Origin of the sequence: Glycomyces sp. NPDC049804, assembly GCF_040674615.1 — a bacterium.
Lineage (GTDB): Bacteria > Actinomycetota > Actinomycetes > Mycobacteriales > Micromonosporaceae > Glycomyces > Glycomyces niveus.
Genome location: NZ_JBFAMQ010000015.1, coordinates 1 through 56808, shown reverse-complemented (window position 1 = coordinate 56808; position 56808 = coordinate 1). Strand labels below are relative to the sequence as shown.

At 71.6% G+C, this 56808-nt stretch carries 48 protein-coding genes and 3 pseudogenes (1 of these 51 only partly in view); 20 read left to right on the top strand and 31 right to left on the bottom strand.

The genetic code is table 11. The annotated features are described in order from the left end of the window. Both AB0K52_RS20870 and AB0K52_RS20865 read left to right on the top strand, forming a co-directional pair. Positions 1-1902, top strand: partial view of a DUF4132 domain-containing protein gene (locus tag AB0K52_RS20870; protein WP_363534827.1) — the 3' portion only. It extends 1038 nt beyond the left edge of the window; 1902 of the gene's 2940 nt are visible here — the last part of the coding sequence; the start codon falls outside the window, past its left edge; its stop codon occupies positions 1900-1902. A 240-nt stretch (positions 1903-2142) separates the two neighbouring features. Further along, positions 2143-3288: an epoxide hydrolase family protein gene (locus AB0K52_RS20865; protein ID WP_363534824.1), complete on the top strand. Its 1146-nt coding sequence runs from the start codon at positions 2143-2145 to the stop codon at positions 3286-3288. A 133-nt stretch (positions 3289-3421) separates the two neighbouring features. Here the strand turns inward: AB0K52_RS20865 and AB0K52_RS20860 are convergent, their stop codons facing one another. Both AB0K52_RS20860 and AB0K52_RS20855 read right to left on the bottom strand, forming a co-directional pair. Next, a complete protein-coding gene (locus AB0K52_RS20860) occupies positions 3422-4087 on the bottom strand; it encodes a response regulator transcription factor (RefSeq protein ID WP_363534821.1) in 666 nt (221 codons plus the stop codon). A gap of 62 nt (positions 4088-4149) precedes the next feature. Then, complete coding sequence (locus AB0K52_RS20855; protein WP_363534818.1) at positions 4150-5010, bottom strand: type II CAAX endopeptidase family protein; 861 nt, start codon at positions 5008-5010, stop codon at positions 4150-4152. A 141-nt stretch (positions 5011-5151) separates the two neighbouring features. Here AB0K52_RS20855 and AB0K52_RS20850 point away from each other — a divergent pair, with 141 nt between their 5' ends. After that, positions 5152-6378, top strand: coding sequence for a histidine kinase (locus AB0K52_RS20850; RefSeq protein WP_363534815.1), 1227 nt, complete (start codon positions 5152-5154; stop codon positions 6376-6378). A 166-nt stretch (positions 6379-6544) separates the two neighbouring features. On the opposite strand, the gene AB0K52_RS20845 is transcribed toward AB0K52_RS20850, so the two are convergent. Further along, positions 6545-6979: a CBS domain-containing protein gene (locus AB0K52_RS20845; RefSeq protein WP_363534813.1), complete on the bottom strand. Its 435-nt coding sequence runs from the start codon at positions 6977-6979 to the stop codon at positions 6545-6547. Between the two features lie 250 nt (positions 6980-7229). On the opposite strand from AB0K52_RS20845, the gene AB0K52_RS20840 reads away from it, so the two are divergent. Continuing rightward, entirely contained in the window at positions 7230-9368 is a 2139-nt protein-coding gene (locus tag AB0K52_RS20840; RefSeq protein ID WP_363534810.1) for a carbon starvation CstA family protein, read from the top strand. Next, on the top strand, positions 9365-9553 hold the full coding sequence (locus AB0K52_RS20835; protein WP_363534807.1) for a YbdD/YjiX family protein: 189 nt from the start codon (positions 9365-9367) through the stop codon (positions 9551-9553). The genes AB0K52_RS20840 and AB0K52_RS20835 overlap by 4 nt, the downstream gene beginning before the upstream one ends. Positions 9554-9614: 61 nt before the next feature. Here the strand turns inward: AB0K52_RS20835 and AB0K52_RS20830 are convergent, their stop codons facing one another. Further along, positions 9615-10979, bottom strand: a complete 1365-nt coding sequence (locus AB0K52_RS20830) for a cation:dicarboxylase symporter family transporter (protein ID WP_363534804.1) — start codon at positions 10977-10979, stop codon at positions 9615-9617. A 109-nt stretch (positions 10980-11088) separates the two neighbouring features. Between AB0K52_RS20830 and AB0K52_RS20825 the strand changes: the two genes are divergently transcribed. Both AB0K52_RS20825 and AB0K52_RS20820 read left to right on the top strand, forming a co-directional pair. Then, complete coding sequence (locus tag AB0K52_RS20825; RefSeq protein WP_363534801.1) at positions 11089-12687, top strand: sensor histidine kinase; 1599 nt, start codon at positions 11089-11091, stop codon at positions 12685-12687. Then, the gene (locus AB0K52_RS20820) at positions 12684-13361 is read left to right on the top strand and encodes a response regulator (RefSeq protein ID WP_363534799.1); all 678 of its coding nucleotides are present in this window, start codon (positions 12684-12686) and stop codon (positions 13359-13361) included. The genes AB0K52_RS20825 and AB0K52_RS20820 overlap by 4 nt, the downstream gene beginning before the upstream one ends. Positions 13362-13641: 280 nt before the next feature. On the opposite strand, the gene AB0K52_RS20815 is transcribed toward AB0K52_RS20820, so the two are convergent. The 3 genes from AB0K52_RS20815 to AB0K52_RS20805 all read right to left on the bottom strand — a co-directional run bounded on the left by AB0K52_RS20815 (position 13642) and on the right by AB0K52_RS20805 (position 15929). Continuing rightward, on the bottom strand, positions 13642-14280 hold the full coding sequence (locus tag AB0K52_RS20815) for an NAD(P)-binding domain-containing protein (protein ID WP_363534796.1): 639 nt from the start codon (positions 14278-14280) through the stop codon (positions 13642-13644). Continuing rightward, complete coding sequence (locus tag AB0K52_RS20810; protein WP_363534794.1) at positions 14277-15329, bottom strand: LLM class flavin-dependent oxidoreductase; 1053 nt, start codon at positions 15327-15329, stop codon at positions 14277-14279. Before AB0K52_RS20810 ends, AB0K52_RS20815 begins: the two co-directional genes overlap by 4 nt. A 123-nt stretch (positions 15330-15452) precedes the next feature. Beyond that, positions 15453-15929 (bottom strand): carboxymuconolactone decarboxylase family protein, encoded by a 477-nt coding sequence (locus tag AB0K52_RS20805; protein ID WP_363534791.1) that lies wholly within the window; start codon positions 15927-15929, stop codon positions 15453-15455. A gap of 107 nt (positions 15930-16036) precedes the next feature. On the opposite strand from AB0K52_RS20805, the pseudogene AB0K52_RS20800 reads away from it, so the two are divergent. Both AB0K52_RS20800 and AB0K52_RS20795 read left to right on the top strand, forming a co-directional pair. Further along, positions 16037-16999, top strand: a pseudogene (locus AB0K52_RS20800) (pirin family protein); the annotation flags it as partial. Next, entirely contained in the window at positions 16979-17362 is a 384-nt protein-coding gene (locus tag AB0K52_RS20795) for a GNAT family N-acetyltransferase (RefSeq protein WP_363534981.1), read from the top strand. The pseudogene AB0K52_RS20800 and the gene AB0K52_RS20795, both read left to right, overlap by 21 nt. Here the strand turns inward: AB0K52_RS20795 and AB0K52_RS20790 are convergent. The 3 genes from AB0K52_RS20790 to AB0K52_RS20780 all read right to left on the bottom strand — a co-directional run bounded on the left by AB0K52_RS20790 (position 17359) and on the right by AB0K52_RS20780 (position 19319). Further along, positions 17359-17838 (bottom strand): MarR family transcriptional regulator, encoded by a 480-nt coding sequence (locus tag AB0K52_RS20790; RefSeq protein WP_363534788.1) that lies wholly within the window; start codon positions 17836-17838, stop codon positions 17359-17361. The genes AB0K52_RS20795 and AB0K52_RS20790 overlap by 4 nt on opposite strands. A 92-nt stretch (positions 17839-17930) precedes the next feature. Beyond that, the gene (locus tag AB0K52_RS20785) at positions 17931-18890 is read right to left on the bottom strand and encodes an NmrA/HSCARG family protein (RefSeq protein WP_363534785.1); all 960 of its coding nucleotides are present in this window, start codon (positions 18888-18890) and stop codon (positions 17931-17933) included. A 51-nt stretch (positions 18891-18941) separates the two neighbouring features. Beyond that, positions 18942-19319 (bottom strand): DoxX family protein, encoded by a 378-nt coding sequence (locus tag AB0K52_RS20780; protein ID WP_363534783.1) that lies wholly within the window; start codon positions 19317-19319, stop codon positions 18942-18944. A 138-nt stretch (positions 19320-19457) separates the two neighbouring features. On the opposite strand from AB0K52_RS20780, the gene AB0K52_RS20775 reads away from it, so the two are divergent. Continuing rightward, positions 19458-21368 carry a helix-turn-helix domain-containing protein gene (locus AB0K52_RS20775; protein WP_363534780.1) on the top strand — a complete coding sequence of 637 codons (1911 nt, stop codon included), beginning with the start codon at positions 19458-19460 and terminating at the stop codon, positions 21366-21368. 1 nt (position 21369) lies between these two features. Here AB0K52_RS20775 and AB0K52_RS20770 read toward each other — a convergent pair whose 3' ends face one another. Continuing rightward, entirely contained in the window at positions 21370-22536 is a 1167-nt protein-coding gene (locus AB0K52_RS20770; protein ID WP_363534777.1) for an acetyl-CoA C-acyltransferase, read from the bottom strand. A gap of 158 nt (positions 22537-22694) precedes the next feature. Here AB0K52_RS20770 and AB0K52_RS20765 point away from each other — a divergent pair, with 158 nt between their 5' ends. From AB0K52_RS20765 to fahA, 5 genes are all read left to right on the top strand, one after another. Beyond that, positions 22695-24611, top strand: a complete 1917-nt coding sequence (locus AB0K52_RS20765; protein WP_363534774.1) for an acetoacetate--CoA ligase — start codon at positions 22695-22697, stop codon at positions 24609-24611. Between the two features lie 125 nt (positions 24612-24736). After that, positions 24737-25942: a 4-hydroxyphenylpyruvate dioxygenase gene (gene hppD / locus AB0K52_RS20760; RefSeq protein WP_363534771.1), complete on the top strand. Its 1206-nt coding sequence runs from the start codon at positions 24737-24739 to the stop codon at positions 25940-25942. Positions 25943-25951: 9 nt separating this feature from the next. Then, positions 25952-27148: a cupin domain-containing protein gene (locus AB0K52_RS20755; RefSeq protein ID WP_363534768.1), complete on the top strand. Its 1197-nt coding sequence runs from the start codon at positions 25952-25954 to the stop codon at positions 27146-27148. After that, complete coding sequence (locus tag AB0K52_RS20750; RefSeq protein ID WP_363534765.1) at positions 27145-27996, top strand: hypothetical protein; 852 nt, start codon at positions 27145-27147, stop codon at positions 27994-27996. The genes AB0K52_RS20755 and AB0K52_RS20750 overlap by 4 nt, the downstream gene beginning before the upstream one ends. Next, on the top strand, positions 27993-29165 hold the full coding sequence (fahA, locus tag AB0K52_RS20745; RefSeq protein ID WP_363534762.1) for a fumarylacetoacetase: 1173 nt from the start codon (positions 27993-27995) through the stop codon (positions 29163-29165). Before AB0K52_RS20750 ends, fahA begins: the two co-directional genes overlap by 4 nt. A gap of 140 nt (positions 29166-29305) precedes the next feature. Here fahA and AB0K52_RS20740 read toward each other — a convergent pair. Next, positions 29306-29563: pseudogene (locus tag AB0K52_RS20740) on the bottom strand (IS110 family transposase); the annotation flags it as partial. 214 nt (positions 29564-29777) lie between these two features. Beyond that, the gene (locus AB0K52_RS20735) at positions 29778-30983 is read right to left on the bottom strand and encodes an MFS transporter (RefSeq protein WP_363534759.1); all 1206 of its coding nucleotides are present in this window, start codon (positions 30981-30983) and stop codon (positions 29778-29780) included. 65 nt (positions 30984-31048) lie between these two features. On the opposite strand from AB0K52_RS20735, the gene AB0K52_RS20730 reads away from it, so the two are divergent. After that, a complete protein-coding gene (locus AB0K52_RS20730; protein ID WP_363534757.1) occupies positions 31049-31420 on the top strand; it encodes a MerR family transcriptional regulator in 372 nt (123 codons plus the stop codon). Positions 31421-31469: 49 nt separating this feature from the next. Here the strand turns inward: AB0K52_RS20730 and AB0K52_RS20725 are convergent, their stop codons facing one another. After that, positions 31470-33503, bottom strand: a complete 2034-nt coding sequence (locus AB0K52_RS20725) for a beta-galactosidase (protein WP_363534754.1) — start codon at positions 33501-33503, stop codon at positions 31470-31472. Positions 33504-33588: 85 nt separating this feature from the next. On the opposite strand from AB0K52_RS20725, the gene AB0K52_RS20720 reads away from it, so the two are divergent. From AB0K52_RS20720 to AB0K52_RS20710, 3 genes are all read left to right on the top strand, one after another. Further along, positions 33589-33948, top strand: coding sequence for a metalloregulator ArsR/SmtB family transcription factor (locus AB0K52_RS20720; RefSeq protein WP_208497526.1), 360 nt, complete (start codon positions 33589-33591; stop codon positions 33946-33948). Between the two features lie 73 nt (positions 33949-34021). Further along, positions 34022-35350 (top strand): MFS transporter, encoded by a 1329-nt coding sequence (locus AB0K52_RS20715; protein ID WP_363534751.1) that lies wholly within the window; start codon positions 34022-34024, stop codon positions 35348-35350. A 196-nt stretch (positions 35351-35546) separates the two neighbouring features. After that, positions 35547-38381 (top strand): BTAD domain-containing putative transcriptional regulator, encoded by a 2835-nt coding sequence (locus AB0K52_RS20710; RefSeq protein ID WP_363534748.1) that lies wholly within the window; start codon positions 35547-35549, stop codon positions 38379-38381. 393 nt (positions 38382-38774) lie between these two features. On the opposite strand, the gene AB0K52_RS20705 is transcribed toward AB0K52_RS20710, so the two are convergent. From AB0K52_RS20705 to AB0K52_RS20635, 15 genes are all read right to left on the bottom strand, one after another. After that, positions 38775-39329 carry a phage tail protein gene (locus AB0K52_RS20705; protein WP_363534745.1) on the bottom strand — a complete coding sequence of 185 codons (555 nt, stop codon included), beginning with the start codon at positions 39327-39329 and terminating at the stop codon, positions 38775-38777. Then, positions 39319-41271: a putative baseplate assembly protein gene (locus AB0K52_RS20700; RefSeq protein ID WP_363534742.1), complete on the bottom strand. Its 1953-nt coding sequence runs from the start codon at positions 41269-41271 to the stop codon at positions 39319-39321. The genes AB0K52_RS20705 and AB0K52_RS20700 overlap by 11 nt, the downstream gene beginning before the upstream one ends. After that, a complete protein-coding gene (locus tag AB0K52_RS20695) occupies positions 41268-41708 on the bottom strand; it encodes a GPW/gp25 family protein (RefSeq protein ID WP_208497537.1) in 441 nt (146 codons plus the stop codon). The genes AB0K52_RS20700 and AB0K52_RS20695 overlap by 4 nt, the downstream gene beginning before the upstream one ends. A gap of 1 nt (position 41709) precedes the next feature. Beyond that, the gene (locus tag AB0K52_RS20690; RefSeq protein ID WP_363534739.1) at positions 41710-41991 is read right to left on the bottom strand and encodes a PAAR domain-containing protein; all 282 of its coding nucleotides are present in this window, start codon (positions 41989-41991) and stop codon (positions 41710-41712) included. A 17-nt stretch (positions 41992-42008) separates the two neighbouring features. Next, positions 42009-43784 carry a VgrG-related protein gene (locus AB0K52_RS20685; protein WP_363534736.1) on the bottom strand — a complete coding sequence of 592 codons (1776 nt, stop codon included), beginning with the start codon at positions 43782-43784 and terminating at the stop codon, positions 42009-42011. 3 nt (positions 43785-43787) lie between these two features. Then, complete coding sequence (locus tag AB0K52_RS20680) at positions 43788-44528, bottom strand: LysM peptidoglycan-binding domain-containing protein (RefSeq protein WP_208497540.1); 741 nt, start codon at positions 44526-44528, stop codon at positions 43788-43790. A 1-nt stretch (position 44529) separates the two neighbouring features. After that, entirely contained in the window at positions 44530-44967 is a 438-nt protein-coding gene (locus tag AB0K52_RS20675) for a phage tail protein (protein WP_363534733.1), read from the bottom strand. 17 nt (positions 44968-44984) lie between these two features. After that, positions 44985-47237 (bottom strand): hypothetical protein, encoded by a 2253-nt coding sequence (locus AB0K52_RS20670; RefSeq protein ID WP_363534730.1) that lies wholly within the window; start codon positions 47235-47237, stop codon positions 44985-44987. A gap of 48 nt (positions 47238-47285) precedes the next feature. Beyond that, positions 47286-47444, bottom strand: a complete 159-nt coding sequence (locus tag AB0K52_RS20665) for a DUF6760 family protein (protein WP_208497543.1) — start codon at positions 47442-47444, stop codon at positions 47286-47288. Next, positions 47441-47872, bottom strand: coding sequence for a hypothetical protein (locus AB0K52_RS20660; protein ID WP_363534727.1), 432 nt, complete (start codon positions 47870-47872; stop codon positions 47441-47443). The genes AB0K52_RS20665 and AB0K52_RS20660 overlap by 4 nt, the downstream gene beginning before the upstream one ends. A 3-nt stretch (positions 47873-47875) precedes the next feature. Next, a complete protein-coding gene (locus AB0K52_RS20655) occupies positions 47876-48319 on the bottom strand; it encodes a phage tail protein (RefSeq protein ID WP_208497544.1) in 444 nt (147 codons plus the stop codon). Positions 48320-48346: 27 nt separating this feature from the next. After that, entirely contained in the window at positions 48347-49861 is a 1515-nt protein-coding gene (locus AB0K52_RS20650; RefSeq protein ID WP_363534724.1) for a phage tail sheath family protein, read from the bottom strand. Positions 49862-49985: 124 nt separating this feature from the next. Continuing rightward, positions 49986-51977 carry an ATP-binding protein gene (locus AB0K52_RS20645; protein WP_363534721.1) on the bottom strand — a complete coding sequence of 664 codons (1992 nt, stop codon included), beginning with the start codon at positions 51975-51977 and terminating at the stop codon, positions 49986-49988. Further along, positions 51974-52618 carry a DUF4255 domain-containing protein gene (locus AB0K52_RS20640; protein WP_363534719.1) on the bottom strand — a complete coding sequence of 215 codons (645 nt, stop codon included), beginning with the start codon at positions 52616-52618 and terminating at the stop codon, positions 51974-51976. The genes AB0K52_RS20645 and AB0K52_RS20640 overlap by 4 nt, the downstream gene beginning before the upstream one ends. Then, complete coding sequence (locus AB0K52_RS20635; RefSeq protein ID WP_208497548.1) at positions 52618-53241, bottom strand: response regulator transcription factor; 624 nt, start codon at positions 53239-53241, stop codon at positions 52618-52620. Before AB0K52_RS20635 ends, AB0K52_RS20640 begins: the two co-directional genes overlap by 1 nt. A gap of 249 nt (positions 53242-53490) precedes the next feature. On the opposite strand from AB0K52_RS20635, the gene AB0K52_RS20630 reads away from it, so the two are divergent. After that, positions 53491-54246: a DUF4157 domain-containing protein gene (locus AB0K52_RS20630; RefSeq protein ID WP_363534716.1), complete on the top strand. Its 756-nt coding sequence runs from the start codon at positions 53491-53493 to the stop codon at positions 54244-54246. 1039 nt (positions 54247-55285) lie between these two features. On the opposite strand, the pseudogene AB0K52_RS20625 reads toward AB0K52_RS20630, so the two are convergent. Both AB0K52_RS20625 and AB0K52_RS20620 read right to left on the bottom strand, forming a co-directional pair. Beyond that, a pseudogene (locus AB0K52_RS20625) lies at positions 55286-56053 on the bottom strand (transposase); the annotation flags it as partial. A gap of 42 nt (positions 56054-56095) precedes the next feature. Beyond that, positions 56096-56614, bottom strand: a complete 519-nt coding sequence (locus tag AB0K52_RS20620; protein ID WP_363534713.1) for a hypothetical protein — start codon at positions 56612-56614, stop codon at positions 56096-56098. Between the last annotated feature and the right edge of the window lie 194 nt (positions 56615-56808).

Here is a 56808-nt window from a genome sequence, read left to right as displayed (position 1 = left end):
GGCCTCGCCCGCAAGGCACCCGCAGCGAGCCCGTCCCTGCGGTCGCGCTTCGCGCACCTGCTGGCGACCTCGCCGATGCTCGAAGCCGCACTCCCCGTCGCCGAACCCGAGGTCAAAGACGTGATCGACCGGTTGCGGCGACTCGACGGCGTCCCGCCCGAAGCCGAGGCGCTGCCCGACTTCCTCGCAAGCCCGCCGTGGAAGCGCAAGACCGCCAAGCGGAAACACCCGGCAGTCGAGGTCGCGCCGCTCAACGGGAGCGACGGGTTGCATTGGCGCGAAGGCGAACAGGACGCCTGGCGCGACGGCGACCCCATCCAGCGGCGGCTCGCGGACGCCGCCGAACCCGCCGACGTGCTCGCGTCCCTCGCGAAGGCGCCGAACCTGCACCGCGCCCTCCCGCCCCTCACCGGCGTCGCGGCGGCCCGCCTCGCCGCCGACTGGCTCGTGCGGCTGCGCTCCACCAGCGTCAGCGTCACCGCCTGGTTCGACCGCCACGGCGCCGACGCGGCCGCATGGCTCGTCCCCGACGCGATCGGCAAGGCCGGCAAGCAGCGCAAGGCCGCCGAAGCGGCGCTGCGCGACACCGCCCGCAGGCTCGGCGACGACACCGTCCTTGACGCCGCCGCCCCCTACGGTGAAGCGGCGGTGTCGGCCGTCGCCGCGATCCTCGCGGTCGACCCCCTCGACCTCGACGGCCGCAAAGCACCGAAGGTCCCCGCGTGGGTCGAACCGGTCCTCGGCACCCCAGTGCTCGTGCGCGGCGGCGACGCGAGGCTGCCGCGCTCCGCGGTCGAGCACATCGTCGGCGCGATGAGCCTCGACTCCCTCGCGATCCCCTACGCGGGCATCGCGATCGTCAAGGAGCACTGCGACCCCGCGAGCCTGGCCGCGTTCTCGTGGGCCGTCTTCGAGTCCTGGGAGATCAACGACGCGCCCGGGAAGGACACGTGGGCGCTGACGCAGCTCGCCCGCTTCGCCGACGCCGGCACGGTCGAACGCCTCGAAGCCCGCATCCGCGCCTGGCCCGACCAGCGCCTCTCCAAGCGGGCGCTCAACGCGCTCGAAGTGCTCGGCGCCGTCGAGACCGAGGAGGCGCTGCGCGCCGTCCACCGCCTCACCAGGTTCAGGGGCTCCAAGGCGGTCAAAGCGGCGGCCGAGAACCAGGTCGAACTCGTCGCCGCCGGCCTCGGCCTGGACGCCGAGCAGCTCGCCGATCGCCTCGTGCCCGAACAGGGTCCGGCGGCCGTCACGACCGAGCAGGTCCAGCGCCTGGAGCGGGCGATGGCCGACGGCCGCACCTGGACGGTCGCCGAATTCCGGGAGCGCATCGTCGCCCACCCGCTGCTGTGGGAGCTGGCCCGCCGCCTCGTCTGGCAGGCCGACGAACCCGCGCTCGCGTTCCGGCTCGCCGAGGACCGCACGTTCGCGGACGTCGAAGACGACACCGTCGATATGCCCGACGAAGCGCGCGTCCGGCTCGCACACCCCGTGCTTCTCGGCGACGCGCTCCCCGCGTGGCAGCGGCAGCTCGCCGACTACGAAGTGCTGCAACCCTTCGACCAGCTCGGCCGCCCCGCCCGCACCCTGACCGCCGCCGAGGCCGAGGCCGGGCGGCTCACCCGCTTCGAGGGCCGGAAGGCGCGGACCGGGCCGCTGCACGGACTCACGCGCGGCCGCTGGCACGCGGTGCGCCAGGACAACTGGACGCGGGCGATCGCGCGGCGCCTCCCCGGCGGCGGCACCGTCGAGGCCGCCCTCTCGCCCGGCTACGCCGGCGGACCCTACTTCGACGCCGACGAGCCGCAAGTCCTCGAGACGGTCAGGCTGCCAGAAGGGCCGCTCGACCCGGTCGCGATCGCGGAGGTCATCGCCGAGCTGGAGAAGGTCGCGAAGGACTAGGAACTGTCCCGTGCATCAGAGCGGTCGCTGTCCGGCCCGTTCGCCCGCTCGCCGCGTTGTCGGCCCTCCCGATACCACCCCGGGAGGGCCTTCCGCCTTGCGAGCGAACCCACGGACTCGGATACCGCCGCTCCCTGATGCACAGAACACGTGGACGGCGCGCCGCCCGCCGTTTTCTCGGCGGACAGCGCGCCGACCGCGTGGTTGTATGGGTCGAAGCGCCCGGATGAAAGGAACCGCATGGACCCGATCACCGACTTCCGCATCGACATCCCGCAGTCCGCGCTGGACGACCTGCGCGAACGGCTGGAACGCACGCGCTGGCCCTGGGACGCCCCCGAACCGGGCTGGGCCGGCGGCGTCCCGGTGCCCTACCTCCGAGGCCTCGCCGACCACTGGCTGCGCCGGTACGACTGGCGCGCGCAGGAAGCGGCCTTGAACGCTTTTCCGCAGGGGCTCACCGAGATCGACGGCCAGCGCCTCCACTTCCTGCACGTGCGCTCGCCCGAACCCGATGCGCTGCCGCTCGTCATCACCCACGGCTGGCCCGGCTCCATCGTCGAGTTCATGCGGATCATCGGCCCCCTCACCGACCCGCGCGCCCACGGCGGCGACCCCGCGGACGCCTTCCACGTCGTGGCTCCCTCACTGCCGGGCTTCGGGTTCTCGACGCCGCTTGCCGCTCCCGATTGGACGCACGACCGCATTGCCCGGGCCTGGCTCGCGCTCATGGACCGGCTCGGCTACGACCGCTTCGGCGCGCACGGCGGCGACACCGGATCCAAAGTGTCACCGGCCCTCGGCCGCCTCGCGCCCGACCGCGTCGTCGGCGTGCACATCAACGGCGGCCTGGAGCTCCCCGATCCCGGCGACCCCGCTCTGGCGGCGCTCAGTGAAGCCGAGCGCGCCCGTCTTGACGGCGTCCGCGCCCTGGTCCGCCACGGCACCGGCTACGCGGACCTCCAGTCCACGAAGCCGCAGACGATCGCATACGCGCTCAACGACTCTCCTGTAGGCCAACTCGCCTGGATCGTCGACAAGTTCAAGGACTGGACCGATCCCGCTGCGGACCTCCCCGAGCACGCGGTGGACGTCGACCAGCTGCTGACGAACGTCACCCTCTACTGGCTCACGGGCACCGGCGCGTCTTCGGCGCACCAGTACCGGGCGGTGCGGGACGAGCCGGCCCCGGCGCGGTCCGAGGTGCCGACGGGCATCGCGGTCTTCCCGTCCGACCCGGCGGTCCGGCCGCTGCTCGAACGGGCGCATCGGATCGTGCACTGGTCCGAGTTCGACCGGGGCGGCCATTTCGCCGCGATGGAGGCGCCCGACCTCCTCGTCCAGGACCTCCGCGACTGCTTCCGACCGCTCCGCGAGGTGGTTTAGCGCCTCCGCGGCGGCTCCGCCGGCGCGGGATCGGCCAACCAGGCTTCGGCCATCGGCGAGCCGCTCACCGGAGACGCCGCTGCTCTCCGTCGCGTCACTGCTCTGCCACCGGTTGCGCCGCAAGCCGATCGTGTCAGGACCGCCCGCCGCGCGGACGCACGAAGCCCGACTCGTAGGCGATGATGACCGCTTCGGTGCGGTTGGCGGCCCCGAGCTTGGTGAGCACGCTGCGGACGTGGGTCTTCACCGTCTCCAGCGACAGGAACAGCCGTGCCGCGATGGCCTGGTTCGCCAGGCCCTCCGCGATCAGGCGCAGGACCTCGGCTTCGCGCTTGGTGAGCGCCATCGGGCCGTGCGCGTTGCCCGGCGGCGCGTGCTCGGCGGCGAGCGAGCGGATCGCCTCGGGGAACAGCAGTCCGTCTCCGGCGGCGACGGTGAGGATCGCGCGGGCGATCTGCTCGATGTCGCTGCGCTTGAGGATGAACCCCGCCGCGCCGGCGCGCAGCGCCCGGTACACGTACTCGTCGTTCTCGAACGTGGTGATGACCAGGACTTGCGGCGGTTCGTCCAGGGTCTCGCGCAGCACTCGGGTCGCCTCGATGCCGTCCATGCCGGGCATGCGGACGTCCATCAAGACCACGTCCGGTCGGTGCGCGCGCACCAACGGCAGCACCTGGTCGCCGCCGGAGGCCTCGGCCACCGGCTCGATCTCGGGCCGGGCGGCGAGGAGCGCGCGCAGTCCGGTGCGCACGAGCGGGTCGTCGTCGGCGATGAGCACCGAGATCGGCGGAGTGGGCATCGCCCGATGATGCCACCCCGCCGACGGCCCTGACGCGGTGCCGGAGGCCAAGGCCTGAGCCCTCAGCCGTGCGCGGCCGCGACCGGACGGGATTCAGGCACTGCAACGGGTTCCGGCCGGTCGGCGGCCAGGCGGCCGCTGAAGACGATCCAGGCCGCGAGCGCCGCCGAGGGCGCGACCGCGACAAGCGTCTGCATGTCCGGGGTGTTGTCGGCCATCGCCTCTCCGACCAGCATGGCGAAGATCATGTTGTTGCCCGCGTGGGCGAGGCTCGCGGTCCAGACCGAACCGCTGCGCATGCGCAGCCAGGTGAGGATGACCTCCTGCAGCATGAACATGACCGTCCACACCACCAGGCCGAAGGCCACGTTCGCGAACTCGATGTAGCCGAGGAACGCGAGCGGGTAGTGCCACACCGCCCAGATGAACCCGGTCAGCAGCGTCGAGAGGAACGGGCGCTCCGGGAACAGCCGCAGCCGCAGATAGCTCGTCCAGCCGAACTCCTCGCCCCAGTAGATCGGGGCCAGGACGATCACGACGAGCTGCAGCACAGCGATCGAGACCCATACGGGCTGTCCCGGCAGGAGCGCGAAGGCCGACAGGTCGAACTCCCACTCGCCGACGGCCGCGGCCACCGCCAGTGTGGCCGCCGCGAACCCGAGCGGGCCGAGCCACGCGGCGAGGTACAGGCCGATGTTCCGGCGGATCCGCGGCCGCATGCCCGCGTCCGCGAACCCTTCGCGGGTCACCCATTTGCGGACGACGATCGCCGCGATCGCCGGAGTGAAGGCGATCCCGGCGAGCTGCACGAGCGGGTTCACCAGCGACAGGTCGAAGACCAGTCGCGCGATGAACATCCCGGCCCAGGCCAGGCCGAACGAAATGAGGATGAAGACGAGTACGCCCTTGGTACGGGTCGTCATGCGAGGCGGTCCTTTCGGAAGGCGGTTGTCACTCCACAACGGTCGCCGCGGCGCGGCCTCCCCGACTCCCTAGAAAGCGTGGTTTCCACATCCCTCGCGAGAGGGAGGCAGCCCGCCAGGTGGTCCTGGCACACTCGCCTCATGCGACAGTGCCTCCGCCTCCCGTTCACCGCCGGCCCGTACCGCGGCTGGGTGCACGCCCTCCTCGGAGTGGTCACGGTGAGCGCGGTCGCCCTGGCCGCGGCAGGCCTGCTGGTCCTCTGGCCCGCCGCCGTTCCGGCGCCCGCGTTCGCCGCGGCCGCGTGGCTCCTCACCGGCGCGATCGGACTCCTCGTACCGGTGCGGCGGGCGAGCGTGCGCCTCGCCAACGGCCTCTTGGGAACCGGACTGCCGCGTCCACTGCGCCCGCGCCGCACGGCGACGGCCGCTTGGACACTGGCGTGGACGCTCGCCGGCGGCGCGCTGGCGGGCGCCTCGAGCCTGGCGCTGTTCACCCTCGGCCTTCCCATGGTGTGGCTCAACGGCGGCGACACGATCGCCTTCGGGGCGGAACTGCGGATCGCGCCGGGCGCGGCCGGGGCCTGGACGCTCGCGGCGGCGGTGGGAGCCGTCGTCGCGACGGTCCACCTCGCCGCCGGCTACGCCGCCCTCATGCGCCGCCTCGCCCCGCTGCTCCTCGGCCCGGGGCTGGGCGAACGCCTCGCCGCGGCCGAAGCCGAGGCCGACCGCGCCGCCGCCCGCAACCGGCTGGCGCGCGACCTCCACGACTCGATCGGCCACACCCTGACCGCCTCCACGATCCAGGCCGCAGTCGCCAAGCAGGCCATGGCATCCGACCCCGCGGGCGCCCGGCTCGCCATGGACGCCATCGAGTCCGCCTCACGCGCGGCCCTCGACGACCTCGACCGCGCCCTCGGCGTCCTCCGCGGCGAACCGTCCGCAACCCACCCCGAACCGACCCTGTCCGACCTCGCCGCCCTCCGCGACCGGATCGCGAGCACGGGCACCGAACTCACCATCGCATGCGACGGCGATGCCGGAGCCGAACTCGATGCCGCCGCGGCGGCGGTGCCGCCGCTCATCTCGAGGGAGGCCTACCGCATCGTGCAAGAGGGGGTCACGAACGCCCTCCGGCACGCCCCCGGCGCCGAGATCCAGATCCACCTCGATCTTGCCGACGACCGGCTCCACCTGCGAGTCGTCAACCCCCTCACCGACACTCACGCGAACGGCTCCGGCGGGCGGGGCCTTGCGGGCATCGCCGAACGCATCCGCGTCCTAGGAGGGGACACCTGGGCGGGAATCGAAGACGACACGGCATGGACCCTGCGAGCCGCACTCCCGCTGCGCCCTGTTGCCCGCCGATGAGCCCCCGGTCGGCGGAGCGAGCGGCGTCGCCACGCCGCGGCGGCGCGACGTAGGGCATGCCCCTTCCCACCCGCATCCGCCTCCGACCAACCGAAAAGACACGGTCCCATATGGGTCTGACATCCATGACTTCGCACAGCTCAGAGAGGCGATGCGTCGCTGCGGGTCAGCCGGCTCCGGCGATGTAGCCCTCGAGCTGCTGCTTCTCGAATTCGAGCTGGCCGATGCGGCCCTTGACGACGTCGCCGATGCTCACGATGCCGACCAGCGCGCCGTTGCCGGCGACGACGGGGACGTGGCGGATGCGGCGCTCGGTCATGAGGAGCATGAGGTCCTCGATGGAGTCGTCCGGGTTCCTGGTGTGCACCTCGGTGGTCATGATCTGGGAGACGGGCGCGTCGAGCAGGTCGGGTCCGGACTGGAGGCCCCGGGCGATGTCGCGTTCGGAGACGATGCCGGCGACGGTGGCCCCGTCCGTCGTCACGACTAGGGCGCCGAGGTTGTGCTCGGCGAGCGCGGCCACCAGGCTGGCCACCGAGTCCTCGGGTCCGATGGTGACGACGCCGGCGCCTTTGGATCGAAGGATGTCGCTGATGCGCATAGGACCCTCCCGTTTGCACAGTGAGTGGCGCTCCAGCATAACCCAGGCAACCGGCGATAAACAGCGGCAAACTGACGACTCCTGCTGAAAGCGGTTAACTACGTCTTGTGTCGCCAGCGGAAATGCGACACAATCGTCGGAATAGACATTGATATACGCTTATGTCTACGATGTGTCGTCGCGACCCACGCGCGACGCCGCCCCCACCCGGCAACTCCTGTTCCAACGGCGCGACACTGGAGGACTGCGCATGACCGCCCCCGAAACCACCAGGACGAGGCCGAGCTGGCGCACCGTCCTCGTCTGGACCGCGATATCGATCGCGGCGGCCGCCGGATGGGGCGTCATCGCCCTCGTCCGCGGCGAGGAGATATCCGCGTTCTGGCTCGTCATCGCGGCGCTCGGCTCATACGCCATCGGCTACCGCTTCTACGCCCGCTTCATCGCGAACAAAGTACTGCGGGTGGACGACACCCGCGCCACACCCGCCGAACGGCTCGACGACGACGTGGACTTCCAGCCCACCGACCGCCGGGTCCTGCTCGGCCACCACTTCGCCGCCATCGCGGGCGCCGGACCGCTCGTCGGACCCGTGCTCGCCGCGCAGATGGGCTACCTGCCCGGCACGATGTGGATCATCATCGGCGCCATCTTCGCCGGCGCCGTGCAGGACATGGTGGTGCTCTTCATCTCCATGCGCCGCAACGGCAAGAGCCTCGGCCAGCTGGCGCGCGACGAGATCGGCCCGATCGGCGGCGCGGCCGCGCTCGTCGGTGTCTTCTCGATCATGATCATCATCCTGGCGGTGCTCGCGCTCGTCGTGGTCAACGCGCTGGCCGCGTCGCCGTGGGGCACGTTCTCGATCGCGATGACGATCCCCATCGCCCTGCTCATGGGCTTCTACCTGCGCACGATACGGCCGGGCCGGGTGATCGAGACCAGTCTCATCGGCGTGGCGCTGCTGGTCCTCGCGATCGTGGCCGGCGGCTGGGTGCAGGCCTCCTCGTGGGCGGACGCGTTCACGCTCAGCCCGCAGACCCTGGTGTTCTGCCTGGTGGTCTACGGGTTCGTCGCGGCGGTGCTGCCGGTGTGGATGCTGCTCGCGCCCCGCGACTACCTGTCGACGTTCATGAAGATCGGCACCATCGCGCTGCTGGCCGTCGGCGTGCTCATCGTCGCCCCGGCCCTGCAGGCCGACGCGGTCTCTGACTTCGCGATCAGCGGCATGGGGCCGGTCTTCTCCGGCGAGCTGTTCCCGTTCGTGTTCATCACGATCGCGTGCGGCGCGCTCTCGGGCTTCCACGCGCTCATCGCCTCCGGCACGACGCCGAAGATGATCCAGAAGGAGTCGCAGGTCCGCATGATCGGTTACGGCGCCATGCTGATGGAGTCGTTCGTCGCCGTGATGGCCCTGATCGCCGCGTGCATCCTCGACCCCGGACTCTACTACGCCATGAACGCCCCGGCGGGCGTCCTCGGCACCACTGTGGAGTCCGCTTCGACGGCCGTGGCGAACCTCGGGTTCACCATCAGCCCGCAGGACCTGCAGGCGGCGGCCGACGCGGTGGGGGAGGAGTCCCTGGTCGCCCGCACCGGCGGCGCGCCGACCCTCGCGGTCGGGATGTCGGAGATCCTCTCGTCCGTATTCGGCGGCGACGGGCTCAAGGCGTTCTGGTACCACTTCGCGATCATGTTCGAAGCCCTGTTCATCCTGACCACGGTGGACGCAGGGACGCGCGTGGGCCGGTTCATGCTGCAGGACACCCTCGGGAACGTCTGGAAGCCGATCGGCCGCGTGAGCTGGAAGCCCGGCATCTGGATCACCAGCGCGCTCGTGGTCGCCGCGTGGGGCTACTTCCTCTACGCCGGCGTCAACGACCCGCTCGGCGGCATCAACCAGCTGTTCCCGCTCTTCGGCATCGCCAACCAGCTGCTCGCCGCCATCGCGCTCACCATCGCGACCACCGTGCTCGTCAAGAGCGGGCGGCTCAAATGGGCGTGGGTGACGGCCGCGCCGCTCGCCTGGGTCGCCGTCGTGACGCTGACCGCGAGCTGGCAGAAGGTCTTCTCCGACGACCCGCGCATCGGGTTCTTCGCCCAGCGCGAGCGGTACGCCGAAGCCCTCGAACAGGGCGAGGTGCTCGCCCCCGCGAAGGACCTGGGCCAGATGCAGACCGTGGTCACCAACTCGACGGTCGACGGGGTGCTCGCCGCGTTCTTCGCGCTGCTGGTCGTGCTCATCATCGCCAACGCGGCCTGGATCTGCCGGCGCGCGCTCCGGTCCGCCGAACCGCTGCCCTCGACCGAGGCCCCGTACGTCGAGTCGCGGCTCCTCGTCACGGCCGGCCGTTCAACCGGCGCGGACGGGTCGCAGGAGGAGCGGCCGTGACACCGCGCCGCCTTTTCGGCCTCGTCCGGTGGTACCTGCGGGAACTCACCGGCGAGGCCGCATACGGCCGCTACCTCGACCGGCACCGGCGCGCCCACCCGGACACGCCCGCCCTGCCGCGGCGCGAGTTCGAGCGGCGGCGCACCGACCGCGGGGACGCCCACCCGACGGCACGCTGCTGTTGAACGCGCACCGCCCGGGCCACCATGGCCCGGGCGGTGCACTGCGGTCCTGGGGCGGACCGGTCTAGACGGAGGCGAGCTCCTTCTCCTTGGGCTGCTCCGGTTCCTCCGAATCGGCGGGTTTGTGGTCGTCGACCAGCGTCGCCTCGTTGAACGGCTCCTGCCCGGCGAACACCCGCGCGGCCTGGCCGCGGTCGAACTCCTTCGTCCAGGTGCCGATGAGGACGGTCGCCACGGCGTTCCCGGCGAAGTTCGTCAGCGCCCGCGCCTCCGACATGAACCGGTCGATGCCGAGGATGAAGCCCACGCCGTCCACCAGCTCGGGCCGGTGCGACTGCAGGCCCCCGGCGAGGGTCGCGATGCCCGCGCCGCTGACCCCGGCCGCGCCCTTCGAGGCGATGATCATGAAGACCAGCAGCGAGATCTGCTCGGCGACGCTGAGCGAGTCGCCCTGCGCGGTGGCGATGAACAGCGTCGCCATCGTCAGGTAGATCGCGGTCCCGTCCAGGTTGAACGAGTACCCGGTCGGCACCGTGATGCCCACGACCGGCTTGCTCACGCCCAGGTGCTCCATCTTCGCGATCAGGCGCGGCAGCGCCGACTCCGACGACGAGGTCGAGACGATCAGCAGGAACTCCCGGCCCAGGTAGCGCAGCAGCTGGAAGATGTTGACCCGGGCCGCCAGCCACAGCACGGCGCCCAGCACGCAGAACACGAACAGCAGGCACGTCGCGTAGAACCCGAGCATGATGACCGCGAGGCTCTTGAGCGCGTCCCAGCCGGTCTCGCCGACCACGGCCGCGATCGCGCCGAACGCGCCGATCGGCGCGGCCCACATGATCATCGCGAGGATCCGGAACACCAGCTTCTGCAGGTGCCCGATCCCGGTGAGGATCGGCTCGCCCGCGCGGCCCATCTTCTGGAGCGCGAACCCGGCCAGCAGCGCCACCAGCAGCGTCTGCAGGACCGATCCGGAGGTGAACGCCGAGACCATCGTCTCCGGGATGATGCCCAGCAGGAAGTCGATCGTGGTGTGGCCGCCCGCTTCGGCGGCCGTCTCCTGAGCGGTGGCCGCCGCGGCCGGGTCCAGGTTCATGCCCGAGCCCGGGTGCAGGATGTTCCCCACCACCAGGCCGATCGCCAGCGCGAACGTCGACATGAGCAGGAAGTAGCCCAGGGCGATGAGCCCGACCTTGCCGACCTTCGCGGCCTTCGCCACCGAGCCGATGCCGATCACGATGGTGCAGAAGATGATCGGCACGATCATCATCTTGATGAGGGACACGAACCCGGTGCCGAGGGGCTTGAGCTGCTTGGCGAACTCGGGGAACGCGAAGCCGACGCCGATGCCGAGGACCACGGCGACGATGACGGCCAAGTAGAGGTAGTGCGTGCGATCGCGGCGCTTCGGGGGCGGCGGCGTGGACATCGTTGTCTCCTCGTTCAGGGGAAGTTTCCCGAAAGTATCCAGTTGCTTGTGAAGCCAGTCACTATTTAGTTCATTACGGTCGCGTCAACGGCGCGTGTAGAAATGGGGCGTGACCAAACCGTGGCCCCTGGCCCGGCAGCTCCTCGTGCTGCAGCTCGTGCTGGTCGCCCTGCTCGTGGGCGCCAGCGCCGCCTTCGCGTACGCCGACGCCCAGCAGGCGACCGAGGACAACGCCCGCGAAGAAGTGCTCGCCGTCGCCGCCACCGTCGCGGACTCGCCCAGCCTCACCGCCGCCCTCGCCGAGCCCGACCCCAGCGCCGTCCTCCAGCCGTTCGCCGAGCAGGTCAGGGCCGACACCGGGGTCGACTTCATCACGATCATGAGCCCCGAAGGCGTCCGCTACACCCACCCCGACCCCGACCGGATCGGCGAGCAGTTCATCGGCAACACCGAGGAGGCGCTGGCCGGGAACGCCTTCACCGAGACCTACACCGGGACGCTCGGGCCGTCCATGCGCGCGGTCGTGCCCGTCTTCGACCCCGACGGGCGCATCGTCGCCCTCGTCGCCGTCGGCATCACCATCGAGGCGATCTCCGACGAGCTCAACGAACGCCTCGTCCCGCTCGCCGCGGTCGCCCTCGGCGTCTTCGTCGTCGGCGTCGCTGGCAGCTTCTTCGTCAGCGCCCGCCTCGGCCGCCAGACCCGCGGCGTCGCCCCCGTCGAACTGCGCGACATGTTCGAGTACTACCAGGCCATCTTGCACTCGGTCCGCGAAGGCCTCGTCCTCGTCGGCCGCGACGGGACGGTCGCCCTCGCCAACGACGCCGCCCGCGACCTGCTGCGCCTCCCCGACGACCCCAAAGGCCGGCCCGTCGCCGCACTCGGCCTCGACGACGCCCTCGCCGCCGCGATCGCCTCGCCCGAGCCGCGCACCGACGAACTCCACCTCACCGACACCCGCCTCCTTCTGGTCAACACCATGCCCGTGCGCTCGGGCGACCGCAGCATGGGCAATGTGGTGACCCTGCGCGACCACACCGACCTCCAGCACCTCACCGGCGAACTCGACTCCGTGCGCGGCTTCGCCGAATCCCTGCGCTCCCAGGCCCACGAGTCCGCCAACCGCCTCCACGCCGTCATCTCCCTGATCGAGCTCGGCCGCGTCGACCGCGCGGTCGCGCTGGCGACCGCGGAGCTGGAGGCCGCGCAGCAGCTCACGGACCGGGTCGTCGGCGCGGTCACCGAACCGGTGCTGGCCGCGCTGCTCCTCGGCAAGCTGAGCGAGGCCAGCGAGCGCGGGGTCGAACTCGAGCTGACCTCCGACACCGCCATGCAGGACCCGGCAGAGGGCCTCGACGCGCGCGACCTCATCACGATCGTGGGCAACCTGATCGACAACGCCCTGGACGCGGCGGTCGAGCACGCGGCCGAGCGGTCTCCGAAGGTGCAGGTCACGGTCCGCACCGACCCGGGGGAACTCTTCGTGCGCGTCGCCGACTCCGGCCCGGGCGTGGCCGCGGGCGCGGACATCTTCCGCCGCGGCTGGTCCACGAAATCGGGCGGCGAGGGCGGCCGCGGACTCGGCCTGGCCCTCGTCGGCCAGGCCGTGCGACGCAACGGCGGCCGCATCCGCGTCGCCCCCGGCAGCCCCGCGAACGGCAGCGGCGCGGTGTTCACCGTGCACCTGCCGCTATCGTCGGACCGATGATCCGCGTACTGGTGGTCGAGGACGACCCGGTGGCCGCCGAGGCCCACCGGGCCTACGTCGAGCGCGTCGCCGGGTTCACGGTCGCGGGCGTCGTCCACGCGGGCAACGAGGCCGTGCGCTTCTGCGCGAAGCACCCGGTCGACCTGGTCCTCCTCGACTTCTACCTGCCCGACACGCACGGCCTCGCGGTGTGCGCGGCGCTCCGCGCCGCCAACGCCCCTGTGGACGTCATCGCCGTGACCTCGGCCCGCGACCTCTCCGAGGTCCGCGCGGCCGTCTCCTCCGGCGTCATCCAGTACCTCCTGAAGCCCTTCACCTTCGCCACCCTCCGCGGCAAGCTCGAGAACTACGCGGCCTGGCGGGCGCAGGTCGCCCAGCCCGGCGAGGTCGGCGGCCAGAACGACGTCGACCGCATGCTCTCCGAGCTGCGCACCCCGGGCGCGGGCCCGCTCCCCAAGGGCCTCAGTTCCACCACATTGGACGCCATCACCGCCGCTCTCGGCGACGCCCCCGAAGGACTCTCCGCCGCCGCCGTCGCGACGACCGTCGGCATCGCCCGCGTCACCGCCCGCCGCTACCTCGAATACCTCGCGGACAACGGCGTCGCCCGCCGCCGGCCCCACTACGGCAGCGTCGGCCGCCCCGAAGTCTGGTACGCCCTCGTCAAAGGCTGACGAGCCGCTGGCGGCGGGCGGTCCGGATGAGGGGTCCAGGCGGTCTCGCCGCCGGAGCCGGTCTCGCCGGCCGTGCAGCCGGTCAGGGGGAGGGCGGCAGCGGCGGCTGCAAGGAGCGGACTGGCCGGAGCTCCGACCCGGCCGCACGTCCTTTCTAGACGTCGAGCCGGGACTGCGGTCCACCGGAGGTGCGCACGAGGTTCGGTTCCTCGGCGGCGGGGTCGAGCGTGCGGGTCGAGAAGCCGGACAGGGTGAACGCCGAGCCTAGGGCTCGCGAGGCTCAAGCGGCGTCGAGGAGCTTCCTCAGTCGCCCGGCATCCGTGTTCGCGCCGAACGCCTGGCTGCCCGGCTCCATCCGAGCGCCCTCACTGAGCGGCCCCGCCACGACCGGGTCGAACCCGAGCGCGTCCACGAAGGACGCGGCCGCCGCCACATCCGCGTCGTCGTCACCCGCGATGGCGATCGCCTTGCGGCCCAACGCCCCAGCAGGTCGCGCCTCCGCCTCGAGATCGTGGTAGCCCATGTGGTTGAACGCCTTCACCACATGCGGCGCACCGAGGAACGCGCGCACCGCCTCGCTCGACGTCGTGCCCGGATCGAGGACGCGCTCGCGCGGCCCGTCCACCTCCCACCAGTGGTTCATCGCGTCCACCACCAGCGCGTCGCCCAGCGCCGCCGCCGGGATCGCGCGGAACTTCCCCAGCGGCAGCGCGAGCACCACGATGTCCGCTTCACCCGCCGCCTCGGCCGCCGTCACCGCGGCGGCCCCCGGCGTCAGCACCTCGACGGTGAGCGCGATCTTCGAAGGATCGCCCGAACCGGCGATGAGCACCCGGTACCCGGCCGCGACCGCGAGGCGGGCGAGGACGGTACCCACTTTGCCCGCACCGAGCACGCCGACCGTCTCGGGACGCTTCATCGCGCGCCGCCCTCCTCATCCGCGAGCAGCTCGCGGACCATCGGGATCACCTTGGTGCCGTACAGGTCCACCGCGCGCAGCCGCGCGCTGGCCGCCAGGGCGCCGCCGGAGGAGTAGATGAGGTCGAAGCGGCCGACGTCGAGCGCGCTGATCGCCTTGGCGATGCGACGGGCCACCGTCTCGGGCGAGCCGACGTAGAGCGAGCCGTGCTCGATCTCGTGGTCGAACTCCTCGCGCCGCAGCGGCTGCCAGCCGCGCAGCGCCCCGATGCGGTCGCGGACCTCCTTGTAGCCCGGGTAGAACAGCGCCTTGGCCTCCTCGTCGGTCTCGGCGATGAACCCGGGGGAGTGGAGTCCGACCGGGTAGGCGGTGGTGCCGAGTTCGTCGGTCGCGCGGCGGTACAGGTTGACGTAGGGCGCGAACCGCTCGGCGGGGCCGCCGATGACGGCGAGCATGAGCCGGAACCCGTACTTGGCGGTGCGGATGACCGACTGCGGGCTGCCGCCCACGCCGACCCAGGTGCGCAGCCGCCCGGACTCGGTCTTGGGGAACACGTCCTGGTCGATGAGGGTCGCGCGCTGGGTGCCGCGCCAGGTCACCGGCTTCTCGTCGAGCAGCTGGTGGAAGAGGTCGATCTTCTCCTCGAAGAGCGCGTCGTAGTCGGCGAGGTCGTACCCGAACAGCGGGAACGACTCGGTGAAGGAGCCGCGGCCGAGGATGATCTCGGCGCGCCCGTTCGAGAGGGCGTCGACGGTGGCGAACCGCTGGAAGACCCGGACCGGGTCGTCGGAGCTGAGCACGGTGACGCCGGACGAGAGCCGGATGCGCTCGGTGCGGGTGGCGATCCCGGCGAGGACGGTCTCGGGGGAGGAGATCGCGAACTCGGGGCGGTGGTGCTCGCCGAGGGCGACCATGTCGATGCCGATCTCGTCGGCCAGGACGGCCTCCTCGACGGTGGCGCGGATGGCCTGGGCGTACGAGGTGACGTTGCCCTGGTCGTCCCGGGGCAGGTCGCCGAAGCTGTCGATGCCGAACTCGATGCCGTTCACGGTGCGCTCCTCGCTCGCCGACCCGCGGGCCGGAACTGATTGACACGTCAATCATAAGAGCATCTACATGATGCGTCAACTATATGGGCCGGGAGTGCGACCGGAGACACCCTGGAGCGGTGTCTACGCAGGTCGTCGCACGGGATGCTGGCTCAGAATCGAGACGCGGTTGAACGCGTTGATGGTGATGGCCACCCACAGGACGGCCGAGATCTGGTGCTCGGTCAAGGCGCTGCGCGCCGCCGCGTAGGCCTCGTCCTGCGCGGCGGGGTCCGAGAGGTCCGTGGTCGCCTCGGCCAGCGCGAGCGCGGCCCGCTCGGCGGGGGAGAAGACCTCGGTGTCGCGCCAGGCGGAGAGGACGCCGAGCCGCTGCGTCGTCTCGCCGGCCTTCAGTGCCGACCTGGTGTGCCGGTCGAGGCAGTAGGCGCAGCCGTTCATCTGCGAGACGCGGAGGTTGACCAGTTCGACGAGGACGCGGTCGAGCCCTGCCTCGTGGGCGGCCTCGCGCGCCGCGCGCGAGGACTCGCGCATCGCCTGGAAGACCGCGGGCGTCTGCTTGTCGATGTAGATCCTCGGGAGTGCGGACCCGTCACTGCTCACGTCAGTTCCTCCTCTTTCCCCGCAGGGATGGCCGTCGGCGTCCATGATCTTAGGGGCATGTGCGAATATAGATGATATGACAACTAGTCCGGATGGCAGGTGATCCAGTGAGCAACGTCGAAGCGGCTCCGGAGGAGACGCAGTGCGCCCCGACCGAGGCGTCCGGGGTCGTCGAGGTGCTCGAAGCGCGCGACGTGCCCCTGGGCGGCCCTCGCGCGCTGCAGGTGCGGCGCACCCTCCCGCAGCGGGCCCGGACCCTCGTCGGCGCGTGGTGCTTCGCCGACCACTACGGGCCGGTCGAGGTTCCTGCGACCGGCGGCATGGACGTCCCGCCCCACCCGCACACCGGCCTCCAGACCGTCAGCTGGCTGTTCAGCGGCGAGGTCGAGCACCGCGACAGCCTGGGCAGCCATGTGCTCATCCGCCCCGGCGAGATGAACCTCATGACCGGCGGCCACGGCATCGCCCACTCGGAAGTCTCCACTCCGGACACCGAACTGCTGCACGGGGTCCAGCTCTGGGTCGCCCTGCCGGAGGCGCACAGCGCCGCCGCACGCGACTTCCAGCATTACGTGCCCGAGCCGGTGGAGGTCTTCGGCGCCGAGATCCGGGTCTTCCTGGGCTCGCTCGCGGGCGCGGCCTCGCCGGTGCGGACGTTCACGCCGCTGCTGGGCGCGCAGATCGACCTGGAGCCGAACGCGGCGATCACCCTCGCCGTGGACCCCGCGTTCGAGCACGGCCTGCTGGTCGACTCGGGCGATGTCCGCTTGGGCGGCACGGTGGTCCGTCCCGCCGAGCTCGGCTATGTGGCGGCCGGCCTCGATGTGCTGACCCTCTCGAACTGCTCTGACGCGCCGGCGCGCACGATCCTGCTGGGCGGCCCGCCGTTCGAGGAGGAGATCGTCATGTGGTGGAACTTCGTGGCGCGCAGCCACGACGACATCGTGCGGGCTCGCGAGGAGTGGGAGGCCGGCTCCGACCGCTTCGGCGAGGTCGAGGGCTATCCGGGCCGCCGCCTGCCAGCGCCGCCGCTGCCGAACGCCGTCATCATGCCCCGCCGCAACCCGCCGGTGCGGGAGCGGGTCGACGCGGCGACCGAGCCGGTGGTGCGCCGCGTCGACGCCGAGCGGCTCTACGAGATCGCGATCGACGGCTTCCGCGCCGGTCTCACCGCCTACCGCGACCGCGGCGACCAGCGGGTCTTCTACCACACCGAAGTGGACAAAGCGCATTCACGCAAAGGCTTGGCCGCCATGCTGGTCGAGCAGGCGCTCAACGACGCGCGCGCGACGGGCAAGCGGATCGTGCCGGTCTGCCCGTACGTCGCGCGGTTCATCAAGAAGCACCCCGAGTTCGCGGACGCCGTCGACCGGCCCACGCCGCAGCTGTTGCACTGGCTGGACGCCGAACTCACCTCGCCGCAGGAGCACTAAGGCGTCTGCTTGAGCCGTGCGAGGTGACCACTCAGGGTTTCGGCGATGTCGCGGGCGGCGGCCAGCTGCTCGGAGGTGAGCGCGTCGAGGAAGAGCTCGCGGATGGCGTGGAAGTGGGGGACGCTGGAGCGCCGCAGGGCGTCCCGCCCCTCGGCGGTGAGCACGGCTTCGGCGCCGCGGTTGTCGCCTTTGGCGGCCTCGCGGCGGATGAGTCCGCGCTTCTCCATGCGGCCCAGGTGGTGCGAGAGGCGGCTGCGCTCCCAGCCGATCGCGTCGGCGAGGTGCGAGGACCGCAGGCGCCGATCCGGCGCCTCGCTCAGCTCGAGCAGCACCCGGTAGTCCCCGGCGGAGATCCCGCTGTCGGACTGGAGCCGCCCTTCGATGGCGGTGCGCAGCTCCTCCGTGGTCTCGATGAACACGCGCCAGCTGTCGAGTTCGGTGCGGGTGAGGGCGGTGCGGCCCTGCCGAGGTGGCATGCGGCTCCTCCAATCGGTTGACATGTCAATGATAGGTGCGGCAGCGGGCGCGCCGCACTCCGCTGCGACGCGCCCGCTGCCCTGCCCAGGGCCTATTCGGCCGTGCCGCGCGTGCCCAGGGCCTCCTTGTTGGCGGCGAGCCAGGTGCGGAAGGACTTGAGCTCCGGGTTGAGCTCGCGGACCCTGGCGAGGTCGCGGCGGCCGGTGAACTCGTCCTGGAACTCGGCGTAGTACTGGAACATGTTCCCGATCTCCTCGGCCGCGGGGAACCCGGCGGCGCGCAGGCCGTCGAACGGGACGGCGTGGTAGTGGACGGGCTCGCCGAGCGCGTCGGTGAAGGCCGCGGCGATCTCCCGTCCCGTGAGGTGCTCGCCCGCGATGCTCACGGTCTCGCCCGCGAACCCGCCGCCGCGCTTGAAGATCCCGTAGGCGGTGCGGCCGATGTCCTCCGAGGCGATCCCGGCGAGCCTGCTGTCGCCCATGGCCATCGCCAGGACCAGGCTCCCGTCCTCCTGCCGCTGCGGGCCGAAGGAGCCGAGGAAGCCGTCCCAGTAGAACGTGGTCTGCAGGAACGTGGTGGGCACGCCCGCCTCGGTGAAGAGCGCGTTCGCCTCGCCCTTGACGTCGAAGTGCGGGACCTTGTACTCGCCCATGAGGGTCGGCATGCGGTCGTCCTCAAGCGGGACCGAGAGCCGGGTGTCTTCCAGTGTGGACCAGATGGCGTGCTTGACGCCCGCGCTCTTGGCGGCCCGGGCGAGGTTGCGGGCCTGCTCGTACTCGCGCTGGGGCGACATGTGCTCCCAGAAGTTCGTGACCAGGAACGCTCCGTACGCCCCGTCCAGGGCCTTGGCGACGCTCGCCTCGTCGTCCACATCGGCCTGCACGACCTCGGCGCCGAGCGCGGCGAGGGCCTTCGCCTTGTCGGAGCCGGGGTTGCGGGTGACGGCGCGGACGCCGAACTCGGAGCCGCGGTCGGCGAGGACCGCGTGCGCGAGCCCCCCGCCCTGCTGCCCGGTGGCGCCGACGACTGCGATGGTCTTCTTGTCTGCCATGACGAATCCCTTCGGAACGTGTCTTCGTTGGTGGTTCAGGTCTGCGGAGTGCTAGAAGGCGTGGGGGCCGAACCGGCCCCAGGCGACGACGGCGGCGAGGACCAGCAGGACCGCGTTGACGACGATCGCCTGGCCCTCCTTGCGGCGGGCGTGGGTGGCGACGGCGCCGGCCATGATGAGCGCCAGTCCGGTGGCCGCGAGCGGCGCGAGCACGGTGGCGAGGCCGGTCGCGCCGGGCAGGAGGAGCCCGATCGCGGCGAGCACCTCGAGCGCGCCGATGAGTTTGATGGGGCCGGGGGAGAAGTCCGCGGCCCAGCCCATGCCGGGGGAGGCGAGCAGCCGCTCCTTCGGCCGCGCCAGCTTGTTGAAGCCCGCGAAGGCGAAGAACAGGGCCAGGAGGCCCGCGAGGATCCAGAGGACGAGGTTCATGGTGGTCGCCGCCTAAAGAAAACGTGTACTTGATGCATCATGTATCTCGGCGGACCACTCGGCCGCGAGGTGCATGACGTATCAACTACCGTACCGCTAGATAGATGACGTGTCAATCAGACGAGTAGGATCGGTGACGTGGAAGACAGCCCGCCCGCCGCCGCTCCCGGCCTCGGCCCCGCCGCCGAAGCCCTGCTGCGGCTGATCGACCTGCTCGCGGCCGACCCTTCGGACGACCAGCTCACCGAGCCGCTCCGCCACCTCGAACGCTCCGGCGCCGCCCCCGAAACCCTCGCCGCGGTCCAGCGGGCGACCGCGACCGCCCGGGGCGTCAAGCGCACCCTCGACCAGCGCCGCCGTCGCGAAGCCGAACTCGCCGCCCTCTTCGACACTGCCGGCGACCTCGCCGCCTCCCGCAACCTCGACGCCGTCCTGCGAGCCATCGTCCACCGCGCCCGCACCCTCCTCGCCGCCGACCTCTCCTACATCGCGCTCCACGACCCCGACCAAGGGGACACCTACATGCGCGTCACCGACGGCTCCGTCTCCGCCCGGTTCCAGCAGCTGCGCCTCGGCATGGGCGAAGGGCTCGGCGGCCTCGTCGCCGAGACCGCCCTCCCCTACGCCAGCACCGACTACCAGGTGGACTCCCGCTTCCGCCACACCCAGCTCATCGACGCCGCGGTCGTCGAAGAAGGCGTACACGGCATCGTCGGCGTCCCGCTCCGCCTGGGCGACAACGTGATCGGCGTCCTCTGGGCCGCCGACCGCGCGCCCCGCGCCTTCGCGCCCGACGACGTCGCCATGCTCGTCTCCCTCGCCAACCATGCCGCCGTCGCCATCGAGAGCGTCCGCCAGCTCGAGGCGACCGCGCGCACCCTGCGCGAACTCAGCGAGACCGCTCTGCGCTCCGAGCGGCTGAACCTCGCGTTGCGCCGCGCCGCCGACGCCCACGACCGCCTCACAGGCCTGGTGCTCAGCGGCGGCGACGTCGCCGACCTCGCCGCCCAGGCCGCCGAGCTCTTCGGCGGCGCGATCGGCATCTTCGGCGCCGACGGCGAGGCGCTGGCCCGCGCGGGCGAAGGCGAGGTGCGGTTCGTCGCCGAGGGCGCCGCCGACTCGCAGGCGAGCCGCGGCGCGGTGCTGGTCGACGGCCGGTGGGTGTGCGCGGTCATGGCCGGCCCGGAGCCCTTGGGCAGCATCGTCCTCGCGGGCCGACCCGGCCTCGGCGAGGCCGACCGGCAGCTGTTCGAGCGCGCCTCCCTGGTCACCGCGCTGCTGCTGCTCCTGCGGCGGTCCGTGGCCGACGCCGAGGACCGGGTGCGCGGCGAACTCCTCGACGACCTCCTCAGCGACCCCGGCAAGCAGCGGGCCACCAGCGCGCGGCTCCGGGCCGGGAAGCTCGGCATGGATCTGCGGCGCCCGCACGCGGTCCTCGTCCTCGACGGCGACGCCGCGGCGCAGGGCCGGCTCGCCTCGGAGGCCCAGCGGCACGCCCGCGCCGAAGGCGGCCTGGCCGGGAGCCGGGACGGCCGCACGGTGCTCCTGCTGCCGGGGGACGACCCCGGCGGGCGGGCCGCGAAGCTCGCCGCCGACCTCGGCAGAGCCACGGGGCGGCCGGTGACCGTCGGCGCCTCGTCCAGTGCGAACGACATCGAGCGGCTGCCGGAGGCTTACACCGCCGCCGTCCGCTGCACCGACGCCATGATCGCCTTGGGCCGCAAGGGCGAAGGCGGCGGCATGGACCAGCTCGGCTTCATCGGCGTGCTGCTCGGCGAGTCGGGCGCGGACGCGTTCGTGCGGCGCACGATCGGCCCGCTGCTCGAATACGACGCCAAGCGCGGCACCGACCTCGTCGGCACCCTGGAGGCGTACTTCGCCAACGGCGGGCACCTGGCGAAGACCAAGGCCGTGCTGAACGTCCACCTCAACACCGTCTCGCAGCGCCTCGAGCGGGTCGCCTCGATCCTCGGCCGCGACTGGAACTCCCCGGAGCGGTCCCTTGAGGTCCAGTTGGCGCTGCGCGTCAACCGGCTCTCCAAGCCCTGATCTACCTGGCGCGCAGCACGAGCGCGTCGCCCTGGCCGCCGCCTCCGCACAGCCCGGCCGCGCCGATCGCGCCGCTCGGGAGCTGGCGCGAGAGGGTCTGCACGAGCCGCGCCCCGCTGGCGCCCAGCGGGTGCCCGAGGGCGATCGCGCCGCCGTCGCGGTTGACGCGCTCGGGGTCGACGCCGAGTTCGCGGATGGAGGCGAGCGCGACCGCGGCGAAGGCCTCGTTGATCTCGATCGTGTCGAGGTCGGCCACGGCGACCCCGGCGAGCGCGGCGGCCGCTTCGATGGCGCGCGCGGGCTGGTGCAGCAGCGAGTTGTCCGGGCCGGCCACGGTCGTGTACGACAGGATCTCCGACTCCCACTCCAAGCCCAGCCGCTCGGCGGTGGACCGGGTGGTGAGCACGAGCGCGGACGCGCCGTCGTTCATCGGCGAGGAGTTCCCGGCGGTCAGCACCCCGCCCTCGGCGAACGCCGGGCGCAGCGCCGCCAGGCCTTCCAGGGTCGACTCCGGGCGCGGGCTCTCGTCGGCGTCCACGACGCCTTTGCGGGTCTCGACCGGGGCGATCTCGCTCGAAGCGTTTCCTTTGGCGGCCTGCAACTGCGAGGCGAGCGCGAAGGCGTCCTGGTCGGCGCGGGCGATTCCGGCCCCGCGCGCGTGCCGCTCGGTGGCCTCGCCCATGAGCACCCCGTCGTAGGCGTCGGTGAGCCCGTCGAACGCGGTGTGGTCGAGCATCGTGACCTCGCCGTATTTGAAGCCGCGGCGCGAGCCCGGCAGCAGGTGCGGGGCGCGGCTCATCGACTCCATGCCCCCGGCGACGACGAACTCGAAGTCGCCCGCGCGCAGGAACCGGTCGGCGATGCCGACGGCGGTCATCCCCGAGAGGCAGACCTTGTTGACCGAGAAGCTCGGCACGGTCATGGAGAGGCCGCCCGCGACGGCGGCCTGCCGGGCCGGGTTCTGGCCGCATCCGGCCGGGAGCACGTGCCCGAGGACCACCTGCCCGATCCGCCCGGGGTCCACTCCGGACCGTTCGAGCGCGGCGGCGATGGCGATGCCGCCCAAAGCGGTCGCGGGCATCTCGGCCAGGCCCCCGCCGAAGCGGCCGATCGGCGTGCGGGCGGCGGCGAGGACGACGGTGGTCTCGGAGCGGTTCGCGGTTCCCATACCCCGATCGTAAGGGCGACGACGCTCGCCCTCCATGTGCGCCGGACCCACCCTTGCCGCCGCAGGTATGTATGCGCGAACCACTGTCCGGCCCGCGCGTTTCGGGGACACTGGCACCGACCAGCGGGCCGACGGCGGCCCCGTACGAGGAGGCGACAGTGACCGGCGAAGTGCTCTGGCGGCCGCGGCCCGACGCGGGCGAGACCACGAACATCGGCGCGTTCGGCCGGATGCTCGCGTCACTAGCGGGTCGGGACCTGGACGACTACCAGGACCTGTGGCGCTGCTCCGTCGAGCGGCCCGGCTTGTTCTGGGGCGCGGTCTGGGAGCATTTCGGGCTCGGCGGCCCCGTCCCCGAGGACCGGGTGCTGACCTCGGCGGCGATGCCCGGCGCGGCGTGGTTCCCCGATGAGCGGCTGAACTACGCCGAAGCGGTGCTCGACGCGCCCGGCATGGCCCCCGGCGACGTCGCCGTCCTGGCCTACTCCGACACCCGCGCGCCGATCGAGTGGACCCTCGCCGAACTCCGCGCGGCCGTCGCGAAGGCCCGATCCGGGCTCATCGCGGCCGGCGTGGGCCGCGGCGACCGGGTGGCGGCCTGGATGCCGAACGTGCCCGAGACGTACGCGCTCATGCTCGCCGCGGCCTCGCTCGGGGCGGTGTTCTCCTCGTGCGCACCGGAATTCGGCGCGAAGGCCGTGATCGACCGCCTCCGGCAGGTCGAACCGGCGATCCTGTTCGTCACCGACGGGTACCGCTACGGGGCCAAGACCATCCGCCGCGACCGCGAAATCACGCAAGTCGTGGAGGCCTTGCGGCCCAGGACCGTCGTCACCTTCTCCTATCTGGATGAAAGCTTCGCGGTCGGCGAGCGCTGGGACGGCTTCGGCGCGGACGGCGACCTCGCCTTCGAGGCCGTCCCGTTCGACCATCCGCTGTACATCCTGTACTCCTCGGGAACCACGGGCCTGCCGAAGGCGATCGTGCACGGCCACGGCGGCATCGCGCTCGAGCACGTGAAGATGCTCGGCCTGCACCACGACCTCGGCCCGGGCGACCGCTTCCTCTGGTACACCACGACCGGCTGGATGATGTGGAACTACCTGGCCTCGGCCCCGCTGGTCGGCGCGGCCGCCGTCCTCTTCGACGGCGCGCCCGACCCCGAGGGCATGTGGCGGCTCGCCGAGGCCTCCGGCGCGACGTACTTCGGCACGAGCGCGCCGTTCCTCATGGCCTGCCGCGACCGGGGCATCGTGCCCATAGACCTCGCCGACCTCTCGCGCCTGCGCGGCATCGGCTCGACCGGGGCCCCACTGCCGCCCAGCGGATTCGACTACGTCTACGACGCGGTCTCGGCGACCGCGCAGCTCCAGTCGCTTTCGGGCGGCACCGACCTGTGCACCGGCTTCGTCGGCGGCGCGCCCACCGTCCCGGTCTGGCGCGGCGAGCTCTCCTGCCTGTGCCTGGGCGCGAAGGTCGAGTCCTTCGACGCGGCCGGGAACGCCGCGATCGGGCGCGAAGGCGAACTCGTCATCACCGCTCCGATGCCCTCGATGCCGGTGGCCCTGTGGGGCGACCCGCTCGAGCAGTGCTACCGCGACACCTACTTCGACCGCTGGCCCGGCGTCTGGCGGCACGGCGACTGGATCACCATCACCGACCGCGGGTCCGCGGTCATCTCCGGCCGCAGCGACGCCACCCTCAACCGCGGCGGCGTGCGCATGGGCACCGCCGAGTTCTACGCCGTCGTCGAAGCCGTCCCCGGCGTCACCGACTCCCTTGTGGTGCACCTGGACCGCGACGACGACCGCCTCCTGGTGTTCATCGAGGCCGCCGTCGAAGTCGACGACGCCCTCGAACGCGCCATCAGCGCCGCCGTCCGCGCCGAGCTCTCCCCCCGCCACGTCCCCGACGCGATCATCGCCGTCCCGAAGATCCCCCGCACCCTCAGCGGCAAGAAATGCGAAGTCCCCGTCAAACGCCTCCTCGAAGGCGTGCCGCTCGCCGAAGCGGTCGCGGTCGGCTCCCTCGCCGACCCCACCGCACTGGAAGCGTTCATTGAGCAATCTGTATAGCGCGAAGCACAGATCACTGACATCAGTTAGGCATAGCGGTCAATCGAAACGGTCACTATTGCCAACCGATCGCCGATGCGGTGTCCTAGGCGTCGACAAACCCTCATAGGCCACGGGAGGCACCCATGACCATCGACCAGACCCTCACCAGCCAGGAGCGCCTGGCCGACCTCGACCTCGACCAGCTCAAGGAACTCGTGGGCCTCGTCGAGTACGACGCCGCGGGCGACCCGTTCCCGGTCTCCGGGTGGGACGCCGTCGTCTGGTCGGTCGGCAACGCCACCCAGACCGCCCTGTTCTTCCAGGCCGTGTTCGGCATGGAGCTCGTCGCCTACTCCGGCCCCGAGACCGGCAACCGCGACCACCACGCCTACGTCCTGCGCTCCGGGGCCGTGCGCTTCGTGTTCAAGGGCGGCGTCGACCCCCGCAGCAGCCTCCTCGACCACCACCGCCGCCACGGCGACGGCGTCGTCGACGTCGCCCTCGAAGTGCCCGATGTGGATGCCTGCATCAAGCACGCCGAAGCCCAGGGCGCCCGCATCCTCGAAGCGCCCCATGACGTCTCGGACGAGCACGGCACCGTCCGCACCGCCGCCATCGCCACCTACGGCGAGACCCGGCACACCCTCGTGGACCGCTCCGAGTACACCGGCCCCTACCTCCCCGGCTACGTCGCCCGCAGCTCCGGCTACACCAAGCCCGAAGGGGAGCCGAAGCGGATCTTCCAGGCCCTCGACCACGTCGTCGGCAACGTCGAACTCGGCGCCATGGACCAGTGGGTCGACTTCTACAACCGCATCATGGGCTTCACCAACATGGCCGAGTTCGTGGGGGAGGACATCGCCACCGAGTACTCCGCGCTCATGAGCAAAGTGGTCGCCAGCGGCAACCGCCGCGTCAAGTTCCCCCTCAACGAACCCGCGCTCGGCAAGAAGAAGTCCCAGATCGACGAGTACCTCGAGTTCTACGAGAGCCCCGGCGTGCAGCACCTCGCACTCGCCACCAACGACATCGTCCGCACCGTCGACATCCTGCGCGCCAAGGGCATCCAGTTCCTGCCGACGCCGGACTCGTACTACGAGGACCCCGAGCTGCGCGCCCGCATCGGCGAGGTCCGGGTGCCCATCGAGGAGCTGCAGGCGCGCGGCATCCTCGTCGACCGCGACGAGGACGGCTACCTGCTGCAGATCTTCACCAAGCCCCTAGGCGACCGGCCCACGGTCTTCTTCGAGTTCATCGAGCGGCACGGCTCGCTCGGCTTCGGCATCGGCAACTTCAAGGCGCTGTTCGAGGCCATCGAGCGCGAGCAGGCCAAGCGCGGCAACTTCTAAGGGGCGGACGTGGCGTACTACCGCAGTGTGGGCAGCGTGCCGCCCAAGCGGCACACCCAGCACCGGACCCCTTCGGGCGGCCTCTACCGCGAGGAGCTCATGGGCGAGGAGGGGTTCTCCTCCGACTCGTCGCTCCTCTACCACTCCGGGGTGCCGTCGGCGATCGTCGACGCCGCCCCGTGGGACGTGCCGGGGCAGGCGCTCGAGGAGCACCGGCCGCTCAAGCCCCGGCATTTCAGACTCCACGACCTCACCGCGGCGGACTGGAAGTCCGTGGACGCGGTCACCGGCCGCCGCCTCGTCCTCGGCAACGGCGACGTGCGCCTCTCGTACGTCGCCGCCGGCGAGGCGTCGCCCCTGTACCGCAACGCGGTCGGCGATGAATGCGCCTATGTGGAGTCGGGTGCCGCGACCGTCGAGACCGTCTTCGGCGTGCTCGACGCCCGCCAGGGCGACTATGTCGTCATCCCGCGCGCCACCACCCACCGATGGGTCCCGACCGGTCCAGAACCTCTGCGGCTGTATGCGATCGAGGCAAACTCTCACATCACGCCCGCCAAGCGGTACCTCTCCCGGTACGGGCAGCTCCTCGAGCACGCCCCGTACTGCGAGCGGGACCTGCACGGCCCCACCGCGCCCTTCACCGTCGACGGCGAAGACGTCGAGGTCCTCGTCAAGCACCGCGGCTCGCGCGGCATCACCGGCACCCGGTACGTCTACGCGACGCACCCCTTCGACGCGGTCGGCTGGGACGGGTGCCTCTACCCGTACACGTTCAACATCGCCGACTTCGAGCCGATCACCGGCCGCGTCCACCAGCCGCCGCCCGCGCACCAGGTCTTCGAAGGCCACAACTTCGTCATCTGCAACTTCGTGCCGCGAAAGGTCGACTACCACCCGCTCGCCGTCCCAGTGCCGTACTACCACTCCAACGTGGACAGCGACGAGGTGATGTTCTACTGCGGCGGGGACTATGAGGCGCGCAAGGGATCCGGGATCGGGCAGGGCTCGATCAGCCTCCACCCCGGCGGCCACAGCCACGGACCGCAGCCGGGCGCGATGGAACGCTCGCTCGGCGCCGAGTACTTCGACGAACTCGCGGTCATGGTCGACACCTTCCGCCCCTTGGACCTCGGCGAAGGCGCCGCCGCCAGCGAGGACCCGGGCTACGCCTGGACCTGGGCCGGGCGGGGGCCGCGCGCATGACCCCGCTCTTCGCGGGCCTCTTCGACGACGCCGCCGTGTTCCCGCCCGGAAGCGCGCCGCTGGCCCTCGCGGTCCGCGCGTACGGCGCGCGGCGGCGCGTCTGGTACGCGCCGATCGCCGGGCCGCTGGTGCTCCCCGCGGCGGCCCTGCCGCGCCTCGCGCCCCTGCTGCCCGAAGGCGAGCCGACCCTGCCGATCTCGGCGACCTTCCCCGACGGACCCGCCGGAGTGCCTGCGGCCCTTGCCAATGCGGCCCTGCTACCGATCGACCTGCGCTCGATCGAGGTCGCCGTGCCCGAAGGCATGACGACGGAGGCGTTCACGGCGGCCCTCGAGGCGGCGCTCGAGGACGCGCCCGACCTCGACGTGTTCGTGGAGGTGCCGCGCGACGGGCGGCGCTTCCCGGTGCTCGCGGCGATCAAGGGCCGGCACCGCGCCAAGTTCCGCACCGGCGGCGTCCGCGCCGAGCTGTACCCCGACGAGGCCGAACTCGCGGCGGCGCTGGCCGCCGCGGTCGCGGCCGGGGTGCCGTTCAAGGCCACCGCCGGACTGCACCACGCGGTGCGCGACACCGACCCCGAGACCGGGTTCGAGCAGCACGGCTTTCTCAACCTGTTCCTCGCCGCAGACGCGCTCCTGCACGGCGGCGACGAGACCGACGCGCGGGCACTGCTGTCCGAACGGGACGACGAGCGCATCGCGGACCTCGCGCACGGCCTCGAAGGGGCGCGGGCGCGCGCCGTGCGGGGTGCGTTCACCTCGTTCGGCACCTGCTCGGTCACCGAACCGCTCGACGAGCTGATCGGCCTGGGGCTCATCACCACTCCTACCCATCCCGAGGGACCATGACCGAGATCGAACTCCCGGACGGCTCGCCGTTCGGGCCCGACAACCTGCCCTACGGCGCATACTCCACAGGGGACGAGGCACCGCGTGTCGGGGTCCGCTACGGCGACAGCGTGGTCGACCTCGCCCTCCTACTGGACGACCCGGTCTTCGCGGTCCCGACATTGAACCCGTTCATGGCCCAGGGCCCGGCGCGGTGGGCCGAGGTCCGCGAGCGCATCCAAGCCGCGATCGGAGGCCCCGTCCCGGACGAGGCGGTGCATCCGGTCCGGGAGGTGCGGCTGCACCTGCCGTTCGCGGTCGCGGACTATGTGGACTTCTATGCCTCGGAGCATCACGCGGCGAACCTCGGCCGGCTGTTCCGTCCCGGCTCGGACCCGTTGCTGCCCAACTGGAAGCACCTGCCGGTCGGGTACCACGGCCGGGCGGGCACGGTCGTCGTCTCGGGCACCGGGATCGTGCGCCCGTGCGGGCAGCGGAAGGACCCCGGCGAGGCCGTCCCGGCGTTCGGGCCGAGCCGCAGGCTCGACATCGAGGCCGAGCTCGGGTTCGTGGTCGGGGCCGGGACGGCGCTGGGGGAGCGGATCGGCGTCGAGTCTTTCGCCGAGTACGTCTTCGGCGCGGTCCTGGTGAACGACTGGTCGGCGCGCGACCTGCAGGCGTGGGAGTACCAGCCGCTCGGGCCGCACCTGGGGAAGAGCTTCGCGACCTCGGTGTCGCCGTGGGTGGTGCCGCTGGCCGCGCTCGAGGCGGCGCGGGTGCCTCTGCCGCGCCAGATCCCGGCGCCGCTGCCGTACCTGCGCGGCGGCGGGCACTGGGGCCTGGATGTGGACCTCTCGGTGGAGTGGAACGGAGAGCAGGTCTCGCGGCCGCCGTACCGCGAGATGTACTGGTCCCCCGCGCAGATGCTCGCGCACATGACGGTGAACGGCGCTTCGGCGCGGACGGGCGACCTGTTCGCGTCGGGCACGATCTCGGGTCCCGCGAAGCATCAGCGCGGCGCGTTCATCGAACTCACGTGGGGCGGCAGCGAGCCGATCACGGTGAAGGGCGAGGAGCGCACCTTCCTCCTCGACGGCGACGAGGTCGCCATCAGCGCGACCGCGCCGGGCCCGAACGGCGCCCGGATCGGGTTCGGCGAGGTCGTGGGAAAGGTGCTGCCGGCGGTGTGAGCGGCGCGGGAGCTGGGCCGGGCGCGGCGCAGCGTGTCCGCGCGGCGCCCGCCGCGACCGACACGGGAGGCCCCGGGTACCCGCCCGTTCCCACCTTCACCTTCACCACTACCAGTGAAAAGGACTTCCCAATGGGTTTGTCAAGTCCTGACCGGCTCTGGTTCTTGGTAGAGCGTGCCGGTTTGGATCATGGCCCACAGGACGTTGAGGCGTCGGCGGGCGAGGGCGATGAGGGCCTGTTTGTGTCCTTTGCCCTCGGTCCGCTTGCGGCTGTAGAAGATCCGGGAGGCCGCGCGGTGCTTCAGGCTGGCCATGGCCGAGAGGTAGCACACGCGCAGCAGGGCGCGGTGGTATCGGCGGCGTCGGCGCAGGTTGCCGCTGATGCGCCCGGAGTCGCGGGATCCGGGCGGCCAAGTCCTTTGAGCCATCCAACGGCTCCACTATCCCAGCCATACCCGCATCCCCTGGGTGTTCCGATCCTACGAACGACCAGAAACCAGCCCAACAGAAAGGTAAGACACCATCCCATAGGGGTCCGACAAAAATTCTGCCGCATTGAAATGCGAGGGATGCTCGTGCGGGCGGGTCCTGCCCCGCCCGCACAGCGCTGCGTCAGAGTCCGGGGCGTGCGGCCGGGAAGCCGCGCTTGCGCGCGGCGAGGACGACCAGCACGACCGGAACCATCAAGGCGACCACGCCCCAAGGGAACGACGCCGCGCCGAGGCCGCTGAGCATGAGGCCGCCGACCGCGCCGCCGGCGGCCATGAAGGAGTTCCAGGTGGTCACCAGGAGCGGCTGCGCCCGGTCGCCGCCCGCGTCCGTGACGGCGGTCTGCAGGAGGGTGGCCGCGCCGCCCCAGCCCAGTCCCCAGAGGACGATCGCGAGGTAGAGCGCGAACGGGTTCCCGGCGAGCACCGTGAGCAGCGCGGCCGCGACGAGGAACAGGGCCGTGCTCAGGATGGTGAGGAGCCGCAGCCGCCGGTCGACCAGTGCCCCGGTCGCGACGATGCTCGCCACCGAGGCGATGCCGAAGACCAGCAGCACGACGTTGCGTTGGGCGTCCATGCCGTTCGCGGCCAGGAACGTCGCGATGTAGGTGTAGAAGATGTTGTGCGCCAGCACGTACGCGGCGACGGTGAACAGCACCGGGACGACGCCGGGGACGCTGAGCGCCTTGAGGATCGGTTCGGACTGGCCCCGCGCCTCGCCGGGGAACTCGGGCACCGTGGCGCGGATCCACACCGCCAGCAGCGCCGAGACCGCCGCGATCATCCCGAAGGTCAGCCGCCACCCGAAGGCGTCGCCGAGGAAGGTGCCCAGAGGGATGCCGAGCGACAGCGCCAGTGGAATCCCCGCCATGGTGAGCGCGATCGCCCGTCCTTGCAGGTGCGGCGGGGCGAGCCTGCGGGCGTAGGCGACCAGGCCGGCCCACACCACGGCCGCCGCGATGCCGGCGAGGAGCCGGAAGGCCATCGTGAGCGGGTACGAGTCCGAGACGGCGGTGACGAGGTTGGCGACGGCGAACGTCAGGACCGCGGTGAGCATCAGGCGGCGGCGCGGCCAGGAGGCCGTCGCCGCCACGACCGGGATCGCGGAGAGGCCGGTGGCGATGGCGTAGACGGTGAGCGTCTGGCCGGCGGCCGATTCGCTCACGGAGAGACCTGCGGCCATCTCGGGGAGGACCCCGGCCGGCAGCGCCTCGGTGAGGATCGCCAGGAACGCGGCCGTGGTGAGCGCCAGCAGCGGAAGGACCGGAAGCCGTTGCCGCGCTTCGGATGTCGGCGGCTCGGGAATACGATGGGCGTGCGTCGTTGTCATGTCTCATACGTTCCAACCTTCACACTTGTGTGAAGGTCAAGCCGGGATCGAATGAGGTGCGTCATATGAGGATCGGAGCGCTGTCGGAGCGGACCGGCATTCCCCGCCGCATGCTGCGGTACTACGAGGAGACCGGGATGCTCGTCCCCGACCGGTGCGGCAACGGCTACCGCGACTACGACGAGCGGTGCGTCGAACGGGCGCTCCAGATCCGGGGCCTGCTGGAGGCGGGCATGCCGACGCGCGTGATCAAGCAGGTCCTGCCGTGCCTGAAGCAGCCCAAGGCGATCCACGTCGAGGGGGCGACTCGGGAGACGATCGAGCTCCTCGAGCGCGAGCGCGACAGCATGTCCGACCGCATCGACACCCTCACGCGCAGCCGCGACGCGATCGCCCGCTACATCGACACGGTCCGCGAGACGCGGGAAGCGGCATGAACGTTCACGCCGCAGGGCCGGGCGGTGCCCGGCCCTGCGGCGCTCGGAGCTACTTGCGGGGGCGTGCGAACACGGCGTTGCCGTGCGCGGCGAGTTCGAGGGTCTCGCCGTCGACCTCGACCGTGGCCGGAGCCGGGTTGCAGTTGAGGACGAACACGTGGTCGGTGTCGCCGTCGCTGCGGACCTGGGCGGTGACGCCCGCCGGAAGGGCCGCGGCGAGGGCGCGTTCGACGCCGGTCTCGGCGATCAGCCCGCCGTAGAAGGCGTCGAGGAAGTCGGCGCCGGTGCGCGCGGCGATGAAGTACGCCTTGCCTTCGCCGCGGCGGTTGACGGTGAGCGCGGGCCGGCCGGCGTAGAAGTCCGAGCCGTACGCGCCGAGCACGTCCGCGCCTTCGGCGTGGATGAGCTCGCACAGGCCGAAGGCCTCGTAGTCGGTGCCGTCCCAGGCGATGGCGTTGCGGTCGTCGGGGTAGAGCGCGTCGATCTCCTCGGCCCAGACGCCGAGCGTCGCGCGGAGCGGGCCGGGGAAGCCGCCGAGGAACGTCTTGTCGTTCTCGTCGACGTACCCGGTCGCGTACGTGGCGACGAAGGTGCCGCCGCGCTGCACGAAGGCGTCGATCGCCTCGGCCGCACCGGGACGCAGCAGGTAGAGCATCGGCGCGACGAGGACCTTGTACCGGTCGAGGCGGCCCGGTGCGGCGACGAGCGAGCCGTCGAGCACGTCCACGGGCACGCCCTGCTGCCAGAACGCCTGGTAGTGGTCGACGACGGTGCCGAAGTAGTCGGTCTTGTCCTGCAGCAGGCCTTTCATGTCGTCCAGCGCCCACCGGTTGTGCCAGTCGTAGACGAGCGCCACGTCGGCGGGGGTCGAGGTGCCGACGACCGCGTCCATCTCCGCGAGCCGCGCGCCGACCTCGGCCACGTCCCGGAACACGCGCGTGCGCTCGGTGCCCTCGTGGTCGACGATCGCGCCGTGGAACTTCTCGGAGCCGCCGCGGCCCTTGCGGAACTGGAAGTACTGCACCGTGTCCGCGCCGTGCGCGACGGCCTGCAGCGACTGCAGCAGGTGCACGCCGGGCCGGTGGAGCTTCGCGACCGGCCGCCAGTTCGTGGCCGAGGGGGAGGACTCCATGAGCATGAACGGCTTGTCCTTGAGGCTGCGCGTCAGGTCGTGGTGGAAGGAGGCCTCGACGCCGGTGCGCACGTCCCGGCCGGTGTCGGACCACTGCGGGTAGGAGTCCCAGGAGACGACGTCGAGGACCTCGGCGAGGCGGTAGTAGTCGATGCCCGGGTAGGTGCCCATGAGGTTGGTCGTGCACGGGACGTCGGGGGTGATCGCCTTGAGCGGCGCGGTCTCGTGCAGGTAGAAGTCGACGAACTGCTCGGTCGTGAACCGCATCCAGTCCAGGTGCAGGCCGTGGATGTCCTGCTCCCCGCGCCAGTGGGTGCTGGGGGACTCGATGTGGGACCAGTCGCTGTAGGTCTTGGCCCAGAACGCGGACCACCAGGCCTCGTTGAGCTCGTCGAGTGAGCCGTACTTCGCCTGGAGGTGGGCGCGGAACCGCTCCTGGCACAGGTCGCAGTGGCATTCGCCGCCGTACTCGTTCGAGATGTGCCAGACCCCGAGCGCGGGGTGCGCGCCGTACCGCTCGGCCAGCGCCGTGTTGATCGCGAGGGTCTTCTCCCGGTAGACCGGTGAGGTGAGGCAGTGGTTGTGGCGGCCGCCGTGGAGGTTGCGGGTGCGGTCGCCGTTGACGCGGAGCACCTCGGGGTAGCGGTGGCTCATCCAGCCGGGTCGGGCGCCGGTCGGGGTGGCGAGCACGGCCGTGATGTCGTTCTCGGCCATGAGGTCGAGGATCTCGTCGAGCCAGCCGAACTCGTAGCGACCCTCCTCGGGTTCGAGTGCGGCCCAGGCGAAGATACCGACCGAGAGGGTGTTGACCCCGGCGAGGCGGGCGAGGCGCATGTCCTCTTTCCAGGTCTCGTCCTTCGTGCGGAGCCACTGGTCGGGGTTGTAGTCGCCGCCGTGGAGGAGGCGGGGGACGCCCTTGACGATCGGGGCGTGGCGGACGGGCTTGCTCACGAGGCGTACTTCCTTAATGACGGCGCCTTTGATTTACCGATCAAGACCCTATGTCACCGGGGCCGAATGTCAATAGGATTGCCGCATGCCGAATCGCGAGCCCGAGGCTCCTGCACCTTCGTTGCATCACGCCGCCCCGAGCGCCGAGCAGTTCGCCGCCGCCGCAGCGGTGTTCGCGCTGCTCTCCGACCAGACCCGGCTGCAGCTGCTCTGGGCGCTCGCGGACGGGGAGGCCGATGTCACGGCGCTGGCGGCGGCGACCGAGGCGGCGCGGCCGGCGGTGAGCCAGCATCTGGCCAAGCTGCGGCTCGCGGGACTGGTGCAGTCGCGGCGCGAAGGGCGGCGGGTGGTGTACTCGCTGACCGACGGGCACCTGCGGCGGCTCGTGCTGGAGGCGTTGAGCCGGGCGGACCACCAGGTCACGGGCGAGGCCTGGCACGCCTAGTCGTCGTCATGTGCGCAATTGCGCACATGTCTGGTAGTGTCGGGGTGCCATCGTCCCCGACCGAGGACCCGCCGTGCTCGCCGTCCTGCGCCACCGCACCTACCGGCGCCTCTTCGCCGCCCAGGTCGTCGCCCTCACCGGCACCGGCCTCGCCACCGTCGCCCTCAGCCTCCTCGCCTACGACCTCGCCGGAGGGGACGCGGCCGCCGTGCTCGGCACCGCGCTCGCCCTCAAGATGCTCGCTTACCTGCTCATCGGCCCGATCGCCACCGCGCTCGCCGAACGGCTCTCCCGCCGCACCCTCATGGGCGCCATGGACCTCACGCGCGCCGCGGCCGCCCTCGCCCTGCCGTTCGTCTCCGAGATCTGGCACGTGTACGCCCTCGTGCTCCTCCTGCAGGCCGCGTCCGCCGCGTTCACCCCGACCTTTCAGGCGACCATCCCCGACGTGCTCCGCGACGAGGACGAGTACACGAACGCCCTCTCGCTCTCCCGCCTCGCCTACGACCTCGAGAGCCTCGCCAGCCCCGCGCTCGCCGCCGCGCTCCTGGCCCTCGTCTCCTACCGGGAGCTGTTCGCCGGGACGGCGATCGGGTTCCTCGCCTCCGCAGCGCTCGTCCTCTCCGTCACCCTGCCGCGCCTCGCGCCCGCGCCGCGAACCGAAGGGCGCCTTGCCAAGGCCACCCGCGGCTTCCGCCTCTACGCGGCCGTGCCGCGCCTGCGCGGCCTCATCCTGGCCCACCTGGCCGTCGCCGCCGCGACCGCGCTGGTCGTCGTCGACACGGTCGTCCTCGTGCGGGACGGCCTCGGGCGCGGTGCCGGGGACGTGGCGGTCGCCCTCGGCGCGTACGGGATCGGCTCGATGCTCGCGGCCGCCGCCATCCCGCGCCTGCTGCGCCGCCGCCCCGAGAGGGCCGTGGTGCTGCCCGCCGCGTTCGCGCTCGCCGCGGTCCTGGCATCCCTCGGGACCGCGCTGGCCTGGGGCGTCCTCGGCTGGGCCGGGCTGCTTTCGGCGTGGGCCGCGCTCGGCCTCGGAACGGGCGCGATCCTGACCCCGACCGGCCGCCTCGTCACCGGCGCGGCCGCCCCGCAGGACCGGCCCGCCGCGTTCGCCGCCCAGTTCTCGCTCTCCCACGGCTGGTTCCTCCTCACCTACCCGCTCGCGGGTGCGCTCGCCGCCGCCGACACGGCCCTCGCCGCCGGCGTCCTGGCCGCCGTCGCCGCAGCCGCCGCCACGGCCGCGCTGATGCTCTGGCCCGCAACCGAACCCGAAGCCCCACGGCCGGTCGGCGCCCACGTGGCCGCCGCCCGCACGCCGCCGCGGCGATCGGACCCGCGCACCCGGCGGCCCGACCGGGGCGCCCGCCCGGCCCGAGTGCGGAGGACGCCGGTGCGGCGCTGACCGCGACGGGACGGCACTGGTGGTCATGATCCTGGCCCGCTGCACGAAAAGACGCCCTTGTGGACACCTCGGGGGAAGCGAACCCTGCCCCGATGCGCCATCATTGATGCAAGCGCGGAGCTCCCGGCAAAGCCTGCGCGCCAGCGTTGTGGGGGACAGTGCCGCCGTTCGCGGTGGGCACGGGAGGTGACTCGTCATGGCTGCTATCCCTGCGTCGTCGAGCGTGGCCAGGCCGCGACTGCTCGCCGAGCTCAATGACGGCTCGGGGCCGGTCCGCCGCGCCGTCATCACCGCTCCGGCGGGCTTCGGCAAGTCCACCTTGCTCGCGCAGCACGCCCGGTCCTTCGCCGGCGGCACGGCCTGGCTCGGCCTCACCCCCGCCCACGCCGACCCCGGCGAGTTCACCGCCGACCTGCACCGGGCGATCATGCCGTTCACGGCCGCGCCCGACCCCGCCGAAACCCCGGATCGGCTCTGGAACCGTTTGCGCGCCTTGACCGGGGCCACCCTCCTCGTCCTCGACGACGTCCACTACCTCGACGACACCGCCGCCGAGCGCGTCCTCGACCGGCTGCTGTGCGAACTGCCCGAGCAGTGCAGCCTCGCCCTCGCCACCCGCCGCCTGCCCGGCGTCAACCTCGCCCGGCACGAACTCACCGACCTGCGCTTCATCGACGCCGACCAGCTGCGCTTCCGCACCTGGGAGATCGACCTGCTGCTGCGCGAGAACTACCAGGAGCCCCTGCCCGCCGGCGACATCGCCGTCCTCGAGCGCCGCCTCGGCGGCTGGGCCGCCGGACTCCACCTCTTCCACCTGTCGACCAAGGGCAGGCCCCTCGCCGAGCGCCGCTCGGCCGTCGCCGCCCTCACCGGCCGCGCCTCCCTCGCGCACGCCTACATGAGCCGCACCGTCCTGGCCGAGCTCCCCGAGCCGCTGCTGCCCTTCGTCACCCGCATCAGCGTCTTCGACGTCGCCACCGCCGCCCGCTGCGACCGCCTCCTCGGCATCGACGACGCCGCCGCGCACCTCGCCGAACTGCACCGCCGCCAGGTCTTCATCACCACCCCCGACGGCGGCCACACCTACCGCTTCCACGAGGCCATGCGCTCGCACCTCGCCGCGGTCCTCGCCGACGGCCACGGCGGCGCCGCCGCCCGCCGCCTCCACGCCGCCGCCGCCGAGATCGTCAAAGCCGAAGGCGCCCTGGTCGAAGCGGCCCGCAGCTTCGCCCGCGCCGAGGACTGGCCCGCCGTGCGCGAACTCCTCGACCTCCTCGGCCCCCAGATCACCGGCGACGACTTCGACGCCTGGCGCGACCTCCTCCCGTCCTGGCTCGTCGCCGACGACCCCTGGATGGTCCTCGCCGAAGGCCGCAACCGCCTCGGCCGCGGCCGCATCGCCGAAGCCGTCGAATGCTTCGAACGCAGCCAGGCGCTCTCGACCGACGAGGCCGGCCGCGCCCACGGCCGCCACGCCGCCGCCGCGGCCCGCATCTGGCTGCCCGGCCCCGCCCGGCCCGGCGCCGACTGGTGCACCTGGCTCCGCGCCGCCACCCAGGCGCATCCGGCGCTCGTCGCCGCCGCGGCCGAGGACCGCATGCCCGAACCGCACGGCCGCATGGTCGCCCTCCTCGCGCACGTCCTCGCCGGGAACCTCCCCGCCGCCCGGACCCTCCTGCGCCACACCGAAGGCGACGCCGGACCCGCCGCCGTCATCGCCCCCCTCGGCAACGCGATCCTCGCCCTCCTCGAAAGCCCCGGCGACCGCGGCCTGCGCGAACTCTCGCGCGCCGTCTCGGCCGCCGAAGCCGAACGCCTGCCCTGGCTCGCCCGCGCCGCCCGCGCCGCCATCGCCCTCGACGGCACCCAGGACGCCGCCAAGACCGCCCTCCGCGTCGCCGAGGAATGCGAACGCGACGGCGACCTGTGGGGGGCGCTCCTCGCCGCCGGCTGCTCCTGGTTCGCCCGCCTCGGCAGCGGCGACCCCGACCTCTCCACCCTCGCCGATCTCGCCGACGGCTTCCGCGCCCTCGACGCCGCCGTCCCCGCCGCCTGGGCGCAGGCGATGTACGCCGTCGCGGCCGCCCACGCCGGGGTGCCCGGCGCCGAGACCGAGATCGAACGGGCCGCGGACCTCGTGCGCCGCTGCGGAGTCGGCGGCGCGCAGCCCCTCGTGTACGTCGCGGCGGCCGTCGCCGCCGGCCACCCCCCGAACCTCGTCGCCCGCGCCCGCCAGGCCGCCGGGCACTGCGGCTACCCCGTCCACCTCGTCGAGTCCTGGCTCGGCGAACCGATCCCGCCGGTCCGCGCCTCCACGCCCGAAACCCTCACCGTCACCTGCTTCGGCGGCTTCCGCCTCGAACGCGACGGCGCCCAAGTCGACCTCTCCGCGGTGAAACCCAAGGTGCGCATGCTCATGCGCCTCCTCGCCGTCAACGCCGGCCGCCCCGTCCACCGCGAGGCCATCATCGACGCCCTCTGGCCGCAGGCCACGCCGCGCGCGGCCACCCACGGCCTCCACGTCGCCATGTCGAGCCTGCGCAAGCTCATCGAGCCCGACGCCGGACGCGGCGTCTTCCGCTTCCTGACCCGCGAAGGCGACGCCTACCGGCTCGTGCTGCCCATTGACGGCTACTGCGACGTCGTCGCGGTCCGCGAAGCCGCGCGCCTCGCCCGGAGCGCCCCCGACGACGACGCGGCCGCCGCGATCCTGCGCCTGGCCTCAGACGCCTACCGCGGCGACCTCCTCCCCGAGGACGGCGCCGCCGAATGGGTCGTCGGCGAACGCGAACGCCTGCGCCTCGCCGCCTCCTCGGCCGCGGCCGACCTCGCCCGCCTCGAACTGCGCCGCGGCGACGTGGCCGAGGCGCTCGCGGCGGCCGGACGCAGTGTCGGCGTCCACCGCTTCAACGACGAGGCCTGGCGCCTCCTCATCGAAGCCCATGAGCGCCACGGCGACCGCGCCGCCGCCGCCGACGCCCTCGCCCGCTACCGCGAAGTGCTCGCGGAACTCGGCGTCCACACCGAATAGCCGAAGCCCCCGCCACCGGACGGGCGACCTCGTCGCAGCGCTCGTTCCGGTGAGCGGCGCGACCGGTCGATCGAGTCGTGGCGGCCGGTCCGCCTCGCCAACGAGGAAATGCGATCCCTTGTGGATGAACTACTGTCCCGGTTCCCCGCGTTCGTCGCCGCGCTCAGCCGCCGATCGAGTACTTCCGTTCGTTCTACGCGGACACCGCCCTCTCCGGCTCGGCGATCGGCACCCCTGCGGCCTCGAGTGCTTCGACGCCGGCCCGTTCGCCCGCTCGCCCGCTCGCCGCGTTGTCGGCCCTCCCGATACCACCCCGGCATCGGGAGGTCCCTCCGCCTTGCGAGGGAACGAACGGACTCGGATATCGCCGCTCCCTGACGCGCAGGACGGGCCCTAGCCGCTCGGGACCGCCCGCTCGACGCGCAACGTGAACGGCACGTGGGCCGGCACGTGCTCCGCTGCGGCGCTGCGCAACCGAGACTCGTCCACAAGCGACGGTTCGGGGACGGCGACGGTGATCGTGACGTGCGGCGAGACCGGTGCGCCCGCAGGGTCGGTCGACTGGACCGAGGCGATGGTGCCGCCGGTGTCGGCGACCTCGACCCGGCCGCCGGTCAGGAGCCGCAGATGCGTCGCCAGGCCGTGCCGGGTGCCGCGCCAGCGGTGGAGCTCCACCGCGTGGGCGACCAGGACGCGGCGCTGATCGACCGTCCACTGCTCCTGCACCGGCAGGGCCACCCACCCGGCCAGCCAGTCCAGGAAGTCAGGCGGCGCCAGCGCCGGGTCGAGGTAGGCCACGAACCCGTCGAGCGTGAGCTGGACCGGCGCGAGGACCTCGTCGAGGGCCTGCGTGAAACGGCGCGTGAAGTCGTCTTCGGCGAGCACGCCCGGCAGCTGGTCGGCGATAGGGTGCGGAGTCGGCAGACCGGGCGCGGCGCTACGAGGCACGGTCGTCCCCCTCCAGGATGCGCACCTGGTGCTGGAACGAGAACGCCAGGGCGTGGTCGGCGAGCTCGATGCGCTGCACCGGCCCGCTGCGGCGGCCGGTCGCCAGGTCGGCGGCGAAGAGCTGCACGTCCTCGACCATCGCGGTGCCCGGGAGCCGTTGCAGCACAGCGAAGACCTCGCCCGACTGCACCGGGCGGCCGAACGGCCAGCCGGTGCCGTCGAGGCCGCCGGTGACCGGGTTGAGGTAGGCGTAGAGGGCCTCCAAGGCCTCGCCGCGCAACGCTTCGGCGACGACGCCGGAGGCGGCCCGCAGCTGGGCCACGACCGTGACGCCGTCGTACTGCGGCGGGCCGACGCGCACCGTCGCGCCGAGGCAGCGGCGCGGCTCGATGTAGGAGCCGATGCGGTTGACCAGGTCCACATCGGGCGTCAGCCGGTGCACCTCAGGACTCGTGTCGAGCGCGACGTCCGGCACCACGAGCAGCCGGATCTCGCCCGGCCGCTCCGGCACCGGCACGCACCGCACCCGTGCCGCGTCGGGCGCGGCCTGCTTGGCCAGGTACTCGTAGTCCTCGATCGTCACGGCCCGGTCGCGGGTGCGCAGGAGCATCGGGCCGCGCGCGGACGCGTTGGACACCGACTCGCCGTCGACGCCGCCCGTCGCCGGACCCCGGTTGACGACCCGTGTCACGAACGGGATCGGGTCGCGCTGGACGTTGAGCAGCCCGCGCGCCACGTTCCCGGACTTGCCGCCGCCGCTGCGGTACTGCGGCACCCGGATGGGCGCGGCCTTGGGCGGCACCGCCCCGAAATTGCGGATGGCGCCGTCCTCGCCGCGCACCGCCGGGCCGAAGCGGAGCTCGCCGTTGATGGCGTCGAGCACGAAGTGCCGCGACTCCGGTCCGGACTCGGCGAAGCTCTCGACCTGGTGCCACTGCTGCCAGTCGTCGCCGCCCGCGACCTCGACCACGAGCGGTTCGCCGCCGCTGACGACGGGCCGGTGGGCGAGCTGGAAGCGCTGGCCCGGCACGCCTTCCGAGAGCCCGACGACCTCGTCGGCGACGAGCCCGGCGTGCGAGGCGTCGATGGTGCCGCCGATCGTGGCGGCGACGGCGGTCATGAGCCGGGGCGAGTCGCGGTAGAACGGCCTGTCCTCGGCGCGCACGAGGCGCGCGCGCAGCCAGCCGGCGCGCTGGCGCTCCAGCAGCGCTTCGCGGTGGCCCGGCGGCACGTGCACGACGGTGATGCCGTCCTGGTTGAAGCCGCCGGTCGAGTCGGACTCGATCTCGCACGGCGTCCAAGCGGTGCCGTCGAAGGCCTCCCATATCCATGGCGGCCGCTCGGGGTCGACGCCGACGCCTTCGGCGTGGCAGGCGACGCGCAGCTGCACGGCGCAGCGCGGCACCGCGTTCGACAGTCCGAAGTAGACGCAGTCGCCGTCGGCCGGGGCCTCCTGGAAGCAGCGCAGGCCCTCGCCGGAGACGAGCTGCCCGGTCTGGTCGCTCAGCCGCCCGGTCGCGCCGCCGGTGAGGACGAGCGCGAGCGAGCACGGGACGATCGCCAGGTCGGCCTCGGTTCGGAACACCACGGGCGCTTCGGTGCCGCCCGACTGGTCGGTGGCGACCTGCGAGCCGCGCGGGACCGGCACCGTCTGGTCGCGGGCCGCCGAGAGCCAGTACGTCACCGGCGTGCGCGCGGCCGTGGGCGGGTGCAGCCTGACGCCGATGAGGTCGAGGAACCGCAGGTAGTGCAGGTCCGGGACCCGGTTGAGGCGGTACAAGAGCTGGTCGGTCATCATCGCGAACGTCTCGATGAGGGTCACGCCCGGATCGGAGACGTTATGGTCCGTCCACTCCGGGCAGCGCTGCTGCACCAGCCGCTTCGCCTCGTCGACCAGGTCCTGGAACCGACGATCGTCCAAATTGGGTACTGGCAGGCTCATGGGGCGGCCTCCTGGGTCTCGGGGCTCTCGTGCGATCCGATGACGTAGAACGGGAATACCAGGTTGCGCGGGTCGTTGTCGCCGCGCACGGTGTAGGACAGGTCGATGTTCAGCCGGCCGCGCCAGGCCTGGTCGAACGTGACGACCACGTCGGTGAGGCTGATGCGCGGCTCCCACCGGGTCAGCGCGACCCGCACCTCGTACGCGATCTTCCCGGCCGTGGCCGAATCGGCGGGAGCGAACACGAGATCGTGGATGGCGCAACCGAACTCGGGTCGCATCGGCCGCTCTCCGGGGGCCGTGGCCAGGATCAGGTGGATGCTCTCGATCAGCTCGCGCTCGCCCCCGACGAGCGCCACCGACCCGGTGGCGTCGGTGCGGAGCGGGAAGGCCCAGCCGGAGCCCACGAACGCGGGCGGGTCGACGATGCCGGCCATGTCATCCTCCAATCAGTACGGTCGGGCAGCCTTGGATGATCGGCGCCCCGCAGGCGGAGAGGTCGCCCATGCGCGCCGCCGGCATCCCCCCGATGAGCACCGTCGGGCATCCGGGCGGCAGGATCGCCGACGGCGGATGCGGTGGTGTGGAGGGCATCGAGCACGCGTGCATGTCGCCGACGACGGCCGCCGGCACGCCGCCGATGAGCACCGTGGCCTTGCCGGGACCCGTGACGACTCCGGGGTGCCCGGTCGGGTCGCCGACCCTCGCCGCTGGCGGCATGGCCGCCCTCCTCTCGATCAGTTGATGCGGACGATGCCGCCGCGGACGGTGACCGACCCCGACGCCGACAGCTCGGCCGAGCCCTGGCCCGCGACCTTGACGGTCGTCGCCGAGACCTCGACCTTCGACCGTCCGGTGACCTTGACCTCCGACCCTGAGAGCTCCAGGGGACCCGACCCGGCGTCGATCTTGACGCCCATGCCGCTGACCTTGACCTCACCCGAGCACTTCAGTTCGATCACCTTGCCCGTGGCGTCCATCCTCAGGAACAGCTTGCCGTCCCCAGTGGAGAGCAGGATGCCCTTCTTCGACTGGTCGTCGACGAGTTCTAGCCTGTGGGCGTCGCGGGACACCAGGGCCCGCACGCCGATCTCGCCGCTGGAGCCGTCGACGGTGGGCGCCTCCAGCTTCGGCGGCGTGTCCTTGCCGTTGTGGAGACCGCCGAGCACGTACGGGTGGTCCATGTCCCCGTCGGCGAACCCCACGAGCACCTCATCGCCCACCTCCGGAATCGCCCACAGCCCCCGGCCCGCCCCGCCCCCGGCCGAGACCGTGCGCGCCCACGTGGTCGTGAAGTCCTTCGAGAGCCACGGCAAGGTGACCTTGACCCGGCCCAGCTTCATCGGGTCGCGAGCGTCGCTGACCACTGCGGACACCAGCCCGTTCGGGACGGCCCCGCCGCCACCGCCGGAGGTCAGCCCGTACAGGGTCCGCTCGGCCCGGCCCGAGACGGTGAACGCGGTCGTGTAGCCGTCGTGCTCGTTGAACACGTGCCGGGCGCTGGTCAGGGTGTACTTGCCGCCGAACGGGTCCGAGACGTTCGCGAGGGTCACCCCCGCGCCGGGCGCCAGCTTCGGGTTGCCCTTCGCCACGCCGTCGAGCTCCACCGCGGTCGCGCCGATCTCGGCCGCCAGCGCATTCGCGTACGCCTGCACCCGCCCCTGGGTGCTGAGGCTCGTGCCCGCCTCCAAGTACGGCGGGGCATTGAACTTTCCCGCCAGCTGCACCGGATCGACGCCGTCCACTTGCGAACCCTTGGTGGTGGGCCTCGCTTTGGCCTCGATCTCCTTCTTGTGCTCGAAGTCCCAGCCGCGCACGTTGACCTCGCCCACCTGCTCGGCCGCCGACACGGCCGCGCGCAGCGCGATCAGGTTCACCCCCGGTTCGAGCACGAGCGGATCGGTTGCGGCCGTGGCCGATTCGGGCGGCGCGCCCTTGGGAGGGTCGGGCAGGCGGAAGTTCAGCTTGCCGTCAGAGGCGGTGACCTGCGCGCCGACCTGGTCGGCCAGCCGCGACAGGAACTCCCAGTCCGAGACGTTGTCCTGGCTGATCTGGGAGTCGGCCTCCCCGAAGCCCTTCACGTCGTCGATCGTCCCGGCTTGGAGCCCGGCCCGTACCGCGACCGCATGCACGACGTCGGCGAGGCCCATCTTCGGGTACGCGGCGACGCGCCGGCCCCGGAAGAGCCGGTGCGCAGGGTCGAGACCGCGCACTTCGAGGAAGGTCCCGGCGGCGTCGATGTCGATCTCCATCGCCACCACCTCGCCGGACATGAGCCGCTGCGGGCTCCCCGGCTCGGCGGCCTGCACCGCGACCTCCACTTTGACCCCGATGCCGAGCCGCGTCTTCTTCACCACGACGTTCTCGGGGTCGCGGAAGCGCAGATGGCACGCGTCGGGCAGGTTGCGGCTGGCCGTGACGGCCGCCTGCGTGAGCATGGTGGCGACGTCGGCGGGCAGCGGCGTCCCGTTGACCGACACCTGCAGCGTGTTGGCGAAGCTCTCGTTGGCCACCGGCTACCTCCCGTCCCCGGCCGGGACCAGCAGCCGCGATCCGGGGCGCAGCCGCGCCGGGTCGTCGATGCCGTTGGCCTCGGCGATGAGCCGCCACCGGTTCGGGTCCCCGTAGGCCCGGTACGCGATCGACGGGAGTGAATCGCCCGCAACCACGACGTGGGTGCTGCGGGCCTCGAGCGACCCGGAGGTCGGGTTCTGGCCGGGCGTGGACCCGGAGATCTCCTCGAGCTTGACGGTGCACACCGCGCGCACCGGGGTGCCGCTGGGCGTGAAGAGCGTGTACTTGGCGGCGACCTCGCTGGCGAACGCCGGGAAGCTCGTCAATCCTCCCCAGTGGAAGATCACCCACGGCGGCGAGCCCTTGTCGTTCGAAAGGCTCTTCTCGGTCGGCACCACGCACGAGAACAGCTTCTCGACGGCCTTGACCACCGAGTCGTCCATCGCGGCGGTTGCGTCGAGGAACATCTCGACGCTCAGCTTGCACGGGTCGGACCCGGTGAACTCGGGCGGCCCGGACCGTTCGGCGTTGCGCTGCGCCTCGCGTTTCCACTTGGCGTTCTTGGTGAGCGAGAGCTCCTTCGGGTTGAACTGGAAGTCGATGGTTCCCAGCGTCTCGTTGCTCGGCGTCGCCGTCCCGCCGTCCGACGGCGGCTCGCGCAGCTCCAGGTAGGCGTGCTGCAGGTTCGACTGGTCGCCCGCGGAGGCGCCCGGCGCGGTGAACGTGACCGGTGACCCGCCCATGTCAGCCCCCTGATCCCGGCGCGAGGAACCCGTGGTGCGCCAGCTCCAGGGTCTCGATCGCGACCTTCGCGCTGTCGAGCGAGAGCTGCGGCCCGCTCCACTTCACCGGGATCACGTCGACCAGCGCCCATCTCGCGATGACCTTGCCCTCGGCGGTGCGCGCCTCGATGGTGGCGGTCTTGCGCTTGATGCCGGAGGCCATGGAGCCGAACCAGTCCGCGATCTTGGCGCTCTGCTCGGTGAGCGGGCGGCTGAGCTTCACATTGGAGTACTTGATGCGGGTCGGCAGCTGCCAGACGTAGCCGTTGTTGCCGCCCTCCTCGCGCTGCTCCATGACGATCTCGCAGCCGAGCCCGTCGCAGCTGTTGAAGGAGCCCAGGTCCTCGTCGTCGATGCTCACGACGAAACTCACGGCCACGGCGTGGATGTCAGCGGGCATGTCGGGTCCTCCAGTCCTCACAGGTCGGTCAGTCGGCCGCGCCGTTCGCGGTCGACGCGCAGGTCGGCGCGCAGCCGACGCACGAGCGGTTCGTACAGGACCGCCAGCAGCGCAGCGGGGTCGGCGGCGGGCGCGGCCCCGGCGGCGGCCGGAGCCGCTGTGGCGGCGGCGGGTGCGGCATCGGCGGTCTGCACCGAGACCGGCTGCGGGGGAGCGGCGACGCGCTGCACGACGGCCTGGACGGGCTCCATGAACTGCGGCGGGGCGGGCTCGGCCATCGCCTGGACCGGCGCGGGAGCGGCGGCGACCGGCAGCGGCTCCTCCACCTGGAGCCGTTGGGCCACTGGAGCATCACGCCTCTCCACGCTCGAAGCGGCCTGTGCGACCCGCTGCACGGCAGCGCCCGTCCCCGGGGCGACGGCCCCGGAAGCGGGTCCGCCGCCGAACGGGACCGGCGCCGGTTCGAGGTCGGCTTGCGGCACCGGTGACGGCATGTGCGACCAGGTCGACCGCTGAGCGACGGCCGAACCGGGTTCGCTTGCGCGAGGTTCGGGCGGCGCGCCGGCGGCGGGCTCGGTCTCGGCGAACGCGGCGGCGAGGGGCCGCGAGCCGAGAAGCGGCGCCTCCGGTCCCCGCTCGGGTGCGTAGAGCGGCTCCGGCGCTTCGATCGACCGGGACACCACCGGCATCACCACGGAAGGCGAGACGGCGCGCATCACCATGACCGGCGGAGGCAGCGGCCGGGCGGGTCGGCTGGACGAGTTCGGCGCGGCCTGTGGGACCGACACGTCGAACGCTGCGGGCACCGCGACAGGGAGCCCGAGACCCGACGAGGGCGAACCGGCAGGATGCGAATGGACCGGGACCTCCGGTGACGACGACGCGCCCTCGAGACGCTGCACGAACTGCGGCAGCGGAAGTCGGACGCCGGAAGGCTCGCCGGCCGGGGGCAGCGGGCGGTCCGACCGGCCGCTTGCGCGCTGCACCGAGGGCTGCGGACCGCTCATCGGCGATCCGAGTCCGAGACGCTGGACATGGGACTCGGCGCTCGGCCGCGGACGCGGTCGGTCGGCGATGAGGGGAGCGATCGGCAGGGGCGCCGGCGGCTCGGCGGGTGGCGCCTCGTCGCGGATCGTCTGCACGATCGGGGCCGCGAGCCCTGTCGCCCCGAGCAGCGGCGCGGTCTCGCCCTCCGGTTCCGCGAACGGAGCGCTGGTGTCCGGCGCGGCAGGCCCCGGAGCGAGTGGCCCGGCAAGGCCTTCCGGCGCCGGAGGCGACGACGGTGCGGGCTCCGCCGGGGAGAGGTCCATATCGCCGAGCAGCGGAGCGGTCTCGCCGGCGGACCGCTGCACGGCCGGAGCCGAGCGCCCACCGTCGAGCGGGGCAGGGGGAGGCGCGGCCACGACGGGCAGTTCCCGACGCTCGGGCGGGTCGGTGGAGGCGAGCAGCGAGGCGACGACCGGCTGAGCGGGCACAGGAGCTTGGGGGAGCGGGGCTGGCGGAGCGATCGAAGCACGGTCCCCGATGAGCATGCGCTGCAAGGCGAACGGCGGCGTCACCGGCTGCACCGGAAGCGGAGCCGTCGGGGAGGGGGCCACTTCGGACGGCTGGCCGAAAGGGCGAATCGGAGCGGGGTCGGGCAGCTGCGACCGCTGCACGCTCGGCATGGGACCGAGCGGCGACGAGAAGACCTGCGACTCAGAGCGAACCGACTGTGCCGGTATCGCAGCCGTCTCGGTCGGGGCAGCGGCGTCGGGCTGGGGCAGGTCGACTTGCGGCACGGAGTCCCCGAGCAGCGGGCGGTCCTCGCCCTCGGCGGCCGGGGCCGGGTCGGGCGCGGCAAGAGGTGGGTCGGCGTCGATGCGTTGGAGCGCGATCGGACCGGAATCGCCGAGCGACCGGTGCTGTTCCGACCCTCCCGGGTCGGATGCGGTCCGCTGCAGCGAACGGACCGGCGTCGGCAGTTCGGTGCGAACCCCGCTGCGCTGCAAGTCGATCCGCCTCGGTTCAGGCGGTGCCGCAGGCGCGGGCTCGATCGCGCCCGAAGGCCCCTCCGGCATCACCGCGTGCCCGAGCGGCGCGAGGTAGGTGGGGTCCTGCCAGGAGGCGAGGCGCGAGCTCAGCGAGTCGGGCGGGTTGACGAGCCACTGGTCGCCGACCATGCGCTGGAGTGGCGGCAATTGCCGCCACTCGGCGCGTGCGGGCGCATAAGGCGCGGGAGCGGACTCCCGCGAGGACTCCTCGGCGCGCCGACGATTGAACGGCCACATCAAGACTCACCTCCCCCAGATCACCGTCGAGCCCACTCATGAGGCGCCTCACCTGCCGTCGTTGACCCGGGCGTTGAGGGCGGCGATCCGGGCGACGTACCGCTGCCGGTCCGGATGCTCGAGATCCAGGATCTCGTCGAGGCCCCAGTGGAAGTAGTACGCCACGTACCCGATCTCCTCCTCGATCCGCTCGACCGGGTACGTCATGATTCCCCCAGGCGCCCGCCCGAGAGGTCCACATCGAACGAATGCGCGCACTCCGGGCACGTCACCCCCGCCCTCGTATGCCCCTCCGAGTTGACCCGGCGGTACATGTCCTGCAGGAACGCCAGATCGGAGGCGAAGAGGCTCTCGATCACCCCCGTGTGCACGTCCGTCACCGACCCGATCCGCGTCACCACCCGGGCCAGCAGCACCACCGTCAAGTACGCGGCGTTCTCCCGGACCCGGTCGTCCCGCAGGGGGATCAGCTCGTCCCGGGCCGTCGCCAGCCGCATCACCCCCGAGGTGTGCGTCGTCCCCGACCCGTCGACGTACCCGCGCGGCAGCTCGAACGCGAACTCCGTCCGCAGTGGACGCCGGGTCTCGCCCTCTTCGGTCCCGCTCTCGGGCGTCGCCGTCATGGTGCGTCGCATCGGCTACCCCGGCTTGATCTCTTCGCAGGAGATGACCAGCTTCTCGGTCAGCACGCTCGTGTCGCCCGCCTTCATCGCGCCGATCTCCAGGCTCTTGGGCCACGCGTTGGTGAGGTTGTACCGCTTCACCTCGGTGCCCTCGTAGTCGAAGATGATGATCGACGCGCCCTTGCGGGCCTCCGACATCTGCCCGAAGTGGCAGGTCTCCACCCACTTCTCGAAGCTGTTGTCGCTCGTCAGGCCCCGCGTGACGGTGATGTCCGCCGGCTTGGGCCGCCCGGGCAGCTTGTTGTGGACGTACTTGCCGTCCGGCGTGTTCAGCTTCAGGTCGATGACGTCCTGCTCCCATTTCAGGCCGCTGATCTCCGTGATCCCCTTGATGACGATCCCGTCGACGTCGATGCCGAACGAATGGCCTACGGCCGTGTTGAGATCGATGAACGACATGATGCACCAGCTCCTCTACCTGCCGTGTCACTCACTGACTTCGCTTGCCCCGCCCGAGAACTGGGACAGCCTGAAGATGACGAACTCCGCCGGCTTCACCGGTGCGACGCCGATCTCGCAGACCACCTGCCCGGCGTCGATCGACTCGGCGGTGTTGTTGTCCCTGTCGCACTTGACGAAGAACGCCTCGTTCGGGGTCAGCCCGAACAGCGCGCCCTTGCGCCACTCCATGACCAGGAACGACGAGACCGTGCGCCGGATCTTCGCCCACAGCGCGTCGTCGTTCGGCTCGAACACCACCCACTGGGTGCCGCCGAGGATCGACTCCTCGAGGTAGTTGAACAGGCGCCGCACGTTCAGGTACCGCCACGCCGGGTCGCTCGAGAGCGTGCGCGCGCCCCACACCCGGATGCCCCGGCCCGGGAACGCCCGGATGCAGTTGATCCCCTCGGGGTTCAGCAGCTCCTGCTCGGCCTTCGTCAGATGCGTCTCCACCAGGATCGCGCCGCGCACGACCTCGTTGGCCGGCGCCTTGTGGACGCCGCGCGTCTCGTCGTTGCGCGCCCACACCCCGGCCATGTGGCCGCTCGGCGGCACGAACTCGTTGCCGCCCGTGGCGGGGTCGAACACCTTGACCCACGGGTAGTACAGCGCCGCGTACTTCGAGTCGTAGCCCGCGTAGTCGACGCGCCAGTCCTTGACCTGCTGCGGCGACAGCCCCGGAGGCGTGTCGAGGACGGCCACCCGGTCGCCCATGAGCTCGCAGTGGGCGATGACCGCGAGCTGGACGGCCTTGACGGCCTCCAGGTCGAGTACGCCGCGCTGGTAGGCGCTCATGAGGTCGGGGACGCAGACCATGGTGACCTCGTCGACCGCTTCGAGGCCGCCGAGGCCGGAGCGGTCCGAGACGTCGCCGGTGTAGTCCTCGGGGACGATGCGCTCGGGCACGGCCGGGACCGGGGGCGGCGCGGTGAGCGCGACGGTGCCTTTGGCGGGCTGGGTCGCGGCGGCGACCTCGGTGAGGGTGATGACCTTCGACCGCTCGGCGACGGCGCGCACGACGTTGTCCTTGCCGCGCTTCACGGTCACGTCGGGGTACTGCTCGACCTGCTTGCCGTCGACCTTCACGGTCAAGGTGAACCGGTCGGCGGGCCTGCCTTCGGCGGCGTCGCCGATCTCGACGCTCACGTCGCGGTTCTCGGCGCCTTCGATCGCGACGGCGCGCAGGCCGCCGATGACCGCCTGCGGTCCCGAGACCGGTTCGGCCCCATCGGGTCCGGCGGCGCCGATGCGCACGATGTAGCAGTTGCCGCCGCCGTTGAGGAAGTAGCCGTAGACGGCGTGCGCCAGGTAGCAGCCTTCGACGAACTCGCCGAAGAGCCGCGTGTACTGGCTCCAGTTGGAGACCAGCGTCGGGGTGTTCACCGGGCCTTTCGCGGCGAACCCCACGAAGGCGGCGACTGCGGTGCCGACGCCCTCGATGGGGCGGGAACCGCCGTCGACTTCTTCGACGTAGACACCCGGTGACAAGTACGTTGGCATGCCGCGCCTCCTGTGGTCGGTACAGCACTGATCGTGCCGTCGCTCTCCGGTTTCCGTACGGGCCTTACGGACCCGCGTGAGGGAAGACGTGGCTGCCCCGACGGGCAGCCGCGCGTCCGGCCGGTCATAGGACCAGCTCGAGGTATTCGCCGAACTCCCGCTCCAGGCAGAGCCGGCCGAGTTTGCGGTACTCGCGGGCGACCGCCGCGACGACGGTGGCCGTGGTGGCGCGCCCGCCGGCTTCGGCGGTGAGGTACCCGGCGGTGACGGCCGCGGACCTGATGTGGCCGCCCGCGAGTTCGAACGCGTCGGCGAGGAACTCGAGGTCGAGGTCGGCCGCGCGCGGCATCGCCCTCCCCAGGCACCGGTCCCACAGCAGCAGGCGCTGCTCGGGGTCGGGCACGGGGAAGTCCACGACGACGTCGAGCCGCCTGGTGAAGGCCTCGTCCAGGTTCGCGCGCAGGTTGGTCGCGAGGATCGCCAGCCCCTCGAAGGACTCCATGCGCTGCAGCAGATAGGCACTCTCCACATTGGCGTACCGGTCGTGCGCGTCGCGCACTTCCGAGCGCTTGCCGAAGATCGCGTCGGCCTCGTCGAACAGCAGCACCCCGTTCACCCCGGCCGCTTCGGTGAAGATCTTCTCGAGGTTCTTCTCCGTCTCGCCGATGTACTTGTCCACCACCGTGGCCAGGTTGACCGTGTACAGGTCCATGCCCAGATCGGCCGCGATGACCTCGGCCGACATGGTCTTCCCGGTGCCCGAGTCGCCCGCGAACAGCCCGGTGACGCCCATGCCGCGCCCGCCGCCGGGCCGCATCCGCCACTCGTCGAGCACGAGGTCGCGGCGCCTGGCCCGCACGGCGAGTTCGCGGATGCCGTCGAGGATGGGCGGCGGCAGCACGAGGTCGTCCCAGCCGACGGCCGGTTCGATGCGCCTGGCGAGGTGTTCGAGCCCGGCGGCGTTCTGGCTGCGCACGCCGTAGCGCAGGTGCTCGGCGCGGATCGGTTCGCCTTCGGCCCTGGCGAGTTGCGCGGCGGCTTCGGCGGCGCGGTCGATCTGGCGCACCGAGAGCGTGAAGTGCGCGGTCTCGGCGGCGAGGTCGACCCCTTCCGCCAGCGCCTCTCCGGCCGCGTCCCGCCAGAGGTCCGCGCGCTCGGCGCGGGTGGCGACGCCGACGCTCAGCAGCAGCGGCTGGCGGCGGCTCCATTCGGGGTCCCAGCCGCCGGAGCCGAACAGCACCAAGGGCACCGGCACGTGGTCGAGGCGCGCGAGCAGTGCTGTGCACGAGCCCGCGTCGACCGGTCCGGCGACGATGCCGGCTCCGCGCAGGACGGCTTCGCGGGCGAGCGCGGCGGCGGTCTCGGCCAGTTCTTCGGGTTTCGGCAGCAGGCGGCAGTCGACGGCGAGCGTCGCGCGCCCGGACGCGGCGAACGCGTCCGCGGCGGCCGCCGCGGCCGACCCGCCCAGCCCTTCGTGCAGGTAGACGAGTCCGGTCCCGGCCGCGATCGCCGAGGCGAGCCGTTCGTCGCCACAGGGGACCGGCGTCGTCGCCTCCACCAGCGGGGCGGCGACGGGGTCGCAGCCGTCGCCGCCGAGCAGGTGCGCCGTTACGCGGTCGGGCACCCGCAGCGACCGAGTCAGGAGCGGTCTTTCGGTGTCGCCCACGGTGACCAGGCCGCAGGCAATGAGCGGTGAGGCGGCCTCGAAGCGGGCCCGGCCGTGTACCTCGGCCTCGGCGAGCCCGCACAGCCGCAATGCCAGGCCGATGGTGGCGCGGCGGCGGGTCACGTCGTCGTTGAGGTAGCCGTAGAACTGCTCGAAGCGGCTGTCCACATCGGGCGCCATCGCGACGAGCAGCAGTTCCACGTCGAGGTCGGTCAGGTGCGCTGCCGCGGCCAGCGCGGTCAGCCGCGAAGGCCCCGTCTCCGCCGCCTCCGGCGGCGCGAACGGCTCGCGGCGCCCTTCGAGGAGCGCGTCGATGGCCTCGTCGGACAGGTAGAGGCCCCGGAACTGGTCGTCGGGGTTCGGGTCGGCGGCGCGCCGTTCGGCGACGGCCCGGCGGAGGCGCTGCTCGACCGCCCCGATGCGGGCGAGCAGGCCTTGCAGTTCGGTCATCGGGGCCGCCGGGTCATGGCGACCTCGTGCTCGTCGCCTTCGCCGTGGGTCACGTGGTGCTGCACCGGTTCGTCGCCGTCCACTTTGAGCCCGACGCCGCCGGTGGCGGGCGGCCCGGCGGGGAAGACGCGGCCGGAGTCGATGGGCGCGCTGACGACGATGTCCAGGGAGGGTTTGAGTTCGCCGCCGAGGGCGGTCCACACGTCGGCGAAGGCGCGGTCCTCGGGCGGCGGCAGCGCGACGGTCATCGGCACCGGCAGCCCGATCTCCTCGAGCGAGCCGGTGAGCGTGTGGGCGGGCAGCGACTCGTGTTTGAGGAACCCGGCGAGCATCACGGACAGGAGCCGGTGCTCGTCCTCGGGCCGCTGCGTCCAGGCGGTGAGCAGATAGGACAGTTTGATGTAGCGGGGAGGCAGCCGCCTGGCCGCGACGGTCTTGTCCTCGCGGTACTCGTTGACCAGGCCGCGGCTGCGGCGGCGCAGGTCTTCGCGGATGTCGTAGAGGAACGCGTTCACCGTGGGCGCGTTGCGCCTCGACGCCCACTCCTTGGTGGGCGCGTCGAACGCGACCTCGACGCCGCTGCCGGCCAGGGCGTCCTCGACGATGACGCGCCGGAGCGCGGAGTCGACCTCGTGGATCATCAGATGAGTCCGTTCCGCAGCGCGTAGGCGACCGCGTGGGCGCGGTTGCGCAGGTGCAGGCGGCTGGTGATGTCGTGGAGGATGTTCTTGATGGTGCGCTCGGAGTAGGAGAGCTTCGAGGCTATCTCGACCGTGTCGAGCCCTTCGGCGACGAGGCGCACGACCTCGATCTCGCGATCGGACATGCCGCACAGCCGCATGCCCATCGGGGCGAGGATCTGGCGCTGGAGCTGCCCGACCTGACTGAGCAGGCGGCCCAACAGGTCCGGCGGGACGGTCCCTTCGCCCTTCGCGGCGGCCGCGATGACGGCGACGAGCCGGTCCGGGGTGGCCTCGCTGCGCCGCACGATCCCGGCGACGCCGACGTCCATGATGGAGGCGAGGTCGGATTCGTCGACGCGGCCGCAGACGGCGACGAGCCACGGCACGCCGCCGCGCTTGAGGGTCCGCAGCGACTGCAGGGCCTCCTCGTCGACCGCGTCGGAGGCGACTATGCCGACGTCGGCGCGGTCGCGTTCGGACTCGTCGAGCACCAGCACCTCCGGGCGCGGGCGCAATTGGCTCGCGAGTCCGGCGTGGCAGATGGGGTCGCTCGCGCTGATGTAGACGGGCACACGGTTCATCGACCTCTCCCAGGGGTAACGGGGCTGACGGGGCACTGCGTGCAGTGTCGCCGCCGTCGCTCAACGTGCGCTCAACCGGCGCTCTCCCACCCTCTGAAATCGACCGGTGACGGAATGAAATGCCCGAACGGGCAGGGGCGTCGGCCCGTTCGGCCGGTGCCCCGCCTCTTGCCCTGCGGGGCCGGGCGGTGGAACCTGGAGGTCTCTGACACCGCTGCGCCCGGTGCGGGCGCGAGGAGGCGAACCGCCATGCGCGACCACGGCCACGAGTTCGAATCCGATTCCCTGCGTCCCAAGGCGGACCGGATCGACCACTCCGAGTTCGAACCGGCCTTCCCGGCGGCGGCCCTCGGCCGCGCCGACGTGCTCGGCGCCGAGGGCATGCTCGGCCTGCAGCGCGCCGTGGGCAACGCGGGCGTGGCGACCATGATGGAGGAGGAGCGCTCGCCCGTCCACGACGTCATCGGCTCGGGCGGCAGCCCGCTCGACCTCGACACCCGCACTGACATGGAGAGCCGTTTCGGCCAGGACTTCTCGAACGTGCGCGTCCACACCGACAGCGCCGCGAGCGAATCCGCGAAGTCGGTCAACGCCCAGGCCTACACGGTCGGGTCGGACATCGTGTTCCAGAGCGGCAACTACGACCCGGGCAGCGACTCGGGCAAGCACATGCTCGCCCACGAGCTGACGCACGTCGTGCAGCAGCGCAGCGGCCCCGTCGACGGCTCGGACGCCGGCGGGGGAGTGAAGGTCAGCGACCCCTCGGACCGCTTCGAGCGGGAGGCCTCGGCGAACGCCGACGCCATCATGTCCACCCCCGCCCCGGCCCCGGCCGCTCCGGTGCAGCGCTGCGACGACGGCTGCGGCGACGCGGACGTCCAGCGCCTCGCCGACCCGACAGTGCAGAGGGAGGACGCCCCGGAACCTGCCGAAGAGGACCCCGAAGCGATGGCCCAGACCTACGTGCAGCGCGAGGCGGAAGACGAGGAAATGGCCGACGCGTGATTCGGGGATCTGGCGGCATTCCGCTCTTGAGCGGTCCTCGCTTCAACCGGTCAGCGACGGAGAGGTGGAGGGTGGGCGGGGTCGGGCGGCGGGTGCCCGGAGTCGCGGTCGCCCGGGTGGGGTTCCAGGCGCTTATGAAGTGCAGGTTCGATTGGGGCGCAGCGCGTTCAGTGGAATGTGAATGCTTTCTCATCGTGTGGGTGATGCAGCCTGGGGTGGGTCTGCGGATAATTGAGTTACGTACAGGGATACGGAATCCGTGTAGGTGAACGAGTTGGTGGTAAGCAGACTACGACATGAGCCTCTGGCCAACTGCCTGCATTGCACGGACGTCGTGTTGCGTTGGGGATGAAACCTTCGCTCTCGGCTACGGCCTTGTTCGTGATCCGCGCTCGTGGTGCCGCCTGGCAAGGGCAGCATTCAGGGTGCCGCCGCACGGTTTGCATCGGGCGGGCGATGGCGGGCGCCCGCAGGGGGCGCTCGCGGCATGGCCGAAGCTCGAAATCGAAGACTAAGTGTCGAGATCGAGAGCCGAGGTCGAGAAGCCGAAATCGAACCACCGGGACTATAGCCGGAATGCCCAAGGCGCAACGGCAGAGCAGTAACGCGTCGGGTAAAAGGCCGATGGCCCCGGCGGCAGACGCAAGGCCGCCAGGCGAACACCGAAAACGAGGTGCGAGGGCGATGACGGGCTCGACCATGACCATGACTGCGACCGTGATGGGCGCACGCCGTCCTGCGGTGCGATGGGCATCGCGGGTTCAGCTGCGTGCTTGAGCCGCCCGGTCGGCTCCGCAGCGGGCCGGATCCGCTCGGGCCGGTCGCCACGCAATGCCGAGCCTCGTTGCGGACTGCGATAGGGCGGCAGGTCCGGCGGTCGTGACCGGATCGGACCCGAATTCGGGAGTGCGACCGGTTCCATGCTTTACAGATGCTGCCTGGCTGAACGCCGATCCGTACCAGGCGGACGCTGGAGTCGCGCCGAACCTCGCGGAGACCGGCAGCGAAGGTGCGTAGGCGAGTAAAGGCTGTCCCGTAAGCCTGCGAGGGTGAGGTTGTGGAGCCGGGCGATGCCTGACATTGCTTCAGCGACACCCTCGCCGCGCAGGCGGCAGTCGCGGAGCACATTCCAGCGTTTCATCTTTGCGAAGGTGTGCTCGATCTGGGCGCGGATGTGCCGGTGAGAGGCGTTGTGCGCTTCTTTCCAGTCGATCAGTGGTTCATCCTTGGCGATGCGGCGGTGTGGGATGACCGCGCGGGTGCGGGGGTAGCCGCCGTCGGCGATTACGGTTGCGGTGCGGGTGGCGTGGTCGATGCCGGATTCGGCGAAGGCCTTGCAGTCGTTGCGGTTCCCGGGCAGGGGCGTGCCGACAGCAACGACTCGCTGGGTGTCGGCGTGGATGACGACCTGATGGTTTGTTGAGTATCGGTAGTTCTTCGACTTCGCGGCAACGGATCGGTCCCGGGTCGGGACGAGGGTGCCGTCGACGATGAGCACGGTCCCGGGCGCATAGCGCTGCCGTTGCTGAAGCGCGAACTTTGGGGCGAGGTCGTCGATGATCCGGTCCACGGCGGATTTCGAGGTTCCGAACAGTGCTGCGATCTGGTGAACCGTGAGGTTGGTGCGCCAGTAGGCGGCGACCAGCAGTACCCGGTCCTCGAAGGCAACCTTCCACGGCCGCCCTTTCAACGGCGGCTCGGCACCTTCGGCCCGCAACTGTCGCACTAGCTTCGCGAACTGGCTGGCCGACAGGCCGCTGAAGAGCTCGATCATCGTCTCGTTCGCCGCGTTGATCACTCCCGTCATGCGGGCATGATCCCATGTGCTCCAACAACATCTGAAACACACTCAGCCGTCGCCTGCGGAGTTGCTTGCGTTGGTTTCGGTCAAGATCTCGAGGACGCCTGGCATGAGCTTTAGTGAGCACTTTGGGCATGCATCAATGAACGCATCGGCGGCGTACTCACATCCGCGTTCGATTCCGGGCATGGACACACTGTGTTCCCACACCAGTCCCATGAACCGATGCGGACAGCCGCTCCGAGCCCGAACGTCCCGAGCGTCAGGGTGGATCGCCTGGTACCCACAGACGAGGGCGCCTGCCATGCTGACCTCTGGGTCTGCCCCACCTGCAACGAGCGCGTCAACAGCGGTCAGGTCACGACCGTCGGGCCAGTACAGAGCAGCCGCGAACTGGAAGCGGCCGACGAAGGCGACGCGTCGAGCGATGTCGGAATCTAGCAGCGAGGATTCATCAAAGAGAAGCCATCGATCACCCAGGCCCTGAGTCTCGACCACAGATTCGAACCGAAGCCCCGGCGGGAAGTAGTAGATCGGGGCATTCCCCAACTGCCACGGTCCGAGCAAACCAGCGCCTCCATCTTGAGATACCCACCCTATGCCACGCCCTCAGCCCAGGCCAAACCCTCTGATAATCCCGCGAAGGTGTTACGGGACAGCCTTTAGGCTTGATTTTTAACCTTTGGCGCTGGTCAGGCGCTGTTCTCGTTCTCTCATGGTCTTCTCGCGCTTGGCTTTCTTGCCTGGGTCGCAGATCGGTG

What these genes read in the sequence shown, in the direction of transcription:
- AB0K52_RS20865 (WP_363534824.1), top strand. Translation starts at nt 2,143, where the DNA reads ATGGACCCGATCACCGACTTCCGCATCGACATCCCGCAGTCCGCGCTG.
- AB0K52_RS20860 (WP_363534821.1), bottom strand. Translation starts at nt 4,087, where the DNA reads ATGCCCACTCCGCCGATCTCGGTGCTCATCGCCGACGACGACCCGCTC.
- AB0K52_RS20855 (WP_363534818.1), bottom strand. Translation starts at nt 5,010, where the DNA reads ATGACGACCCGTACCAAGGGCGTACTCGTCTTCATCCTCATTTCGTTC.
- AB0K52_RS20850 (WP_363534815.1), top strand. Translation starts at nt 5,152, where the DNA reads ATGCGACAGTGCCTCCGCCTCCCGTTCACCGCCGGCCCGTACCGCGGC.
- AB0K52_RS20845 (WP_363534813.1), bottom strand. Translation starts at nt 6,979, where the DNA reads ATGCGCATCAGCGACATCCTTCGATCCAAAGGCGCCGGCGTCGTCACC.
- AB0K52_RS20840 (WP_363534810.1), top strand. Translation starts at nt 7,230, where the DNA reads ATGACCGCCCCCGAAACCACCAGGACGAGGCCGAGCTGGCGCACCGTC.
- AB0K52_RS20830 (WP_363534804.1), bottom strand. Translation starts at nt 10,979, where the DNA reads ATGTCCACGCCGCCGCCCCCGAAGCGCCGCGATCGCACGCACTACCTC.
- AB0K52_RS20820 (WP_363534799.1), top strand. Translation starts at nt 12,684, where the DNA reads ATGATCCGCGTACTGGTGGTCGAGGACGACCCGGTGGCCGCCGAGGCC.
- AB0K52_RS20815 (WP_363534796.1), bottom strand. Translation starts at nt 14,280, where the DNA reads ATGAAGCGTCCCGAGACGGTCGGCGTGCTCGGTGCGGGCAAAGTGGGT.
- AB0K52_RS20795 (WP_363534981.1), top strand. Translation starts at nt 16,979, where the DNA reads ATGCCCCGCCGCAACCCGCCGGTGCGGGAGCGGGTCGACGCGGCGACC.
- AB0K52_RS20790 (WP_363534788.1), bottom strand. Translation starts at nt 17,838, where the DNA reads ATGCCACCTCGGCAGGGCCGCACCGCCCTCACCCGCACCGAACTCGAC.
- AB0K52_RS20785 (WP_363534785.1), bottom strand. Translation starts at nt 18,890, where the DNA reads ATGGCAGACAAGAAGACCATCGCAGTCGTCGGCGCCACCGGGCAGCAG.
- AB0K52_RS20780 (WP_363534783.1), bottom strand. Translation starts at nt 19,319, where the DNA reads ATGAACCTCGTCCTCTGGATCCTCGCGGGCCTCCTGGCCCTGTTCTTC.
- AB0K52_RS20770 (WP_363534777.1), bottom strand. Translation starts at nt 22,536, where the DNA reads ATGGGAACCGCGAACCGCTCCGAGACCACCGTCGTCCTCGCCGCCGCC.
- hppD (WP_363534771.1), top strand. Translation starts at nt 24,737, where the DNA reads ATGACCATCGACCAGACCCTCACCAGCCAGGAGCGCCTGGCCGACCTC.
- AB0K52_RS20750 (WP_363534765.1), top strand. Translation starts at nt 27,145, where the DNA reads ATGACCCCGCTCTTCGCGGGCCTCTTCGACGACGCCGCCGTGTTCCCG.
- fahA (WP_363534762.1), top strand. Translation starts at nt 27,993, where the DNA reads ATGACCGAGATCGAACTCCCGGACGGCTCGCCGTTCGGGCCCGACAAC.
- AB0K52_RS20735 (WP_363534759.1), bottom strand. Translation starts at nt 30,983, where the DNA reads ATGACAACGACGCACGCCCATCGTATTCCCGAGCCGCCGACATCCGAA.
- AB0K52_RS20730 (WP_363534757.1), top strand. Translation starts at nt 31,049, where the DNA reads ATGAGGATCGGAGCGCTGTCGGAGCGGACCGGCATTCCCCGCCGCATG.
- AB0K52_RS20720 (WP_208497526.1), top strand. Translation starts at nt 33,589, where the DNA reads ATGCCGAATCGCGAGCCCGAGGCTCCTGCACCTTCGTTGCATCACGCC.
- AB0K52_RS20710 (WP_363534748.1), top strand. Translation starts at nt 35,547, where the DNA reads ATGGCTGCTATCCCTGCGTCGTCGAGCGTGGCCAGGCCGCGACTGCTC.
- AB0K52_RS20700 (WP_363534742.1), bottom strand. Translation starts at nt 41,271, where the DNA reads ATGAGCCTGCCAGTACCCAATTTGGACGATCGTCGGTTCCAGGACCTG.
- AB0K52_RS20695 (WP_208497537.1), bottom strand. Translation starts at nt 41,708, where the DNA reads ATGGCCGGCATCGTCGACCCGCCCGCGTTCGTGGGCTCCGGCTGGGCC.
- AB0K52_RS20690 (WP_363534739.1), bottom strand. Translation starts at nt 41,991, where the DNA reads ATGCCGCCAGCGGCGAGGGTCGGCGACCCGACCGGGCACCCCGGAGTC.
- AB0K52_RS20680 (WP_208497540.1), bottom strand. Translation starts at nt 44,528, where the DNA reads ATGGGCGGGTCACCGGTCACGTTCACCGCGCCGGGCGCCTCCGCGGGC.
- AB0K52_RS20675 (WP_363534733.1), bottom strand. Translation starts at nt 44,967, where the DNA reads ATGCCCGCTGACATCCACGCCGTGGCCGTGAGTTTCGTCGTGAGCATC.
- AB0K52_RS20670 (WP_363534730.1), bottom strand. Translation starts at nt 47,237, where the DNA reads ATGTGGCCGTTCAATCGTCGGCGCGCCGAGGAGTCCTCGCGGGAGTCC.
- AB0K52_RS20665 (WP_208497543.1), bottom strand. Translation starts at nt 47,444, where the DNA reads ATGACGTACCCGGTCGAGCGGATCGAGGAGGAGATCGGGTACGTGGCG.
- AB0K52_RS20660 (WP_363534727.1), bottom strand. Translation starts at nt 47,872, where the DNA reads ATGCGACGCACCATGACGGCGACGCCCGAGAGCGGGACCGAAGAGGGC.
- AB0K52_RS20655 (WP_208497544.1), bottom strand. Translation starts at nt 48,319, where the DNA reads ATGTCGTTCATCGATCTCAACACGGCCGTAGGCCATTCGTTCGGCATC.
- AB0K52_RS20650 (WP_363534724.1), bottom strand. Translation starts at nt 49,861, where the DNA reads ATGCCAACGTACTTGTCACCGGGTGTCTACGTCGAAGAAGTCGACGGC.
- AB0K52_RS20645 (WP_363534721.1), bottom strand. Translation starts at nt 51,977, where the DNA reads ATGACCGAACTGCAAGGCCTGCTCGCCCGCATCGGGGCGGTCGAGCAG.
- AB0K52_RS20640 (WP_363534719.1), bottom strand. Translation starts at nt 52,618, where the DNA reads ATGATCCACGAGGTCGACTCCGCGCTCCGGCGCGTCATCGTCGAGGAC.
- AB0K52_RS20635 (WP_208497548.1), bottom strand. Translation starts at nt 53,241, where the DNA reads ATGAACCGTGTGCCCGTCTACATCAGCGCGAGCGACCCCATCTGCCAC.
- AB0K52_RS20630 (WP_363534716.1), top strand. Translation starts at nt 53,491, where the DNA reads ATGCGCGACCACGGCCACGAGTTCGAATCCGATTCCCTGCGTCCCAAG.